General features: G+C 52.6%; 54 protein-coding genes (1 of these 54 only partly in view). 33 read left to right on the top strand and 21 right to left on the bottom strand.

The genetic code is table 11. The annotated features are described in order from the left end of the window. Nucleotides 1-795, top strand: the 3' portion of a protein-coding gene (gene trhO / locus ACTF5Z_RS00320; RefSeq protein WP_438984040.1) for an oxygen-dependent tRNA uridine(34) hydroxylase TrhO. 183 nt of this gene lie to the left of the window's left edge; only the last 795 of its 978 coding nucleotides appear in the window; its start codon lies beyond the left edge, outside the window; the stop codon is at nt 793-795. Here trhO and ACTF5Z_RS00315 read toward each other — a convergent pair. Then, complete coding sequence (locus ACTF5Z_RS00315; RefSeq protein ID WP_438984039.1) at nt 787-1,473, bottom strand: trypsin-like serine peptidase; 687 nt, start codon at nt 1,471-1,473, stop codon at nt 787-789. The two genes, trhO and ACTF5Z_RS00315, sit on opposite strands and share 9 nt — an antisense overlap. A gap of 40 nt (nt 1,474-1,513) precedes the next feature. Beyond that, nucleotides 1,514-2,908 (bottom strand): Si-specific NAD(P)(+) transhydrogenase, encoded by a 1,395-nt coding sequence (gene sthA, locus ACTF5Z_RS00310; RefSeq protein ID WP_423849813.1) that lies wholly within the window; start codon nt 2,906-2,908, stop codon nt 1,514-1,516. Between the two features lie 248 nt (nt 2,909-3,156). On the opposite strand from sthA, the gene ACTF5Z_RS00305 reads away from it, so the two are divergent. Next, complete coding sequence (locus ACTF5Z_RS00305) at nt 3,157-3,849, top strand: OmpW/AlkL family protein (protein ID WP_438984038.1); 693 nt, start codon at nt 3,157-3,159, stop codon at nt 3,847-3,849. A 56-nt stretch (nt 3,850-3,905) separates the two neighbouring features. On the opposite strand, the gene ACTF5Z_RS00300 is transcribed toward ACTF5Z_RS00305, so the two are convergent. The 14 genes from ACTF5Z_RS00300 to ygfZ all read right to left on the bottom strand — a co-directional run bounded on the left by ACTF5Z_RS00300 (nt 3,906) and on the right by ygfZ (nt 19,820). Next, a complete protein-coding gene (locus ACTF5Z_RS00300) occupies nt 3,906-4,565 on the bottom strand; it encodes a sulfite exporter TauE/SafE family protein (RefSeq protein ID WP_438984037.1) in 660 nt (219 codons plus the stop codon). Next, complete coding sequence (ccoS, locus tag ACTF5Z_RS00295) at nt 4,555-4,722, bottom strand: cbb3-type cytochrome oxidase assembly protein CcoS (RefSeq protein WP_438984036.1); 168 nt, start codon at nt 4,720-4,722, stop codon at nt 4,555-4,557. The genes ACTF5Z_RS00300 and ccoS overlap by 11 nt, the downstream gene beginning before the upstream one ends. A 10-nt stretch (nt 4,723-4,732) precedes the next feature. Then, complete coding sequence (locus tag ACTF5Z_RS00290) at nt 4,733-7,231, bottom strand: heavy metal translocating P-type ATPase (RefSeq protein ID WP_438984035.1); 2,499 nt, start codon at nt 7,229-7,231, stop codon at nt 4,733-4,735. Then, the gene (locus tag ACTF5Z_RS00285; protein ID WP_438984034.1) at nt 7,200-7,697 is read right to left on the bottom strand and encodes a FixH family protein; all 498 of its coding nucleotides are present in this window, start codon (nt 7,695-7,697) and stop codon (nt 7,200-7,202) included. Before ACTF5Z_RS00285 ends, ACTF5Z_RS00290 begins: the two co-directional genes overlap by 32 nt. Then, a complete protein-coding gene (ccoG, locus tag ACTF5Z_RS00280) occupies nt 7,694-9,103 on the bottom strand; it encodes a cytochrome c oxidase accessory protein CcoG (protein ID WP_438984033.1) in 1,410 nt (469 codons plus the stop codon). Before ccoG ends, ACTF5Z_RS00285 begins: the two co-directional genes overlap by 4 nt. A 54-nt stretch (nt 9,104-9,157) precedes the next feature. Beyond that, nucleotides 9,158-10,045, bottom strand: coding sequence for a cytochrome-c oxidase, cbb3-type subunit III (gene ccoP, locus ACTF5Z_RS00275; RefSeq protein ID WP_438984032.1), 888 nt, complete (start codon nt 10,043-10,045; stop codon nt 9,158-9,160). Next, nucleotides 10,038-10,214 (bottom strand): cbb3-type cytochrome oxidase subunit 3, encoded by a 177-nt coding sequence (locus ACTF5Z_RS00270; RefSeq protein ID WP_423854592.1) that lies wholly within the window; start codon nt 10,212-10,214, stop codon nt 10,038-10,040. The genes ccoP and ACTF5Z_RS00270 overlap by 8 nt, the downstream gene beginning before the upstream one ends. Next, nucleotides 10,214-10,822 (bottom strand): cytochrome-c oxidase, cbb3-type subunit II, encoded by a 609-nt coding sequence (gene ccoO, locus ACTF5Z_RS00265; protein WP_423854594.1) that lies wholly within the window; start codon nt 10,820-10,822, stop codon nt 10,214-10,216. Before ccoO ends, ACTF5Z_RS00270 begins: the two co-directional genes overlap by 1 nt. Before the next feature lie 10 nt (nt 10,823-10,832). Then, nucleotides 10,833-12,269, bottom strand: a complete 1,437-nt coding sequence (ccoN, locus tag ACTF5Z_RS00260; protein ID WP_438984031.1) for a cytochrome-c oxidase, cbb3-type subunit I — start codon at nt 12,267-12,269, stop codon at nt 10,833-10,835. Nucleotides 12,270-12,296: 27 nt separating this feature from the next. Further along, complete coding sequence (locus ACTF5Z_RS00255) at nt 12,297-12,908, bottom strand: Yip1 family protein (RefSeq protein WP_438984030.1); 612 nt, start codon at nt 12,906-12,908, stop codon at nt 12,297-12,299. 106 nt (nt 12,909-13,014) lie between these two features. Continuing rightward, entirely contained in the window at nt 13,015-13,779 is a 765-nt protein-coding gene (gene fnr, locus ACTF5Z_RS00250) for a fumarate/nitrate reduction transcriptional regulator Fnr (RefSeq protein WP_438984029.1), read from the bottom strand. A 97-nt stretch (nt 13,780-13,876) separates the two neighbouring features. Then, a complete protein-coding gene (hemN, locus tag ACTF5Z_RS00245) occupies nt 13,877-15,274 on the bottom strand; it encodes an oxygen-independent coproporphyrinogen III oxidase (protein WP_438984028.1) in 1,398 nt (465 codons plus the stop codon). Nucleotides 15,275-15,357: 83 nt separating this feature from the next. Beyond that, nucleotides 15,358-18,933 (bottom strand): DUF1631 family protein, encoded by a 3,576-nt coding sequence (locus tag ACTF5Z_RS00240; protein WP_438984027.1) that lies wholly within the window; start codon nt 18,931-18,933, stop codon nt 15,358-15,360. 77 nt (nt 18,934-19,010) lie between these two features. Beyond that, on the bottom strand, nt 19,011-19,820 hold the full coding sequence (gene ygfZ / locus ACTF5Z_RS00235) for a CAF17-like 4Fe-4S cluster assembly/insertion protein YgfZ (protein ID WP_438984026.1): 810 nt from the start codon (nt 19,818-19,820) through the stop codon (nt 19,011-19,013). A gap of 68 nt (nt 19,821-19,888) precedes the next feature. Between ygfZ and ACTF5Z_RS00230 the strand changes: the two genes are divergently transcribed. Further along, entirely contained in the window at nt 19,889-20,191 is a 303-nt protein-coding gene (locus ACTF5Z_RS00230) for a succinate dehydrogenase assembly factor 2 (RefSeq protein ID WP_423848908.1), read from the top strand. 151 nt (nt 20,192-20,342) lie between these two features. On the opposite strand, the gene nadB is transcribed toward ACTF5Z_RS00230, so the two are convergent. Then, on the bottom strand, nt 20,343-21,926 hold the full coding sequence (nadB, locus tag ACTF5Z_RS00225) for an L-aspartate oxidase (protein WP_438984025.1): 1,584 nt from the start codon (nt 21,924-21,926) through the stop codon (nt 20,343-20,345). Between the two features lie 190 nt (nt 21,927-22,116). On the opposite strand from nadB, the gene rpoE reads away from it, so the two are divergent. The 19 genes from rpoE (at nt 22,117) to ACTF5Z_RS00130 (ending at nt 38,319) form a co-directional block, all read left to right on the top strand. After that, nucleotides 22,117-22,728: an RNA polymerase sigma factor RpoE gene (gene rpoE, locus ACTF5Z_RS00220; RefSeq protein WP_438984024.1), complete on the top strand. Its 612-nt coding sequence runs from the start codon at nt 22,117-22,119 to the stop codon at nt 22,726-22,728. Continuing rightward, nucleotides 22,703-23,377 carry a sigma-E factor negative regulatory protein gene (locus tag ACTF5Z_RS00215; protein ID WP_438984023.1) on the top strand — a complete coding sequence of 225 codons (675 nt, stop codon included), beginning with the start codon at nt 22,703-22,705 and terminating at the stop codon, nt 23,375-23,377. The genes rpoE and ACTF5Z_RS00215 overlap by 26 nt, the downstream gene beginning before the upstream one ends. A gap of 3 nt (nt 23,378-23,380) precedes the next feature. Next, nucleotides 23,381-24,283, top strand: coding sequence for a MucB/RseB C-terminal domain-containing protein (locus ACTF5Z_RS00210; protein WP_438984022.1), 903 nt, complete (start codon nt 23,381-23,383; stop codon nt 24,281-24,283). After that, nucleotides 24,273-24,719 (top strand): SoxR reducing system RseC family protein, encoded by a 447-nt coding sequence (locus ACTF5Z_RS00205; protein ID WP_438984021.1) that lies wholly within the window; start codon nt 24,273-24,275, stop codon nt 24,717-24,719. The genes ACTF5Z_RS00210 and ACTF5Z_RS00205 overlap by 11 nt, the downstream gene beginning before the upstream one ends. 83 nt (nt 24,720-24,802) lie before the next feature. Beyond that, nucleotides 24,803-26,197 carry a DegQ family serine endoprotease gene (locus ACTF5Z_RS00200; protein WP_438984020.1) on the top strand — a complete coding sequence of 465 codons (1,395 nt, stop codon included), beginning with the start codon at nt 24,803-24,805 and terminating at the stop codon, nt 26,195-26,197. Between the two features lie 113 nt (nt 26,198-26,310). After that, complete coding sequence (gene lepA, locus ACTF5Z_RS00195; RefSeq protein WP_438984019.1) at nt 26,311-28,110, top strand: translation elongation factor 4; 1,800 nt, start codon at nt 26,311-26,313, stop codon at nt 28,108-28,110. Between the two features lie 9 nt (nt 28,111-28,119). Then, nucleotides 28,120-28,917, top strand: coding sequence for a signal peptidase I (gene lepB, locus ACTF5Z_RS00190; RefSeq protein ID WP_438984018.1), 798 nt, complete (start codon nt 28,120-28,122; stop codon nt 28,915-28,917). A gap of 11 nt (nt 28,918-28,928) precedes the next feature. After that, on the top strand, nt 28,929-29,594 hold the full coding sequence (gene rnc, locus ACTF5Z_RS00185; RefSeq protein WP_438984017.1) for a ribonuclease III: 666 nt from the start codon (nt 28,929-28,931) through the stop codon (nt 29,592-29,594). Next, nucleotides 29,591-30,493, top strand: a complete 903-nt coding sequence (gene era / locus ACTF5Z_RS00180; protein WP_423848918.1) for a GTPase Era — start codon at nt 29,591-29,593, stop codon at nt 30,491-30,493. Before rnc ends, era begins: the two co-directional genes overlap by 4 nt. 8 nt (nt 30,494-30,501) lie before the next feature. After that, nucleotides 30,502-31,209: a DNA repair protein RecO gene (gene recO, locus ACTF5Z_RS00175; protein WP_438984016.1), complete on the top strand. Its 708-nt coding sequence runs from the start codon at nt 30,502-30,504 to the stop codon at nt 31,207-31,209. Between the two features lie 15 nt (nt 31,210-31,224). Further along, entirely contained in the window at nt 31,225-31,608 is a 384-nt protein-coding gene (gene acpS, locus ACTF5Z_RS00170) for a holo-ACP synthase (protein WP_438984105.1), read from the top strand. Between the two features lie 25 nt (nt 31,609-31,633). After that, the gene (cysM, locus tag ACTF5Z_RS00165) at nt 31,634-32,527 is read left to right on the top strand and encodes a cysteine synthase CysM (protein WP_438984015.1); all 894 of its coding nucleotides are present in this window, start codon (nt 31,634-31,636) and stop codon (nt 32,525-32,527) included. A 5-nt stretch (nt 32,528-32,532) separates the two neighbouring features. Then, nucleotides 32,533-34,752, top strand: coding sequence for a RelA/SpoT family protein (locus ACTF5Z_RS00160; RefSeq protein WP_438984014.1), 2,220 nt, complete (start codon nt 32,533-32,535; stop codon nt 34,750-34,752). A gap of 1 nt (nt 34,753) precedes the next feature. Further along, nucleotides 34,754-35,587 (top strand): nucleoside triphosphate pyrophosphohydrolase, encoded by an 834-nt coding sequence (gene mazG / locus ACTF5Z_RS00155; protein WP_438984013.1) that lies wholly within the window; start codon nt 34,754-34,756, stop codon nt 35,585-35,587. A gap of 128 nt (nt 35,588-35,715) precedes the next feature. Then, nucleotides 35,716-36,363 carry an adenylate kinase gene (gene adk, locus ACTF5Z_RS00150; RefSeq protein WP_438984012.1) on the top strand — a complete coding sequence of 216 codons (648 nt, stop codon included), beginning with the start codon at nt 35,716-35,718 and terminating at the stop codon, nt 36,361-36,363. A 14-nt stretch (nt 36,364-36,377) separates the two neighbouring features. Then, nucleotides 36,378-37,112 (top strand): HesA/MoeB/ThiF family protein, encoded by a 735-nt coding sequence (locus ACTF5Z_RS00145; protein WP_438984011.1) that lies wholly within the window; start codon nt 36,378-36,380, stop codon nt 37,110-37,112. Between the two features lie 13 nt (nt 37,113-37,125). After that, complete coding sequence (gene moaC / locus ACTF5Z_RS00140; protein ID WP_423854598.1) at nt 37,126-37,587, top strand: cyclic pyranopterin monophosphate synthase MoaC; 462 nt, start codon at nt 37,126-37,128, stop codon at nt 37,585-37,587. After that, nucleotides 37,580-37,837 carry a MoaD/ThiS family protein gene (locus ACTF5Z_RS00135; RefSeq protein ID WP_423854600.1) on the top strand — a complete coding sequence of 86 codons (258 nt, stop codon included), beginning with the start codon at nt 37,580-37,582 and terminating at the stop codon, nt 37,835-37,837. Before moaC ends, ACTF5Z_RS00135 begins: the two co-directional genes overlap by 8 nt. 2 nt (nt 37,838-37,839) lie before the next feature. Then, nucleotides 37,840-38,319: a molybdenum cofactor biosynthesis protein MoaE gene (locus tag ACTF5Z_RS00130; protein WP_438984010.1), complete on the top strand. Its 480-nt coding sequence runs from the start codon at nt 37,840-37,842 to the stop codon at nt 38,317-38,319. Here ACTF5Z_RS00130 and mobA read toward each other — a convergent pair whose 3' ends face one another. Continuing rightward, nucleotides 38,320-38,937, bottom strand: a complete 618-nt coding sequence (mobA, locus tag ACTF5Z_RS00125; RefSeq protein ID WP_438984009.1) for a molybdenum cofactor guanylyltransferase — start codon at nt 38,935-38,937, stop codon at nt 38,320-38,322. A 39-nt stretch (nt 38,938-38,976) separates the two neighbouring features. Between mobA and tsaB the strand changes: the two genes are divergently transcribed. Genes tsaB through trpS form a run of 5 tightly spaced genes read left to right on the top strand, consistent with a single transcriptional unit; the run spans nt 38,977 to nt 43,682 of the window. Further along, on the top strand, nt 38,977-39,684 hold the full coding sequence (gene tsaB, locus ACTF5Z_RS00120) for a tRNA (adenosine(37)-N6)-threonylcarbamoyltransferase complex dimerization subunit type 1 TsaB (RefSeq protein ID WP_438984008.1): 708 nt from the start codon (nt 38,977-38,979) through the stop codon (nt 39,682-39,684). Beyond that, a complete protein-coding gene (locus ACTF5Z_RS00115) occupies nt 39,681-40,493 on the top strand; it encodes an undecaprenyl-diphosphate phosphatase (protein WP_423848952.1) in 813 nt (270 codons plus the stop codon). Before tsaB ends, ACTF5Z_RS00115 begins: the two co-directional genes overlap by 4 nt. Continuing rightward, a complete protein-coding gene (locus ACTF5Z_RS00110) occupies nt 40,490-41,365 on the top strand; it encodes an NAD(P)-dependent oxidoreductase (RefSeq protein WP_438984007.1) in 876 nt (291 codons plus the stop codon). The genes ACTF5Z_RS00115 and ACTF5Z_RS00110 overlap by 4 nt, the downstream gene beginning before the upstream one ends. A 9-nt stretch (nt 41,366-41,374) precedes the next feature. Then, a complete protein-coding gene (locus tag ACTF5Z_RS00105) occupies nt 41,375-42,667 on the top strand; it encodes a M18 family aminopeptidase (protein WP_438984006.1) in 1,293 nt (430 codons plus the stop codon). Nucleotides 42,668-42,671: 4 nt separating this feature from the next. Next, a complete protein-coding gene (gene trpS, locus ACTF5Z_RS00100; protein ID WP_423848933.1) occupies nt 42,672-43,682 on the top strand; it encodes a tryptophan--tRNA ligase in 1,011 nt (336 codons plus the stop codon). Nucleotides 43,683-43,724: 42 nt separating this feature from the next. Here the strand turns inward: trpS and ACTF5Z_RS00095 are convergent, their stop codons facing one another. After that, complete coding sequence (locus tag ACTF5Z_RS00095) at nt 43,725-45,770, bottom strand: TonB-dependent receptor (RefSeq protein WP_438984005.1); 2,046 nt, start codon at nt 45,768-45,770, stop codon at nt 43,725-43,727. A gap of 136 nt (nt 45,771-45,906) precedes the next feature. Between ACTF5Z_RS00095 and ACTF5Z_RS00090 the strand changes: the two genes are divergently transcribed. Genes ACTF5Z_RS00090 through ACTF5Z_RS00075 form a run of 4 tightly spaced genes read left to right on the top strand, consistent with a single transcriptional unit; the run spans nt 45,907 to nt 49,737 of the window. After that, entirely contained in the window at nt 45,907-47,013 is a 1,107-nt protein-coding gene (locus tag ACTF5Z_RS00090) for a phosphoribosylaminoimidazolesuccinocarboxamide synthase (protein WP_438984004.1), read from the top strand. An 8-nt stretch (nt 47,014-47,021) separates the two neighbouring features. Continuing rightward, nucleotides 47,022-48,356: an amidohydrolase gene (locus ACTF5Z_RS00085; protein WP_438984003.1), complete on the top strand. Its 1,335-nt coding sequence runs from the start codon at nt 47,022-47,024 to the stop codon at nt 48,354-48,356. After that, complete coding sequence (locus tag ACTF5Z_RS00080) at nt 48,349-49,068, top strand: NUDIX hydrolase (RefSeq protein ID WP_423848937.1); 720 nt, start codon at nt 48,349-48,351, stop codon at nt 49,066-49,068. The genes ACTF5Z_RS00085 and ACTF5Z_RS00080 overlap by 8 nt, the downstream gene beginning before the upstream one ends. 18 nt (nt 49,069-49,086) lie before the next feature. Next, nucleotides 49,087-49,737, top strand: coding sequence for a cytochrome b/b6 domain-containing protein (locus ACTF5Z_RS00075; protein WP_438984002.1), 651 nt, complete (start codon nt 49,087-49,089; stop codon nt 49,735-49,737). A 1-nt stretch (nt 49,738) separates the two neighbouring features. On the opposite strand, the gene ACTF5Z_RS00070 is transcribed toward ACTF5Z_RS00075, so the two are convergent. Next, nucleotides 49,739-50,188, bottom strand: coding sequence for a c-type cytochrome (locus ACTF5Z_RS00070; protein WP_438984001.1), 450 nt, complete (start codon nt 50,186-50,188; stop codon nt 49,739-49,741). A gap of 60 nt (nt 50,189-50,248) precedes the next feature. Beyond that, the gene (locus ACTF5Z_RS00065; RefSeq protein ID WP_423848940.1) at nt 50,249-51,385 is read right to left on the bottom strand and encodes an acyl-CoA dehydrogenase family protein; all 1,137 of its coding nucleotides are present in this window, start codon (nt 51,383-51,385) and stop codon (nt 50,249-50,251) included. Nucleotides 51,386-51,540: 155 nt separating this feature from the next. Here ACTF5Z_RS00065 and ACTF5Z_RS00060 point away from each other — a divergent pair, with 155 nt between their 5' ends. Both ACTF5Z_RS00060 and ACTF5Z_RS00055 read left to right on the top strand, forming a co-directional pair. Next, entirely contained in the window at nt 51,541-52,971 is a 1,431-nt protein-coding gene (locus ACTF5Z_RS00060) for an aldehyde dehydrogenase family protein (protein WP_438984000.1), read from the top strand. A gap of 22 nt (nt 52,972-52,993) precedes the next feature. After that, a complete protein-coding gene (locus tag ACTF5Z_RS00055) occupies nt 52,994-56,272 on the top strand; it encodes an amidohydrolase family protein (RefSeq protein ID WP_438983999.1) in 3,279 nt (1,092 codons plus the stop codon). The last annotated feature ends 161 nt before the right edge of the window (nt 56,273-56,433 follow it).

The raw sequence follows: 56,433 nt of genomic DNA, 5'->3' as shown, positions 1-56,433 counted from the left end.
CGAGAGAGAATGAGTCAACTGCTGAATTATTTGCGAGCATTACCCGGGCTTGAGGCGCTAGAGCACAAAGAATCTTATTACCAAGAAAAGCCTTTTTATCGAATGAAGGTGAAGCTTAAAAAAGAAATTGTAACCATGGGGGTTGAGGGTATTGATCCCAACGTTGTGGTGGGGCGCTACGTCGAGCCCAAGGATTGGAATGAGCTCATTTCTGATCCCGATGTGGTGCTGGTGGATACTCGCAACGATTACGAATTTGAAATTGGGACGTTCGAGGGGGCACTTGATCCTAAGACTACGACCTTTAGAGAATTTCCTGCGTACGTTGAAAAAAACATGGACCCCGCGAAACATAAAAAAGTCGCGATGTTTTGTACGGGTGGCATTCGATGCGAGAAAGCGACCGCCTATATGCTTGAACAGGGGTTCGACGAGGTTTACCACTTGAAGGGAGGCATTCTTAAGTATCTTGAGGAAGTGCCAGAGACCGAATCCAAATGGCAGGGTGAATGCTTCGTCTTTGACAATCGGGTTTCGGTCAACCATCGCCTCGAAAAAGGACAGTACGATCAATGTCACGGCTGTCGCCACCCGATCACTGAAGAGCAAAAGCTCGATTTTCGCTATCAGAAAGGGGTTTGTTGCCCTCGCTGTTATGATCAGTTAACCGAAGATCAAAAGCTTCGGTTTGCAGAGCGGCAGAAACAAATTGAACTGGCGGCGTTGCGTAAAGAGCAGCATATCGGTGCAGCTCCGCCGGATCGGCAGCGTCACGGCAAGGTGGTGTCAGAGTAGCTTTGCCCCGAAGGCGCCTCTCCAGCGTTGCGGTAGTCTCGCGCTAGGAAAGCTTATCGTAAAAGCTTGGCTGTCGCCCTGTGATATCACCCCGACGATACCTGCCATCGACTGATGGATTTGCACGATTGGACCACCAGAGGCGCCTTTAGAGGTGGTGCATCGTATCCATTCGTTCTCGCCATTTGCCTCACAGGAATCATCAAATGAGAGGTGCTGGCGGCCATTCGGTAAGGCGAGCGCGAACCCCGCAGCGGTTGCGGGCTGGTTTTTGTCGGTTGTCATTAAAGTGAGACCCGCCAGATGTGCTGAATTGGGAGCATCGCTGAGTTTTAGCAAAGCCCAGTCGCTGGAAATGCTGCCGCCGCTATCAACTAAGCGTGCTCTGTAGGCCTTGTGGCGTGATTGAGAGTGCGGAAAGTAAACAGTGAGGTCTCGACTCAAGTCTTGGTAATGTTCAACGCAATGCCAAGCGCTGATCATAAACCTGGACTGTGACGTTTTGGCACTTTTTAGTAAGGTGCCGCTACAGTACTCGATGTAGTGTCGCGCGCGGCCTTGCTCGTATTTGATGGCGGGCACTTCAATGTTGGCGACATTTGCCATCCATTTGGGTGCCTTCGCGTCGAAGCGCTGACGCGGGAATTCTGCCTCGCTTGCAAAACTCAGCTCCACCATTAGTAACGCGCAGAGCAGACCTTTCCAGGGGTGAAACACGCTAGTAGCCTGTGAGTCTATTCAAGCCATTTAAAGCAGCAATGCGATAAGCCTCGGCCATCGTCGGGTAATTAAATGTCGTTTCGACAAAATAGCGGATGGTGTTCGCAGTTTCAGGTTGCTTCATGATCGCTTGGCCGATATGAATAATCTCGGTCGCTTCGGCGCCAAAACAGTGAATGCCTAAAATCCTGAGCGTGCTTGGACAAAACAGTATTTTTAACATTCCTGTACCTTCGCCCGAGATTTGACCTCGGGCTGTGTCTTTGAAAAAGGCACGCCCCACCTCGAAAGGTATTCTATTGTCGGTGAGTTCTCGTTCGGTACGTCCGACCGAGCTGATCTCGGGTATTGTATAAATACCGGTTGGAACATCGTCGACGAAACGAACGTCCTTGTCATTGGAGGAGGCGGCGGCACGACCCTGGTCGTAAGCTGCGCTCGCGAGACTGGGCGAGCCTATAACATCGCCAACGGCATAAATATTCGGCACATCGGTTTGGTAGCGTTGGTTCACTTTGATCTGGCCGCGCCCATCGCTGCTTAAGCCTATGTTCTCTAGCCCCAAATTTTGTGTGTTGCCACTTCTGCCGTTACACCACAGCAGTGCATCACCGCGAATGATTTTTCCAGACTGCAAGTGCAGTGAAATGCCTTCTTGATTGGCTTCTACTCGTTCATAAACCTCGCGATGGCGGACCATAACGCCAGACTCCCGCAGGTGGTAATCGAGAGCGACTGATATTTCATCATCAAGAAACGCCAAGAGATTTTCGAAACTGTTGATAAGTTCGACCTTGATACCTAAGCCGCTGAAAATCGACGCATATTCGCACCCAATCACGCCCGCTCCGTAAATAATCAGCTTACGAGGTGTATGCTCCAGGCTTAAAATGGTGTCGCTATCGTATACTCGAGAATGTTCGAAGGGGACATCGGGCGGGTGATACGGACGGCTACCTGTCGCAATCACGAATTCTTGAGAATGTAATTCTTCGACCGAGCCATCAGCTCTGGTTACCGATAGATGTTGATCGTTGATAAACTTAGCGTGACCCTTGTATACAGCGATATTGTTACGGCCATAGAATTTGCTTCGCATATCGACCTGTTGCTCGACCACCGAAATTGCGTGTTTCAAAACGGTAGGGTAGGGAATTTGCCGACTGTGGCCTATCTCACGGAATAAGGTTCCGTTATTGAAGCGCATTAGCTGCTTCACGGTGTGCCGCAAGGCTTTCGAGGGGATAGTGCCTTTATGCGTACACGCCCCGCCGACTTGAGTATTGACTTCGATGACTGCCACTTTCTTGTGTTGTTTCGCAGCATTTAGTGCTGCCGATTCACCCGCAGGCCCGCTGCCGATCACAACCAGATCAAACCCTGTTTTTGGCATTACTTATACAACTTTGTAGTGAAAGGGTAAGTTTAAACACTCTTTCAATTGCGAACAATGCGCCAAAAGTCGAGTCTTCGTTATCTAATGTCTACCTGACCTTGATGTGCGTCAATAATCGAAACATCGGAGTCTCGTGCATCTTTAGGAGTTTGACCCTGATCAATATCCGAATTCCTCAGCACATTAAGATGATCCCATGGATGAACAAATCGTCCGATATCCGAAGACTTAGAGAAGGAGTGGTTATGAAGAAAAAAGCTTGGATTTCACCTCTGTTGGTAGCCGCCGGTGTGGCGATGGCGGCGGGCAATGTCAATGCTTATGAAGCGGGTGACTGGATTGTCCGTGCAGGTGCCGTGACTGTAGCCCCCGATGAGAAAAGTGACCCAGTGGTTCTTCCCACCGCTCCGGCTACCGTGTTTCCTGGTGTCTCGGTCGATAACGACACCCAGCTATCGCTTATGGGTATCTACATGTTGAGCGATAGTTTAGGTCTTGAGGTGCTGGCGGCCACGCCCTTTAGCCATGATATTCGGCTTAACGGAGCAAATATACCCGCTGGCGACACCAAACACTTGCCGCCAACAGTCAGTTTGCAGTGGTATCCACGTGGCAACAGTCAGGGCTGGCAACCTTATTTAGGTCTAGGTCTTAATTACACGACTTTCTTTAGTGAGGACCCTTCACAAGAATTAACCGATGCCGTTGGTGCTTTGCTGGGTGCAAATCGAGTGGGCTTGCAGCTTGAGGATTCTTTTGGGTTGGCAGCTCAAGCAGGTGTTGATATTCCCCTGAATGATAAGTGGTCCCTGAATTTCGGGATTTGGTGGGTGGATATCGATACAACGGCCAAGGTTAAGACGGATGTGGGTACGGTAAAATTTGACGTCGAATTAGACCCCATGGTCTACAACATCGGTATTGCTTACCGGTTTTAAGTCGCTACGTGGTGTCCCCAACACCACAGCTTCGCCCCGCACTAGCGGGGCTTTTTTTAATGCATGCTGTGACGCAGTAGCATGAACAGATTCAGGATGCCCCAAGCACACAGGGACGCGCCAATAGCCTGTCTTACCCAAAGCTTCTTGAAGAATCGAGAAACCCAGTTGGCCCCAAGGCTAGCCGTGAGCATGGCGGGTAGGGTCCCAAGACCAAAAAATAGCATTAACACAGCAGAATCCATGGCATTTGCGTGCGCAGATGCCCAGGCTAAAGCGCTGTATATGAGTCCGCAGGGTAGAAATCCCCATGCGGCCCCAAGTGCCAACGCCTGTGGTATTCTCTTGGCGGGTAGTAGTGGACGACTAAGGTTTTGTATTGGCCTCCAGATGACCGCGCCCAGGCGCTCGAAATGTTTCAGTCCGAACCACCAATTCGCCGTATACAGGCCCATTGCTATTAACATAAGTGCCGCTATTACACGCAGTCCCATGCGCCAAACGGGTAGATCGAGCATGCTAGCGGCTGCGCCTAAGAAGAAGCCTAGCGCCGCATAACTAGTAATTCGACCCGTTTGGTAGGCTAGGATCAAACTGCGACGATTGCGGGATCCAATGCCGATAGCACTGGCAATGCCCCCGCACATGCCAATGCAATGACCGGCGCCGGCTAGCCCCAACAGACTCGCCGCTACTAGGTTGGCTTCAGTGATCATTGGTGTCCTTGGTGTCAGTGTGGTCGTCTTCAAAAATGATGTTGGCATCACGGTCTAGGTCGTTATATTGTCCGGACTGAATGGCCCACAGCACGAGTTTGAGCGTCACCACGCAGAAGATTAGTGCGATTGGAATGAGAAAGTACAGTGTCGACATAATGACCTACCTAAGCCATAGGGTGATTTTTTAGGCGCAGTGAATTGAAGACGACAATGAGTGAACTGAGCGACATTCCTAGCGCAGCTAGCCACGGTGGGATATGACCTAGGCAAGCGAGAGGGATAGCAACAATATTGTAGCCCAGTGCCCACATCAGATTCTGTTGGATAATTTTTCGTGTTCGTAAGGCGAGACGATGAGCTAGTTTGATCGGTGTTAAATCAGAGTTGGTCACCACAATATCGGCTTTTGCACGGGCCAAGTCGGTGGCTTGAGATACTGCGATTCCCGTATTCGCTTGCGCTAGCACGGCCGCATCGTTGATACCGTCTCCTACCATCAAAACCTTTCGGCCCTGGTGCTGCAAATCATCTAGGTACGCTAATTTTTGCTCTGGACTTAATCCAAAGGCGCAGGCGTCGAAGGGTAAAGCTGTTGCCAAGCTGTGGGCATGGGCACTGGCGTCACCGGTCAACAGCAGTGTGCGAATGCCTGCGTCTCGGTAATACTCTACTAGGGCTTTGGCATCGGGTCGAAGTTTGTCCTGTAAGCCGAACAGAGCCACAATATTGCTGTCAATGCTGAGACCGATCCAATGCAGAGCTTCGGTTGGCCAGGGCGAGGGGAGTTTAGCTTGGGTTAAAAATGCCGCGTTACCTATTTCTAAGCGCTGGCCTTTATGCATGAAGCTAAGTCCTTGCGCCTCACGTTGAGGTCTGCACTCAGAGTCGGATTCTAACAGCGCGCTGATAACACTTTTGAGACTCTCATCGACGTGTTCATAGTCGACTGTGCCGGAAAAAGCGCTCGCAATGGGGTGGGCGCTGTGGGATTGCAAAGCTTGAGCTAAAACGAAGTACTCACTCGCTTTGAGCTTGCCAAAACTGAGCGCCTTGACGCACTCAAATTGGCCGTCGGTCAGTGTTCCTGTCTTGTCAAAGATCACGGTGTCAATGTGGCTGAGTTGCTCAATCGCATTGTCACCGCGGATGATGGCGCCCACTTGACGCAAACTTTGCGCCGCGGTGGTCAGTGCTGCAGGTGTCGCGAGACCGAGGGCACAGGGGCAACTCACGACCAATACCGACAATGCAATCCAAAAGGCGTTGTCGGGCTCATGCTGCCACCAATAATAGGCGGTTGCGCTAGCAATAGTAAGAACCCCGAGTATAAACACTCCAGCAATACGATCGGCTAGTTGGGCAATTTTTGGCTTTTGTGTCTCGGCGTAGCTTATCGCGTTCTCGAGGGCTTTTAGTTTGGTTGAGTCGGGATCTGAGGTGACCTCTAGGTCAATCGATTGTTTGAGATTGAGCGTTCCGGCGAAAACGTGATCGCTTGCTGTAACGGCCCTTGGCACCGATTCGCCCGTGAAGGTACTTTCGTCGATGTCGCTGTCACCGCTCACGACAATTCCGTCGAGGGGTATGGTATCACCGGTAAACACCCGTATTCGATCACCGTATTTAAGATCTCTAATTGAACAGTACTCAAGGGTATTTTCAATTAAGCGATTGGCGACGCGGGGCAGGGTGTCCTGTATTTTCTGGAGGCTAAGGCTGCTAGCGAATCTGCTCCGGTGCTCGAAATAGCGTGCGGTCAGCAGAAAAAAGACAAACATGACGACAGAGTCAAAATACACCTCTCCACTTGCTGTCACAGTGGCATAGATTGACGCCCCCAAGGCAAGGCCTAGAGCGATTGAGATGGGTAGGTCCATGACCACGGCGCCATGTTTCAGATGAGACCATGCGGATCGAAAAAAACCCCCTCCGCTGTACAGCGTAACAAACAGGGCGATAGGTAAACTGACCCAGCGCATCAGTTGTTGATATTCGATCTCCATGCCTTGTATTGCGCCCGCGTGGAGGGCGATAGCGAACATGCCGACTTGCATCATGCCAAGGCCCGCCACGGCGAGACGTTTTAGCATGAGCTTGTTTTCGAGTGCCAGGAGCTTGGTTCTTTCTGAGCTTTGGAAGGGTTGAACACGATACCCCAGTTTGCCAATACTTTGCATGAGTTCGGTTAGGGGTGTGCTCGAATCGACCTCTGCGTTAAGTGTTGATTCGCTCAAGCTTACTCGCGCCGCTTTTACACCGATGGTTCTGAGTGCTTGGCGTTCAACGAGCCAAGAACACGCTGCGCAGGTCATCCCTCCGATTAACAGCTGAACTGTTTGAGTACCTGTTATGCTCGGATCACCCGTTGATGTTCCAAGTTCGCTAAAGTCGTACGAGTCATAGTCAAGGTTCAGCAATTGTTCAGGCGGTGTTTCTGCGTAGTGTGTGCGTTGCGAGTAGAAGTGCGTCATGCCTGATTCCACGATCAGGTCGGCGACCGCTTTGCAACCCGCACAACACATGGGTCGCGCGTGTCCCTCGATAACACAGCTAAAGGTCGAGGATCCATCTACCGGCTCGCCACAGTGAAAGCAGTCGGGGGTACCTGCCTTCACACTTGGCAAGATGATTTCAGGGGGAGTCATTACTGAAAGCTTTCTCATCGATGACTCCAGACACCAGCCAGACCTCGGGCTCGGCGCCAGAAACACTCCAATGCCAAGCGTGCGAAACCTGTGTTGGTAGAGTGGCGAAGAAAACACCATCGGGTCCGGGCAACAAGGTCACGGTAAAGTCCTTGTCGGCTTCCATGGGATGCGCAAGCAAAAGCGTTAGTTCGGAACTTGGCGCGACATTCCTGGTGCTGAGAAAAACTTGTTCACCCGTCAAGCTAAGAGTGATATCGATCCCCAGTCGCTGCGCTGCCTCGCGATGCTCCAAACGTTGATTGATGGCCAGCCCAACTTTGTAGTAGTCGTCTACAACCAAATCATCAGCATGGCGAAACGCGATAGATACCGTGATCAAACTTGCGGTCACCACGCTACCTAAAAGAGCGATGATAAACCAAGGCCAGAACTCTTTATACCAAGGGTTGGCGCTCAGCGTTGACGCTATAGGTTTACTCACAGGGGCCTCATAAATCGCGACTCTATTCGAACCGAAAGGTCAGGATTATCCTCTGCGATCAAGTTAAAGTGAATAGGGCTCGATGCCATGGCCCCCGACTTGGGCGGTGCATTTAGGCGCAGTGACAACGTTAGGTCTCCACCGGCGGACACCAAAGGCTCTTGGTCACCGATAATACGAACATCATCGAGCCCCTCTACCGATAGCGAATAGCGATGTTGTTCGTCCGTCATATTCACAATGTGTAAGGTGTAAATGTTCTCGATTCGACCGTCATGAGTTTGCACGTACAAATCGCCGCGATCACGCATAACCGTGAGTTCCAGCGGTACACGGTTGACGAGGTTGTAGGCGAATACACTGACCATGATGCAGAGCATGGCGGCGTAGCCAATAATGCGAGGGCGGAACCAGTGCTTTTTGCCACCCGCCAATTCGTGCTCGCTGGTGTAGGAGATTAGGTCGCGTGGATATTGCATTTTATCCATTATGGAATTGCAGGCATCGATACACAGGGCGCAACCAATGCATTCGTATTGCAGTCCCTCGCGAATATCAATCCCGGTGGGGCAGACCTGCACACAAAGTTGGCAATCGATGCATTCCCCTAAGCCTAGCTCTTTTGGATCAGCGTCGTGTTTACGAGAGCCTCTCGGTTCCCCTCGCGCGTGATTGTAAGACACGATGAGAGTATCTTTGTCGAACATGACCGATTGGAACCGTGCATAGGGGCACATGTATTTGCAGACTTGTTCTCGCATCCAACCCGCATTGATATAGGTCGCCAGCGTGAAAAACACAGTCCAGGCGGCTTGCCAGAAGCCGGTGCTGAGGGTCGCCAACTCGGGTACCAGTTGTTTTATGGGATAGAAGTAGCCTACGAAGGTCATACCCGTCATGAAAGCGACGAACAGCCACGAGCTATGCTTCATGCCTTTGCGCCAGACTTTTTCGATACTCCAAGGCGCTTTATCAAGTTTGATGCGTTGGTTCCGGCTACCTTCAAAACGCTGCTCTAGATACATGAAAATTGCAGTCCAAACGGTTTGCGGGCAGGTGTAGCCGCACCAAACACGACCCGCGACCACTGTCACAGCGAACAGTGCGTAGGCAGCGATAATGAGCAAAAATGCAAGCAAAGAAAAATCCTGCGGCCAAAAAGTCATGCCTAAGATATGGAACTTGCGCGCCGGTAAGTCGAACAATATCGCTTGGCGTCCGCCCCATTCAAGCCAGGGCAGACCAAAATAACCGATCAACAGGGGCCAGCCCGTGTATAGACGCAAGCGTTGAAAGAAGCCTTCAATTTTGCGCGTGTAAATTTTTTCGCGTTTTTGATAGAGGTCGACTTCAGCGACCTCGGCAGGGACGGCTTCGGCTAAATCAATACGTTGATCGTCGTTCATGGTCTAACAGCTACCTCATGTTAGGTGGGAAGGGTCCAGCGACGGTAGGGGAACTCAGTTCCCCTTTGTGTTGGATTGCCCGTAGACATAGGCGGTAAGAATATGAATTTTATCCTCTGACAGTATGCTGCTTTGTGCCGGCATCATGCCATTGCGGCCAACGCGCAGGGTATGAGCAATATCAGCTTCGCTGCCCCCATAGAGCCAGATGCCGTTGGTCAGGTTGGGCGCTCCGACGAGCTGATTGCCGGTGCCATCGGCTTGGTGGCAGGCAGCACAAAACATGCCGAATTTTTGTTTGCCCGCTTCGGCGAGCGCGGGGTCCGCGGAGCGATTATTCAGCGTTACTAAGTAAGCTGTCACTTCTTTGATGCCCTGATCGCCGAGCACGGGACCCCAGGCGGGCATGGCCGCTTGTCGCCCGTAATTGAGGGTGTGCTTAATGGCTTCGGGTGAACCGCCCCAGAGCCAATCGGTATCGGTCAAATTGGGAAAGCCATAGGCACCGCGCGCGTCTGCACCGTGGCACTGAGCGCAATGGTTACCAAACAGACGTTGCCCCATTTTTTTAACGGCGGGATCAAACGCAATTTCTTCGATAGGTAAGGCGAGGTAGCGGTCGCGCATGGCCCGATACCTTTCTTCGGCTTTAGCGACTTCAGCGTCGTGTTGGCCTTGTTGTGTCCAGCCTAACAATCCTTCCCATTTACCCATGCCCGGATAGGCGACCAAGTAGCCTAAACCCCAAATAATGGTCACGGTGAACATAAAGAACCACCAGGCGGGAAGGGGGTTATCATATTCTTCGATACCGTCATAGACATGACCCGTGGTCTGGTTCTCGGCGTTGTCCTTCTTGCGGTTACCAAACAGTAGCCAAGTGATACCGACGATTGTGATGGTCGTAAGAATGATGATCCAGTTGCTCCAAAAACTAGTCATTGTTGGTCTCCTGTGACTTAGCCACGGCGGTGTGCTCGTCTGCAAACGGTAACGATGCCGCCTCATCAAATTCTTTTTTCCGAGCGCTGCTGTAAGCCCAGACGCACAACCCTAGGAATGAGCACAGCATCAGCACTGTACTTAAACCGCGCAGATCATTGATATCCATTAGCGTTTCTCCGAAAGCACAGTACCCAAGTTCTGGAGGTAAGCAACGACCGCATCGATTTCTTTCTTGCCCTCAACCGAGGCTGAAGCACCATCGATATCCGCTTGTGTGTATGGCACGCCGAGTGCCTGTAATGTTGCGATCTTCTTGGGTGTTACGCTGCTATCGATCGTGTTTTCAAACAGCCATGGGAAAGCTGGCATATTGCTTTCGGGCACGACATCACGAGGGTTCATTAAGTGGGCTCGGTGCCAATCATCGCTGTAGCGGCCGCCAACACGCGCCAGGTCGGGCCCCGTTCTTTTAGAGCCCCACAAAAATGGGCGGTCATAGACAAACTCACCGGCGACCGAGTAGTGACCGTAGCGCTCACTCTCTGCGCGCAGAGCGCGAATCATCTGAGAGTGGCAGGTATTACAGCCCTCACGGATATAGATATCGCGTCCCTCAAGCTGCAGTGCGGTCAAGGGCTTTAAACCGTCAACGGGTTCAGAGACTTGTTTCGAGAAAATCAGTGGTACCAGCTCAACTAGCGTGCCAAAACTGATGGCCACGATGGTCAAGATGATCATCAGGCTCACATTTTTTTCAATGACTTCGTGCTTCATGCTGGTCTCCTTAAGCCGCCGCTGCTTGTGTGTCAGCTACCGTGACTTCGTCATTGCGAATGGTCATGTAGACGTTGTAGGCCATGAGTAGCATGCCTGCGAAAAAGATGAATCCGCCGGCTAGTCGAACCATGTAGCCGGGGTAGCTTGCGACGAGCGACTCGACGAAGGTGTAGGTCAATGTGCCATCTTGGTTGTAGGCCCGCCACATTAAACCTTGCAGTATGCCGTTGACCCACATGGATGCGATATAAAGTACTGTCCCAATGGTGGACATCCAGAAGTGCGTGTTGATCAAATCTGTACTGTACATTTTACTTTTGCCGAAAAGCACGGGGATCAGGTGATACATCGAGCCAATCGATATCATCGCCACCCAACCAAGTGCACCAGAGTGCACGTGCCCAATGGTCCAGTCTGTGTAGTGGCTCAATGAATTTACCGTTTTGATCGACATCATTGGACCTTCAAAGGTCGACATGCCGTAAAACGATAGGCTTACGACTAAGAAGCGTAAGATGGGATCCGAGCGCAATTTATGCCAGGCGCCAGATAGGGTCATGATACCGTTGATCATGCCGCCCCAGCTCGGTGCTAGCAGAATAAGCGACATCACCATTCCTAAGCTTTGGGCCCAGTCTGGCAGTGCTGTGTAATGCAGGTGGTGAGGTCCGGCCCAAATATACACCGCGACCAAAGCCCAAAAGTGCACAATGCTTAAGCGATACGAGTAAACGGGGCGTTCGGCTTGTTTGGGCACGAAGTAGTACATCATGCCCAAGAAACCGGCGGTTAAGAAGAAGCCCACCGCATTGTGACCATACCACCACTGCACCATCGCGTCAGCGGTGCCTGCATACAGGCTGTATCCCATAAAAAAGTTCACCGGCAGCACCGCACTATTCACTATATGCAGCACGGCGACGGTAATGATAAACGCGCCGAAGAACCAGTTAGCCACGTAAATATGGCTGACTTTGCGCTTGGCGATGGTTCCAAAGAATACGATCGCATAAGCCACCCAAACGACGGTAATCAGCACATCAATGGGCCAAATGAGTTCGGCATATTCCTTAGAGGAGGTGTAGCCCAAGGGCAAGCTGATTGCCGCAAGCAAAATGACGAGTTGCCAACCCCAGAAGGTAAATGCCGCAAGTCCGTCTGAGATTAAGCGCGCTTGCGTTGTGCGTTGTACCACGTAATACGACGTGGCGAAGAGTGCCGAACCGCCAAACGCGAAGATCACAGCATTCGTGTGTAAGGGACGTAGACGTCCAAAACTAAACCACGGCTGTTCGAAGCTAAGATCGGGCCAGACGAGCTGCGCCGCAATAATGACGCCGACGAGCATGCCGACAATACCCCACACAACCGTCATGACGGCAAACTGCCGCACAACGTTATAGTTGTAGACGGGGTGCTCAAGTTGTTCGTTTAATTCACTCATGATTTTCTTCCGTAGTCTTGGGCACTGTTAAGCTGAATGATCGGTAAATTCTGGAGCAAAGCCGTACTCCCACGCGATGATGGTGACCACTAAAATTCCAACAAAAATTACCAGTGCAATCGCGATAATGGCACTAGAGAACAAAAAACCACGCTCTTCCGGTATGTTCATAACGATCGGAATGCCGAGGTACAGTAAATACGTTGACCATGACAGCGCGACCACACCGATAAGTAGGTCTAACCACAACAAAGGATGAAAACCGACTAAGCCGGTAACGAACAGTGGTGTGCAGGTGAGGCCAGCAATCACGATGCCGCGAGTGAGTGTGGAATTGGCACCATATGTCGCGGACATCCAGTGGATGAAGTAGCCGATGATAGCAACTGAGCCAACCATGACGAAGTAGAACAGAAACGCAATCTCGGTGGCGCTTGCCTCCGTTAGTCGAATGGCGTCGCCGGATGAGCCCACTGTCCAGCCCACGTGGCTAGTGCCGTAAAACCACGCGACAGCGGGTAATATCGCCATAATAACCGGGAAAAGAGCCAAGGCATTAAAACTTGACCCCTGAAGCTGGGCGACGCGGCGCCAGGCCGTGTGCGGCTGTACCAGCAGGGCTAAGCCATGTTGAATCATGTGTGTTCTCCTTTATGAGTTTGCGCCCCAACACGCAGTGGGTATTTTATAGTGTCCCCAAATCATTACTTTGACTTGAGTCAATTTGCTATTACCCGTGCCGCGATCAGGATGCTTCTTGGTGGTGAACCTTAGTGTGGGCGATTTCGGTTAATGCATCGAAGTCCAAGATGGAGACTTCTTTATTGTCGACCTGCAGTATCGACTTTTTTTGCAACCGACCGATGACTCGGCTGACGGTTTCAATGGTGAGTCCTAAGTAGTTTCCGATATCGACCCGAGACATCGGCAAGCGGAATCGATTCGCGCTGAGCTGTCGACGGGCGTTGCGTGAGGAGATGCTGAGTAGCAGTGCAGCAATACGTTCGTCGGCTGAATTTTTGCTAAGCAGGGTGATGAGCTGCTGGTCTTCAGTGATTTCGCGGCTCATTAATTGAAAGAAGTGGCGCTGCAGATTGGGAATTTTAGCGCTCAGCTCGCCAAGCGAGTCAAAGGGGATTTCACAGACGGCAGAGGTTTCCAGGGCTTTCGCTGTAGAGGCGTGGACATTGCGACTAATACCATCCATTCCCAACAGCTCACCTGGAAAATAGAACCCGGTGACCTGCTCGCGGCCATCGTCGGTCGTCGCGAAGGCTTTAATACTGCCGGAGCGGACAGCGTAAATTGAATTGAAAGCGTCGCCCTCGTGGAACAAATACGCATTTTTCTGAATAGGTTTACTGCGCTGCACGATGGCATCTAAGGCATCGATATCTTTGCCTTCCAACGCAAGAGGCAGGCAAAGCGTGTTCAGTCGGCAATTGCTACAATTTGTCTTGAAGTCGTGGTGGCAAGTCGTGTCAGTCGCCAAGTGTATTTTTGTGTCCATAAGAAACGCACCCCCCAATGGTGTCGTTTATTGTCCCTACAACAGTGTATTAGTTTAATCTAATATTAAGCCTCTAGTCTTCCCCTGTGACAATTTGTCATACCGTCTTCGAATATTTTATATCTACGGGCGTTTGCTCGAGCCAAGCGTCAAATACCATACAAATATTGCGTAAAAAATGACGGCCAAGGGTTGTCAAACGGTAGCCAGAGTTCGTTTTGTTTATTAACCCATCCGTGATGAACTCTTGCAAGTCTTCAATTTCTTTTTTCAGATAGCTTTGGGCTTGATAACCGTGCCGATGACAGATTTCCGAGAGCGAAAATTCAAGTTTACAGCAGATATCCATGATGATGTCTCGGCGCAAGAGGTCATCTTGTGTAAGCCGCAGCCCTCGGCTGATGGGCGACTCGTTAGCTTGAGTCTTACCTAGATAGTCATCGAGGTTGCGAGCGTTCTGCACGATCATATCGCCGATCTGCGAAATGGCAGAGTGGCCAATGCCCATCATATCTTCGGCACTTTTGAGCGAATAACCCTGAAAGTTACGCTGCAGACGCCCCTCGCGTTGCGCCACCGATAGCTCATCTGTCGTTTTGACGTAGTGATCCAGACCTATCAGGACATACCCTGAATCCGCCAGCGTTGTATCGATCAGTCGCTGTAGTCGCAGTCGCTGAGTGGCTGAGGGTAGTGTCAGCCGATCGATAGCACGTTGGGAGGTGAATCTATTGGGTAAGTGAGCATAGTTATAGCAAGCAATCCGATCGGGTTCGAGTTGAATGACCTGAGCGAGGGTTTTACTGAAGCTCTTTTCACTTTGATGAGGTAGCCCATAGATCAGGTCAAAAGACAATGACTTGAATCCGTGCTCGCGGATGCTATGAGTCAGATCAGCGACCATTTCGTAAGGCTGCACGCGGTTAATGGCTGTCTGGACGAGGGGGTCGAAATCTTGGATCCCCAAGCTCAAGCGATTGAATCCGAGTCCTCGCAGCAGGGCTATTGTTTGTTTGCTCACAGTCCTTGGATCAATTTCGATGGAATATTCCCGATCCGATGCGTCGGTTAGTTGGTAGTTTCGAGCGATGAGGTGCATTAATTGGGTCAGCTCGGCATCGCTTAGATAGGTTGGAGTGCCACCACCCCAGTGTAGCTGGCTTACGAGGCGCTGGTTTAAGCCCCAATCTCGATAGCGAGTAAGTTCTTTATCGAGGGCGTTCAGATACTCTTGTCCTGCGCCGGGTGTTCGTGTGACCACTTTATTGCAGGCGCAGTAGTAGCAAATAGAGCGACAAAATGGGACATGAACGTACAGCGACAAGGGTAGATCGCGCTGATCGGCTTGTGCGCAACGTGCCTCAAATTGTTTGATCGCGAATGCCTCACTCAGGTGGGGAGCGGTGGGGTAAGATGTGTAGCGCGGCCCCGGCCTCTGGTATTTCGGTGCCAGACGCTCGATGTCAGCCTGGAGATGGGTGGCATTCTGGGACATGTGAAGCCCGCTTCCGTTGCACAAAGAAGCTGGTAGCTTATCGCAGTGTCGTCTTCGGTCGCTTGACTTGGGTCAAATCGCGCTCAATGCTTCAATGTATCAAGTTCGCGAGTGATCTGACTTAGGGGTTTGATGGCGGACCGCAATGTCTCTTCTCCGCTGAGGTGTGAGAGCAAGAACTCGGGAACTGAGCTTTCGCCTTGTGGATTTAAAAATACTATTGGACGACCCAATAATCGCGCGCTATCGAGCTGCCGTAGCTGCTGCTCACTCGTGTCGCTCGCGTTGTGGTCCGTAACCTCTAGGAGATCACAGGTCGCGGAGGTTAGACATCTGGGGTCTGCATTCATTACGTTGCTGCCGATAATTCGGCAACCGATATCTGAGAGTATTTGCGTGAATTCTTGCAGTGATTCGACCGAGGCTAGGGTGTTGTTTAAGTCTACGCGAAAGTACAGTTTATTGGTGCCAACGCCATACTCCGATATATCGTCTAGTAAGGTATCGCAGAAGGTAAGCTCATTGAGGCTAGTGCTGGCGATATCGATGACGCAGTTTGGTATTTCTCGCTCCTGCTCAGCTAATGACCGAAGCCACGCAAATACTGCCTGTATGCGCCAGCGGTCTATCGCAGGGTGGAGTTCATTGCGGTAAGTGGTGTAGGGCGATTGAATTTCTTCCTCGGTTTCAAGGTCTTGCAGTCGGAACTCAATGCGCCTTTCGACGACTTCACTGTGGTAGTTGGTCCAGTGCGAGTGGAACGCAAATAAAGCGATCGCGGTATGGTCAAAATTGGCTCTCAGATGCTCATCATCCGCAGGGCTGTTGCGTCGCATGTTCGAGAGTGTGAGCGTTGACCCCGGGGGCGCCACTGCTGAGGTATTTGAGATATTGATTGCTTCATCGTTCTCTTTTAGTGCGGAGTCGACCTGGAGTGTTGCCCATTGCACTTCCAATGGCAGGACTTCGTTACCGGTCGCGATGGTGAGTTGATTCAGTTTACGACTTAAGCTATTCAGCCGTTTGCGCAGACTGACATCCGATTCTCCGAAGAAAATCACGCCAATCTTGCCGCTAGCAACGTGCCCCAATATTTGTTCGTCGGCTAGGTGGCTGGTCAGTGCATCGATCAATGTGTTGTCGTAGGCTTCTACGATCACCTTGTCATAGAGGGCGGCGACGAGATCAATGTTACTCGCCGCGAACAAAGCAAGGTGCATCGATTGACGCTGTTCCATTGCTTGCTGGCTCGACACCACAACTTGCTCTGCAAACGAGTCACTCGATAGTGCGTTGGTGGCACCGAAATACTTCGTGGACTCGAGTCTCCGTGGGGTGAATTCATGGAGTCGTTGCAGGAGTTGCCGGTCGAGTATCGGCAGTTCTTCGATGCTACGAATGGGATGTTGGCCACGATGTAGCAAGCGCGCAAACCCCAGCAAATTGGTGTCTAGGGTCTTTTGGCCTCGTTCGTTGGCAAATACAAATTGGTCTTGGTCTGGGTTGTGCCACGCTAAATAGACGCGACGTTCTTGCGCGGCATCGCTTAACCAAGTGTCCACGGGTATAGCAAGCGCCCTCCTGACGAGGCGATTCAAGCGAGGAAGGGACTGAAGTCTTTCGCGCAGATTGCTCGCGCTAAGCGCTCTAAACAGTCCTGTATCAAAGACATTCACCAGGTCGATTTCATGCTGCCCGCACACTTCGCTGCGCAATGCCGCACAGTGTCTCACGTGACTGACTCGGGTCGGTAAAGTCTCGGAAATCTCGCTCTCGATGCTGCCTAACAATTCGGTTGCCGCCGTCACCTGACTCGCTTCGATGTTCGCGTTGGTAACGCGAGCCTGCAACACCGCGACGACAAGACCAATGTTTGCCCTGAGTCGCGAGGCCTCTGACGCAGGATCTTTGCTGCGCAGTCGATTAAGGGTCATTAGCTCCAGCCAGCCGTTGGCAATTAAATTGCACAGGCTGGCGGATGTTTGGGTGCTCGGTAAAGCATCTTGCAGTTCACGCAAGGTGGCCAAGCGAGCGTCTCGGTAGCGCACTTGCCCCTGCTCAACTTGCCGCAGACGCTCAATATTGCGGTGAAATTGCCGTTCTTGTTGCTGCCGAATGGCGGCGGTTTGCTCAGCGAGTTCGGCCGCCGATTCGGAGTCTAGAGCCTGATTTTGTCCAACTTGCGCAATTAAATCGACAACACGCGCTTGCAGTTTAGGGTTGGGGTATAAATCCGCACGAGCCAGCTGCGTTAATTGATCAAACGCCAACCGCATTGGGTGTTGATTGTTGATTAAGAAGTTGGGGTCCTCGCGCGCAATTCGCTGCATCGGTGTTTGCAGGGACTCAATAGCTGCCCCCAGAGTGGGGTTGAGGGTTGCGTCGCTCTTGACTTGAGCGAACATGTCGGCGACTAATTTGTCTGAAAATTCATTGGGGTCTTCGGTATTCCCCATTAATGCCATTAAACGTTCGATGAAAGCGGCTTTATCTTTGTCGACCTGCAGCGTCACGAAATTGTTGTCAGGCAGAGTTGCTGCGACCGCGCTTAACTCTAAATCTTGTTCTTGAGCACCACTAGGCTGTCTTTCGATTTTCGGTTTAACCCGCCGCGGCCTCGATGGGTTGGGTTGCGACGGTAACAGCGGCGCCCCCGTTTCCAGACGCCTTTCGACTTCTGGTTCAAGCCCTGCTTGCTTGAGAACAAGGTTGATATTCGCGTACATCGTTTTTGCTTTGCGCAGCAGCAAATGACCGCAGAAGTCAAAGATGCGATGGTTAAGTTCGTTCGGGATTTCTCGCTGATTGAGAGCGCGTTTCAAGCTAGGTATTAATAAGTTAAGCGACAGCGGTAACAGATTGGGCCTGGGCTTGACGCCCTTTAGCGACGCGTAACGAATCATCATGAGTTCGAATACCCCGCGGTGGTGATCTTCACCCAAGCGCAATAAACGTTTGACAGCGAGGCTTTCCTCGAATTCTTTCAGATCCACCAGATCGAGCTCTTCCTGAGTAATCTGGTCTATGCGTTTTGTGTGTGTGTTCGCTTTGACCTCGGGGCTGCCGTGAAGTCGCCGCTGTAGATCGCGCATTAGGATCTCGAGCATTCTGGGCTTTACGATTGCTACCGTCCGCATTCCCTCAAACAATACCTCTTGCTGAGCCTGCAGCAGCTTTGGGTTTAATGAGGCGGTTTGAAGATCGGCAACCAACGCCAGAAATATGTCGTCGAACAATTCTTGGAGCTGAGCCAGAACATAGTGATTGGTTTTCTCAAGTAAAGCTCGTTTTTCTTCCAGCGTGAGCACGCGGGCACGGCTAGTGTTCGAATTACTGTCCGGAGCGCCACGCACACGTTCGCGTAACCTTAGCTCATCGGCCGTATTTAACTCGAGAACAACCAGGCGCACATGGTCTATCGCTGTGGTAAGGATTTCAACGTTAAGGCAAAGCGTGTCAGCAGCGCTGGGGATAAATAATTGCCCCGTCTCGCCCACTTGGGCTGGGGGAGTTGGTATGTCTCCGGGTTCAGGCAGCGCCGGAACAGACAACATTAACTCGTTGATGTTTTTACCAAATTTGAGTGCGCCGCGCTGTTGCCTCTGGTCGGACAGAATCAAGCAGGGGATTTCGAGATTGTCGGGCGCGGTGTTGCTCATGTGTTAATCAAAACCGTTGGCAGTTAACCGAGCAGGGTACCGCAAAGCACACGGGCAAAGCCAGCACCTCACAGTGCCTACGGACTAAATAATTTGAGTAAATCAGCTGGCTGGTTGCTCACGAAGTATTCGGCTGTGCTGTCTGTGGGTGGCCGAACACTGGCAAGGTAGTAACCTGATGTATTCGCACCGGCATCGACAATGGTACCCACTGAGTCTCCTGCTTGACTTGTTATTTTAGACTCGGTTGCAAGACCGGGCGAGCAGTGCAAGAGGGCGAGTTGATGCTTGGATTGCCCCTTATAGTGCAAGCGCGCGATGATTTCCTGTCCCATGTAACAGCCTTTCTTGAAGCTGACATACCCTAAACGGTCCAAACTCAGTGCTTGTGGGGTGTAAAGGCCGCTCTGCTCAGTGGTGAGTTGAACCATGCCAGAGTGGATTCGCCAATGATGGAATTCATCGATTGAGCTCGCCGTGTGCGGGTGCGTTAGCTGATCGATGTCTTGCGGGCTGATCACCCCGAGTTCATCAAACCAAAGCCCTGCTGGCGTCTCAATCGGGTCTGGCGCCATGACAAGGCTATGAGTTTCTAGGTTAAGCTCCTTTAAGCGGCTTTTGGAGAAGGCTACGTACGGCGCGAGCCGACGTTTCAATGCGTCAATATTCGCCGTGGGCACAACCAGCGTTAACTGTTCTGGTGAGTGCTTGTAGACCTTAACGTCCAACTCAACACGCCCCTTTAAATTGCACAGCAGTCCGTTAAGGCCCTTGTGGTTGCGAAGGCTTTCCACATCGTTTGTCAGCTGACCTTGCAGGGTCTTTGCGGCGTCTGGGCCAATAAGTTCGAGAGCCGAGAAATAGGTGTTGGGGGTTACCTTAAACATAAGCAGATTTCGTCAAAGCGCGTCAAAAACAAGTATGGGTGAGCGTCCCGTAAGCATTCAAAGACGCGATGCAGTATACTACGTTTTTTTACGACTGTTTGGATAAGATCATGGTTGAAGCCGGTGAAGTTAACCGAATGCGCTGGGCGGCGCGGCGCGGCATGTTAGAACTTGACTTGTTGTTGGAGCCTTTTGTCGATCAACACTACGCGAATTTGAGTGCCGAAGATCGAGAGACCTTCGAGCAGTTTATGACGTGCCAAGACCAAGATCTTTATGCCTATCTCATGCAGCGCGTTCAGCCGGATGACCCCAAGTTTGCCGCTTTGGTTGTGACGATTCGAAAACTCACTGGGGCACCGCAAGCGTAGCTCTCATGCCGATTCGGCCAGTTAAGGTCTACGCGGTCGTACCCGGTTTGCTCTGGTGTTTTGACCGCGCGGGGCGCAGCGCTTGGATATGCTCGTGGCAGCTGTCAGATGCAGAGTTCCGGTCGCTTGCTCGAGAGGCAAAAAGCGAGCCCTAGTTGGGCACGAGTACAGTATCTGTTGCCTGATCCTCAGGGACAGGGTAGTCCAAGGTAAAGTGCAACCCGCGACTCTCTTTGCGTTGCCGCGCACAGCGGATCATTAAATCCGCGACAACGCTGAGATTACGCAATTCGAGCAGGTCGTTGCTTACTCGGTAATTGGCGTAATACTCGTTGATCTCGGAGCGGAGCATGTCGCAGCGGTGCTGAGCGCGTTCCAGTCGTTTGTCGGTGCGCACAATGCCCACGTAGTCCCACATAAAGCGTCTTAGTTCATCCCAGTTGTGTGATATCACGACGTCTTCATCTGAGTCGGTAACTTGGCTTTCATCCCAGTCTGCAACTGAGACTTTCGCGCCGGAGGTCAGGGCAGTCTCTTTGATGTGGTTCGCAGCAGATTCTCCATAAACGAGACACTCGAGCAACGAGTTACTGGCCATTCGGTTAGCGCCGTGCAATCCGGTATGCGACGTTTCTCCGATGGCGTATAGGCCCACGATATCGGTACAGCCGTGTTGGTCGACGACCACTCCGCCACAGGTGTAGTGAGCCGCTGGTACGATAGGTATAGGCTCTTTGGTAATATCGATGCCGTACTCCAAACACTTCTTCGCAGTATTGGGGAAATGTGTCAAGACCTCGGCTGCCGGCTTGTGCGAGATATCGAGCAGTAGGTGGTCCGCACCTAATCGCTTCATTTCGTGATCTATAGCACGCGCCACGATGTCTCTGGGGGCAAGTTCTCCGCGCTCGTCGAATTTATGCATGAATCGCTGCCGGTCTGGCAGTAACAAATGCCCCCCTTCGCCTCGGATGGCTTCGGTGATGAGATACGATTTGGCTTTGGGGTGATACAGGCAGGTTGGGTGGAACTGATTGAATTCCATATTGGCAACTCGGCAACCTGCACGCCAAGCAATGGCGATGCCATCGCCACTGTTGCCATCGGGGTTGCTGGTGTAAAGATAGGCTTTACTCGCGCCGCCCGTAGCGAGTGCCACCACATTGGTTTGGAATGTGTCCACCGAGCCGGTTCGCGTATTCAAAGCATACAAGCCCCGACAGCGCCCATCCTGTACGATCACATCCACCGCAACACGTTCGGTGAGCACATCGATGTGGCTGGCTGCGACAACGTGTTTGCTTAGGGTTTTCGATATCGCTTTACCTGTGGCATCGGCGGCATGCAGTATGCGACGGTGACTGTGACCCCCTTCGCGAGTCAGATGAAAGCCAGTGCCTTGCTGCTCGTGTTCTTCTAAGCGATCAAAGTTCACGCCCAGCTCGACGAGCCAATCGACCACACGACTGCTACGCGACACGGTAAATTCGACGGCATCACGGTTGCAGAGTCCGGCGCCGGCGATTAACGTATCCTGTACGTGCGACTCCACAGTGTCATTCGCGTCAACAACGGCTGCCATGCCACCCTGCGCCCAATACGTGCTGCCCTGGTTGAGTGTTGATTTTGTCAGCAAAGCGATGCGAAGGTGGGTCGGCAAATGCAGCGCGAGCGCCATACCAGCGGCACCTGTACCCACAATAACAACGTCGTACTCAGAGTGTGTAGTAGCCATCTCGTTAATAACATCTCGCATAAAGTCAGTTAATATGACGGGGCCAGAAGCGGGTTTATGAGAAAAATTAACTCCGTGGCACAATACGCGGAACTTTAGCAGAAATTAGTGCTCTTAGAAGCAGTGAGACGGAAAAAGCGATTGACGCGCAATTCAGTCCAATAAGAGCGAAACGAATTGAGGAGATTGCGTGAGCGGTGGCTCAGTAACAGACGAGGAATCGGATCGATTGCTTGTTGAAAGGGCGCAGAAGGGTGATTTGCGTGCCTTCGACCTACTGGTCATCAAATATCAGCACCGAGTGCTGAGCGTGATCAGGCGGTTCGTAAAGGATAGCGACGAGGCACAAGATGTAGCGCAAGAAAGCTTTATCAAGGCGTATAAGGCTCTCGAGCAGTTTCGCGGCGACAGCGCGTTTTACACCTGGTTGTTTCGAATAGCCACCAATACTGCCAAGAATTATCTGGTGGCTCGAGCGCGACGCACGCCCCTAGTCGATATTGATATTGACGATGCGGTCTTGCAGGATGACGGAGAACAGCTGCGAGACCATGAGAGCCCCGAGGCGGCAATTGCATCGCAAGAGTTGGAGCGGGTTATCACCCAAGCGGTGGCTGACTTGCCAGATGAGCTGAGAACTGCGCTGTGCCTGCGCGAGTTTGATGGCCTAAGTTACGAGGACATAGCCGCTATTATGGAGTGTCCTATAGGAACGGTGAGGTCGCGAATTTTTCGAGGCAGAGAGACCGTGGATAGGCAAGTGGCTGCAGTAATGAATGGCGAACGACATTATGCCCAATAGAGAGGTGTCAGTGAGTATTAAGCAGGATATGAGAACTGGTGAAGACGACGAGCTGCTGTCACGGCTCATGGATGGAGACCTCGATGAGTTTTCCGCCAATCGCTTGCTGAAGCGTATAAATGAGCAGCCCAGCTTGCGCGAGACTTGGGGGCGTTATCATATCAACCGCGAAGTTTTGCTGGGTACGTCGGCTACAGTCTTGAGTCTCAGCGTCGCTGATCGCGTTCGAGACGAGTTGATGCAGTCGGGCGTGCGCCCAAAACGTCGCCAGCACTTGTTCAAGACACTACGGCCTTTTGCGGTAGCAGCCTCAGTCGCCTGTTTGGGTGTTCTGGTTGGTTTGCAGGTGCAGCAAGATACCAAGCCTCAAGCGACGACGATTGCTGCGTCTGCGGTGCCTACTGTGCGATCAATGCCCGTAATGCCGCTCGACTCGGCAGGTTTACAGGCGATTCCAGCGAGCTATGGACAGACCCAGGTCATGCGTTCGCCAGCGCCTATCCCGATTGAGGGTTTGTATCAAGAGTTGGCCCGACAGCGGCTAGAGCTGTACTCGAGCCAACACGCGACAGCGGGTGCCTTGCATACGCCGGTCACTGTCATGACAGGAACGCTGGCCCGAGCGGAAGCGCAGGCGGGTAAGCGCTAAGCTATGCGGATAGAAACTGCCTGCGCTGTTGCGGTTCTCGTCATTGCAGCGTGTCCAAGCCTTGGATGGGCTGAGACAAGTTGTAACGCCGAAGATGAAGAAGCGCTGCGAGTATTGGGTAAGACCATGCAGTCAGGACATGGCCCGAGCTTTGCTGCAAGAGCGGTTGTGCAGACTGCCGTAGGGTCGCAGCAGATTGTGATTACTCGTGGGATGCCAGATCCCGACGGCAATTATTCGGTACAAATTCCCGATCACAGCAGCGACTGCGACAACATGAGTCATCGTTTACTGCTCGAGCCCGAACACAGCTGTGGTGTCGCGCAGTGGTACAAGTTTCGAGTCGAGCGACAAATGTTGGGCGATGATACGGCCACGATCATTACCGCCTTGCCGAAAGACGTGTATCGGCACGGCTTTCAATTGGTCGTCGATGAAAAAAATGACATAGTGCTTCGCTCTACCACCTTCAGCGGCTCTAATGCGCTGGAGAATGTCGAGTTGAGAGCCTTGTCGTTGGCGAGCAAACCAGAGGTGGAAGGCGACGAGGTTCCAAGCGTGGCAGCACTACCTGATACTGCGCAACCCCAGGCGAATGAGGGCGGCTCCTCTTGGTCGCTGGGGTGGTTGCCTGCTGGCTTTGAGGAGGCATCGATGAGTCATGCTGCAGTCGTGCAGGCGCGAACGTACACGGATGGTTTGTCAACATTCAGCATTTTTGTTGAGCAGCCCAAAGGCGAGATTCGTTTGGGTGAAGGCATGGTGAATCGTGGCGCGACCTTGGCCTATACCCGCGGTTTACAAACCTCACAGGGCGCGGCTTTGGTCTCTGTGATCGGTGAAATTCCGATCAATACCGCAAGGATGTTGGTCGAAAGTCTTGAGTGGTCCGATCGTGCTGAGTGAATCCTTAGTCGTTGTTGGCGTTTCAGAAGATGGGCAGAGTGTCGATGTTTTGGGATCGAGGCAGAGCACCTGTGGCAGTTGTTCGGCGAAACTTGGATGTGGGCACGGAGCGTTCAACAATCACAGGCCTGCGCAAACGTTCACTTTGCCTCTGGGCGATTCAATGAAAGCCGTTGCGGCAGGAGATGCCATTCACTTGGTGCTCCCAGCCAACGGCCTCTTGAAGTTGGCTTTTCTCGCTTACGTGCAACCGTTGTTGTTAGCTATGGCATTGGCCACTTTGGTCGCTCTGATTTCGCCCGCGCAGGTCGGGGCACAAGTAGTGGCCCTGTTGGTCGGTTTAGGCTTTGGCGCAATGTGGTCGCTGACACGGACTTCGGTGCGGCAAGAAATAGCGGGTATGCTTGAAATATCCGAAAGCTCCCATAGAAAGTAGTGATCGAGCGCCTGCCGCTCGAAGATTTTTCAATGAGTCGCTCAAATCGAGCGGCTGTCGTTAGTCGTTAAAGGAGGAGAAGTATGGCACCACAACGGTGGCTTACCGCGTTAGTATTGGTCGTGTGGAGCGCTCTCAGTGCTGCATCAAGTTTGCCCGACTTTACGGAAATAGTTGAAGACAGCGCACCGGCCGTGGTTAAAATTCTCGTGGAGTATAAGGCGGGCCAAAATCGCGCCGAGTCGGAATCGTTTGATCACGATGCCCTGCCTGATTACTTAAAGCGATTTTTTGATCCCCGTGGAATGCCGAATTCGCCGCGCCCTCGCAGCTCGATGGGTTCGGGCTTCGTATTGACCAAAGATGGCTATATTGTGACCAACAATCATGTGGTCGAAGGCGCCGATGCGGTGGTGGTGCGCTTTTCGGATCGCCAAGAATACGATGCCGTTATTGTGGGGCTTGACGAATTGTCAGATTTGGCACTGCTGAAAATCGAGGCTCAGGATCTGCCAACTCTGCCCTTGGCTCAGCCAGACGAGCTTAAAGTCGGGGAGTGGGTGTTGGCAATCGGTTCTCCGTTTGGTCTGGACTTTTCCGTCACCGCTGGCATCGTTAGTGCCATGGGACGATCGTTGCCCACAGAGACAAACGACAACTACGTGCCGTTCATCCAAACGGATGTTGCGATTAATCCCGGCAACAGCGGTGGACCCTTGTTCAACCTGGCAGGAGAAGTGGTGGGGGTCAACTCGCAAATCTACACCCGCTCGGGTGGATCGATCGGACTCTCGTTTGCGATTCCTGTCAGTGTTGTGCGCGATGTTGTTGACCAGCTCCGCGACGGTGGTCAAGTCAAGCGCGGGTGGTTGGGTGTGAGCATCCAAAACGTAGACAAGAACCTCGCTGAGGGCTTTGGTTTGGATCGTCCAAGAGGCGCTCTCGTGGTGGATGTGGTAGACGAAAGTCCCGCTGCTGAGGCTGGTTTGCAGTCGGGTGATGTGATTATGACTTTTGACGGTGAAACGATCGAAACTTCTTCCCAGTTGCCGCACGTTGTGGGTCTGGTTAAGCCCGGTAGTAAGGTCGAGGTCAGCGTTATGCGTGACGGCACCCTGCGAACTTTGAAAGTTGAAGTGGGTGCTTTACCCGAGCGGAGTAAGCCGGTACTAGCAAGCGCCCAGTCGAGTGAAGAGAATCTCTTGGGATTGGTGGTTAAAAATGCGGACCAGCAGACCTTGGAGGCGCTGGGTCTCAGTGCGGCCGTGGTGGTTGAAAAAGTCGTGCCGGAATCGCCCGCCGCAGCGCAAGGTATCTTGCCGGGAGACGCTATTACGATGGTGGGTTCGAGTCCAATTCGCAGTGTCGCTGACTTCGATAAGGCCGTTGCACAGCTTGACCCTGGACAGTCCATACCCTTGCGTCTAAATCGAAGGGGTTCGCCCATGTTTCGTGGGTTGCGGGTCCCCAGTCCATAGTTCGTTGGGGTTTTACCACGACAGGTAGTGGGTGAGGATGGCGAGGGGGGCGTGCTTAGGCTACAATTGCCCCCGCGCATCCACTGCCTTTAATTCACCAGCGAGAACACTGCTTGAGCGATCTAACACATATCCGCAATTTTTCGATTATTGCCCACATTGACCATGGTAAATCTACGCTTGCTGATCGTTTGATTCAGATTTGCGGAGGCTTGAGCGAGCGTGAAATGGCCGAGCAGGTTCTTGATTCGATGGACATCGAGCGAGAGCGTGGCATCACGATCAAATCGCAAAGTGTCACCCTGAATTATCAGGCGCAAGATGGCAAGACCTATCAGCTGAATTTTATCGACACCCCCGGGCACGTTGACTTCAGTTACGAAGTGTCTCGCTCTCTATCGGCGTGCGAAGGCGCTTTGCTCGTGGTTGATGCCGGACAAGGTGTAGAAGCCCAGTCCGTTGCCAACTGCTACAAGGCCATCGAGCAGGGCCTAGAAGTCGTTCCGATCCTCAACAAAATGGACCTACCTCAAGCAGAGCCTGAAAAAGTCAAAGTCGAGATTGAGGAAATTATTGGCATCGACGCAACTAACGCTGTGCCCTGCAGCGCGAAGACTGGCTTTGGGATGGATCAGGTGCTGGAAGAAATTGTGCACATGATTCCGCCTCCTGAAGGCGATTACGACGCACCGTTGCAGGCGCTGATTATCGACTCTTGGTTCGACAACTATTTGGGTGTCGTGTCGCTCGTGCGTGTAGTGCAGGGCACGTTAAAGAAACGAGACAGGGTGATTACTCGCTCGAATGGTAAAACGCACCAAGTCGACAGCGTGGGTATTTTTACACCCAAGCGCACTGAGACGGCGTCTTTGCGAGCCGGCGAAGTGGGTTTCATGATTGCTGGTATTAAAGATATTCTGGGGGCCCCGGTGGGGGACACCTTAATAAGTTCTCAGCACCCAGAGACGCCCCCTCTGCCAGGGTTTCAGCGGATCAAACCTCAAGTGTATGCGGGCATATTTACGGTCTCTACCGATGACTACGAGGATTTCCGTGACGCTCTCGGTAAGCTCACCTTAAACGACGCTTCGTTGTTTTATGAGCCCGAAACGTCTGATGCGCTTGGTTTTGGCTTCCGTTGCGGTTTTCTGGGCATGCTGCACATGGAAATTATTCAAGAGCGGCTTGAACGTGAATACGATTTAGATCTCATCACCACTGCGCCAACGGTCGTTTACGAAGTCGAAAAGAAAGATGGTGAAATCATTAATGTCGATAACCCGAGTGCCCTACCGGATCCTGGGTTGATTCAGGAGATTCGCGAGCCTATTGCTCGAGCGCATATTTTGGTGCCCCAAGACTACTTAGGCAATGTCATTACCCTTTGCATAGACAAACGAGGTGTGCAGAAAGACATGCAGTTCTTGGGTTCCCAAGTGTCACTCACCTTTGACTTGCCTATGTCAGAGGTGGTCTTAGATTTCTTTGATCGCTTGAAGTCAGTCTCTCGAGGTTACGCCTCGTTAGACTACAGTTTTGAGCGCTTTGAGCCGGCAAATCTGCAGCGTTTGGACGTGCTGATCAACAGCGAACGGGTCGATGCTCTCGCTGTCATCGTGCACCGAGATCACGTGATGTCGCGTGGCAGGGCCCTAACCGAGAAAATGAAAGATCTGATTCCTCGGCAGATGTTCGATGTAGCTATTCAGGCGGCGGTGGGTGGAAAGGTCGTAGCGCGGCAAACAGTCAAGGCTTTGCGCAAAAACGTCACAGCGAAATGTTACGGTGGCGATGCGACCCGCAAGCGCAAGCTGCTTGAAAAGCAAAAGGCGGGTAAAAAGCGCATGAAACAAGTCGGTCGCGTCGAGGTGCCCCAGGCGGCGTTCTTGGCCGTATTGCAAGTAGACAATTAAGGGACCCCCATGTCATTCGATTTTCCGTTAATTTTGTTGGTGTTGGTCTCGGTCAGTGGGCTCGTTTGGCTAGCCGATGCCTTGGTTTTTGCGCCGCGGCGTCGGCAGCGGCATGAAGCGATCTCTAGCGGTGCAGCGCTGGACGTTCCACCCTTAGAAGAGCCTGTTTTGGTTGAGTATGCACGCTCGTTTTTCCCCGTTTTGTTCGTCATATTTATCTTGCGCTCTTTTATCGTCGAGCCGTTTCAAATCCCGTCATCTTCGATGGTGCCCACCTTACAAGTAGGGGATTACATCCTTGTCAATAAGTTCACTTATGGTTTGCGGTTGCCGGTGGCGCGAACGAAGGTACTGGATATTAGCGAACCGCAGCGTGGTGATGTCATGGTGTTTTTTCCGCCGCACCAAAACAAAACCTACTTCATAAAGCGGGTGATCGGTATTCCCGGTGATGTGATCGAGTATAAAAATAAGCAGCTATCGGTAAATGGTGAAAGGCTTGCGCTCGATTTCGTGGACGTAGTGATCGAACGCGGTCGGCCTTATCACTTGCTGTCTGAAACCTTGCCAAATGGCGAGACACGAGACGTACAATTTGACCCCTTGCGGCCAGTGCGAGACTTTAAAGAAGTGGTTAAGCCCGGGCATTATTTCATGATGGGCGACAATCGTGACAACTCAAGCGACAGTCGAGTGTGGGGGCAAGTCCCCGAGGAAGACATTGTGGGTAAAGCCTTTGCAATTTGGATGCATTGGGAGTCAGTACTGAGTACGCCGAGCTTTGATCGAGTCGGTGGCATCCGTTGAGGCTCACAGCTTTGCAGCTGAGTGCTTTGCAACAGGCGATCGGCTATCAGTTCAACGATCTCAGTCTCATAGAGTTGGCTTTGGCGCATCGCAGTGTCGGAGCAAAAAATAACGAGCGTTTGGAGTTTTTAGGGGATTCTCTGGTCAATCATGTTGTCGCCGAAGCTCTGTTTAAACGTTACCCCAAGGCCCCCGAAGGTGAAATGAGCCGGCGGCGTGCTTACCTTGTAAAGGGCGAGACGCTCGCGGCCATCGCTCGAGAAAAAAATCTGGGCGATTTCGTAGAGCTAGGACAGGGCGAGCGCAAAAGTGGCGGTCATCGGCGCAAGTCGATACTGGCTGACGCCCTAGAGGCCGTTGCCGCGGCGATACTGCTGGACTCCGACTTTGAAACGGCAAAGCGGGTGGTGTTTGCCTGGTTTCGCGATCGCTTAAATGACGAGACCTCGTTTGCTGCGAGTAAAGATGCGAAAACAAGCTTGCAAGAGTGGCTGCAAGGCAGGGGTTTAGCGCTGCCTGAATACCACTTGGTAGCGACGCGTGGCGAAGATCATCAGAAAGTCTTCGTTGTCGAATGTCGGGTACCGAGTAAGGGCTTACAAGAAACGGCGAGCGCCAGCAGTCGGCGTCGCGCTGAGCAGACCTCCGCGCAAAAAATATTGGATAGACTACAATGACAGAAGCGATAAAAAAATCGGCGATTGTTGCCATAGTTGGGCGCCCCAACGTCGGTAAATCGACCCTGCTTAACCACATACTGGGTCAAAAAATCAGTATCACCTCCCGCAAGCCCCAAACCACGCGACATACTTTGCTCGGTATTCACACCGAGGGAGATTTTCAACTCGTGTTTGTCGATACGCCCGGAATTCACTCGGAGCACAAAAAGGCTTTAAATGAGTACATGAACCATGCGGCAACTCAGGCGATGGCGGATACTGACATTATCTGTATGATCGTGGACCGCACCCACTGGAATGCCGATGACGAGCGAGTCTTTAAACAAGTTAAACGGCACTCGGCCAAATTAGTACTGGTGGTCAACAAAGTCGACTTGCTTAACGATAAAGGTCGTTTGCTGCCTTATTTAGAGGAGCTTTATCAAAAATCGGGGGCAGACGAAATTGTGCCGGTGTCGGCGTTTACGCCCAGTGATGTGCAGCGCTTAGTCCAGGCCTTGGTCAAGCTATCCCCAGCAGGTGAGGCGATATTCCCCGAGGATCAAGTCACGACTCGAAGCTCTCGATTTTTGGCGTCTGAGATCGTGCGCGAAAAAATCACACGACAATTGGGTGACGAGCTGCCGTATTCTGCGACGGTCGCGATTGAAAGCTTTGACGTGGGTGAGCGTTTTACCGAGATTCACGCCACGATTTACGTTGAGCGGCAAGGACAGAAGAAAATTTTGATCGGCGACGGTGGCAGTCGCTTGAAATCAATCGGGACCGAGGCGCGGTTGGATATGGAGCGCCTGTTTGATCACAAAGTCGTATTAAAGCTGTGGGTCAAGGTCAAAGCAAACTGGTCTGATGACGCCCGCGCCATGAAAAGCCTAGGCTTTGGTGACGCTGACTAGTTATGGCTATGGGCTTACAGCAGCCAGCGTTTTTGTTGCGTAAACGTCCTTTTCAAGAAAGCAGTGAGATAGTCGATTTATTTACACCGGAACGCGGAAGGGTGTCATGTGTCGTTAAGGGAGCCAAACGTAAACGCCTCGGTGGTTCTCTGTCACAACGACTTCAGCTCTTTCGCCCCCTAGTCGTGCGATTTCAGGGCCGTGGCGATCTCAAAACTCTGTTAGACGCGGAGGACCTGCAAGAGCCTTATATTCTGTTCGGCGAGTGCTTTTATGCGGCCCACTACGCGAACGAATTGTTGCTGCGTGTGCTGCAACAAGAGGAGTCTTACTCCGAGCTGTTCGCAGATTACGCCAGCCTGCTTGAAGTCTTAAAGGTAGAGTCTTCGCCCAGGGCGCCAATAAGACGTTTCGAGTGGAGTATTTTACAGACCTTAGGTGTGGAGCCGGATCTTAGCACTGATGCAAATGGCGAGCCTATCGATCCAGATAAGTGGTATCATTTCGTCGACAACGCTGGGTGGTTGGATGCGCTCGAGCACGCGGCGAGCAAACCGGCCTCAGGGCGTTGGCTGTTGGCCTTAGCGATTAACGAGCCAGAGGCATGGGCGAGCAAGTTCGCGCGTGAACTCTGTCGAACATTGTTGTTGCCTTACATTGGTGAAGCGCCGTTTAAATCGCGTCTCCTATGGCAGCAACAGACTCAGCAGCAGTAGCGGGAGTGGAGCGTGATGATATTGGGTTTAGGCTCTGACATCGTAGATGTTGAACGCATTGCAGCCGCGGTAAAGCGTCATCCCGAACGTTTCGCACGGCGCATTTTGACCGAGCACGAATGGCACGCGTATCAAGAGCGAGATTATTGCGTAAATTTTTTAGCCAAACGCTTCGCTGCTAAAGAAGCAGTGTCTAAGTGTTTTGGGACGGGGTTGCGAGGAGCGCTTAAGTGGCAAACGATACAGGTACTCAACAGCGACTTAGGTCAGCCGCATGTAGAGCTGTTGGACGACGCTCATGCTCTGCTTGCCCCCAACGCGATGATTTCGATAACCCTGAGTGACGAACGGCGGTATGCAATTGCGTTTGCTGTGTATCATCTAGGTGCGCCATGTTAAAACTGACCATAGGAGATAGCCCCAAATGGTGAATTACCCCACGATAGAGTCCTGCATAGGTGGTACCCCATTAGTGCGTTTGCAGCGCATGCCTGGCAATACGAGCAATACTGTACTTGCGAAGCTTGAGGGCAATAACCCAGCGGGTTCGGTCAAGGATCGGCCTGCACTTAACATGATCCAAGCGGCCGAGTCTCGTGGCGAAATACAACCGGGTGATACCTTGATAGAAGCGACCTCGGGCAACACGGGTATCGCGCTCGCGATGGCGGCAGCGATTAAAGGCTATAAACTCAAACTCATTATGCCGTCGCACATGAGTGAAGAACGCAAGTTGGCGATGGCTGCTTACGGTGCCCAGTTAATTGAAGTGAGCCAAGAAGAGGGTATGGAGGGAGCCAGAGATCTCGCTCTGTCGATGCAAGCTCAGGGTCTTGGACGCGTTTTGGACCAATTTGGTAATCCAGATAATCCCGCGGCGCACTTTCAGGGCACAGGCCCTGAGATTTGGGATCAGACGGCGGGTACGATCACACATTTTGTTGCGTCTATGGGTACCACGGGAACCATCATGGGATGTTCGCGATTTTTTAAATCAGTGAACCCGAAAATCCAGATTGTTGGATTGCAACCCGCGGATGGGGCGAGTATCCCCGGCATTCGTCGGTGGCCCGAAGCGTATTTGCCCAGCATTTACAAACCCGATACGGTTGATCACATATACGATATAGACCAAAACGAAGCCGAAGTAACGATGCGCAGAATGGCGAAGGAAGAAGGTATTTTCTGTGGTGTGAGCTCGGGTGGGGTGATGGCCGGTGCGTTGCGTTTGAGTCGTGAGGTAGAGAACGCCGTCATCGTGGCCATTGTTTGTGACCGCGGTGACCGTTACTTGTCGACCGGGGTGTTTGCAGGTTAAGCCTTATGGTGTGGGTACGCGAATCTCCACAGATTGATTCAGCCGAGGGTTATGACCTGGCGGCGTGGCAGTTGCGTTTAACGGACTTTTATTCAGATTCTGATGCTGAACGAGTTTCAGAGGCTTTGAGCTGTGTACAGAGCGCGTCACATCGTGTCGGCGTGGATTGTAACGACTGGGCGCAAACCTCCAACTTAGTCGTCGAGAGTTTAGATATTGCGTTAATCCTTATCGAGCTGAAGGTTGATGTTCATGCACTGTGTGCAGGCTTGTTGTATCGAGCCGTGCGCGAGCAGCGTCTGAGCGTTGAGTCTGTGCGGCGGGAATTTGGGCAATCTGTTGAGGCCTTGGTAGTCGGTGTGTTGAAAATGGCTGATGTGGCGGATGTGCAGAGCTTCACTGCGACCTCGGTGCTTGGGCAGCCGCAGTCTGCAAACGATAATCTCCGACAAATGCTAGTGGCTATGGTCGATGACGTGCGGGTCGCATTAATCAAACTTGCGGAGCGTACGTGTGCGATCAGAGTGGTGAAGAACGATGAACAACGGCGCGAGCGTTTAGCTGCCGAGGTCAGTGGGCTGTATGTCCCACTCGCTCATCGCTTAGGTATAGGGCAGCTGAAATGGGAGCTTGAGGATCTGGCGTTTAGGTACACGCAACCGTCGGTGTACAAACGCATCGCCAAGTTGCTTGACGGTAAGCGCGTTGAACGAGATCGCTACATTAGAAGGGTGTCACAGACAGTGGATGCCGCCCTTAAAGAGGCAAACGTATACAGCGAGATCAATGGCCGAGCTAAACACATTTTTAGCATCTGGAAAAAGATGCAGCGTAAAGGTATTGGTTTTTCTCAAGTTCACGATGTACGGGCTATACGCATTTTAGTCCCCTCCGTAAAAGACTGTTACACGACTTTGGGCGTGATTCATGGCCTCTGGCGCACGATTCCAAATGAATTTGACGACTACGTCGCCAACCCTAAACCCAATGGTTATCGATCGCTTCATACGGCGGTAATCGGTCCTGAGGGCAAGGTGTTAGAGGTGCAAGTCCGTACCAACGAGATGCATGACGAAGCCGAACTTGGCGTCTGTGCGCACTGGCGTTACAAACAAAGCGATCGAGCCAGCAGCGGTTCAGTTTACGAAGAAAAAATCGAGTGGCTGCGCCAAGCTCTGCGCTGGCACGACGAGGCGGGTGCCTCTGGCAGTATTGCCGAATCTTTGCAGTTTGACGCCGACTATGACCGAGTCTTCGTGTTTACCCCAAAAGGCGACATTGTGAATTTGATGCAAGGCGCCACGCCGTTGGATTTTGCCTACCACGTGCACACTCAGATAGGCCATCGCTGCAAAGGCGCCCGAGTTAATGGCAGTTTAGTGGCGCTGAATCAAGCCTTAAATACCGGTGACCGAGTGCACATTATCACGGCAGATGAACCATCACCGAAGCGCGAGTGGCTAAACCCTGAAGCGAAATGGGTAATAACATCGCGTGCAAAGGCACAGATTATCCAGTGGTTTAAAGCCCAAAAACGAGAGGACAATCTGGCTGCAGGCCGGGCTTTACTGGAAAAAGCCTTTAGACGCTTAGCCATGAATGCGCTCGATTATAAACGTATTGCTCGAAAAGTTCAGTGCTCCACTGTTGACGATATGTATGTTGCTGTGGGTTCGGGTGAGCTGGCCGCGCAGGGTGTCCTTGCGGTCGCTGAGAGTTTGATGATGCCAGACACTCAGGCGAGAAAAGATCAGACCGTAGTCAATGTGGCTCAACTCCAAAGTTGGGCCGGCACTCGAGGTCGTATTCATCGGGCGGGCTGCTGCCAACCGGAAGAGGGGGATCGAGTTGCGGGCTTTGTGACGCGCGCGCGAGGCGTCTCGGTTCACCGTTTGGATTGCAGTCGGTGGCTCAAGCTCGTCGACATGGCGCCTGATCGTGTCGTTGAGGTGCGCTGGGAGCAGGGGCAGATTACAGCGCTGGAGGTGGTCATTGAAATCCGAGCCTATGATCGCAAAGGGCTCTTGCGGGATGTGACAGAGACGCTGTCGCAAGCTGGCGCGAATATGATCTCGGTCAATACCCAGACCGATCGGCGAACTCAATTGGCCTATTTGCGCATTGAGTTAGAAGTCAGTGGGTTGGCGGTGCTTGATTCAACCCTGGCTCAATTGAATCAGTTGCCCAACGTCATTTCCGCAGAGCGGGTCAACGAGGTCTCCTGACGTGGCTGATGATCGCTATGAACTGAGGGATTTACGCTATTTGATGAAACGTTTGCGCGATCCTCACGACGGTTGTCCATGGGATCTAAAGCAGACTGCTCAGACAATAGTCCCTTACACCCTCGAAGAGGTTTGCGAACTCGTCGATGCATTAGAGCGCGGTGATGATCGTGGTGCACGAGATGAGCTCGGTGACGTACTCTTTCAGGTCGTATTCTACGCACAGCTTGCGGAGGAGCGCGAACTGTACGATTTTGACGATGTGATTCACGGTATTGTTGCAAAATTACTTCGTCGTCATCCGCACGTCTTCCCTGACGGAACACTGTCATCGCGTCGGGCAGGTGCAGAACACGCTCAAGAGCGAGATATCAAGGAGCGCTGGGAAGATATCAAACAGCAAGAGCGAAATGCCCGTCGCCAAACCCACGCGCTGGACGATGTCCCCTTGAGCCTGCCGGCGCTCAGTCGCGCTCAAAAATTGCAAAAGCGCGCCACGCGATTGGGCTTAGACTGGACGAGTGTCACGGATGTGGTAGCCGCCTTGAAAAATGAAACCCAGGAGTTTGAGGATGCCTTGAGTACCCCTGCGGTCGAGGGGGTTGCGGACGAGCTTGGTGATCTTTTGTTTACCTGCGTTAACTTGGCGAGAAAGCTTGATCTTGATGCTGAGCAACTATTGCGCCAAAGCAATCATAAGTTTGAGACCCGAGTGCGGCTTTGTACAGATTTGGCGAGCGAGCAGGGTACAGCGCTTGAGGCGATGTCAGAGCAAGAGCGCGATGCGATCTGGCGCGAGGCAAAGCGGCAGCTTGGATCGCAATCTAAGTCATGAAGTCTTTTTGCTTTGATATTAGTCTTTAGTAGGGTTGTGCTTGGATAGAGCCCTGTGTATCTTAGCTCGTTCGTTTTGGGGGGATGCTGTCAAGCAGCGGTGTTTGGCTAGTTACAACAAGGAAAGATATGAGAATCATCTTATTGGGTGCGCCGGGCGCAGGAAAAGGTACGCAGGCTCAGTTCATTGTAGAACAGTTTGGAATTGTGCAGATCTCTACAGGGGACATGCTGCGCGCTGCGGTTAAAGCGGGCACTGAATTGGGTTTGAAGGCAAAGGCGGTGATGGATTCCGGGGCTTTGGTCTCAGACGATATTATTATCGGCTTAGTTAAAGAGCGCATTCAGCAAGATGATTGTGCGAATGGCTTTTTGTTTGATGGCTTCCCAAGAACCATTCCGCAAGCCGAAGCGCTAGTCAGCGCAGGGGTTACTATCGATTACGTGCTTGAAATTGCCGTGCCAGACGACGAGATCGTGTCGCGCTTGGGCGGACGCCGCGTTCACGAAGCCTCGGGTCGGGTCTATCACGTTGAGCACAATCCACCAAAGGTAGCGGGTAAAGATGATGTTACCGGCGATGACTTGGTTCAGCGGGACGATGATCGAGAAGATACCGTTCGACGCCGTTTGGGTGTTTATCACGACCAAACTGCGCCCTTGGTTGGCTTTTACCAGGGGATGTCGGGTGATGCAGCACCTGAGTACCATCGCGTCGAGGGGGTAGGCTCTTTGGACGACATCAAGGCCCGTATTACAGCGGCTTTAGGTAACTAAGGCGCCACACTTCTATGCTCTCAGATGACCAGTTGTTGCGCTACAGTCGACAACTGGTCCTATCCGAGCTCGATTTAATCGGCCAGCGAAAATTACTCGACTCAAGGGTGCTTGTTGTGGGCGCCGGTGGGTTGGGTTGCCCACTTGTTTTGTACCTCGCAAGCTCTGGCGTGGGTCACATCACGATCGTCGATCACGATGTGGTAGAGCTTCACAACTTGCCACGCCAAGTTTTATTTGATGAACGAGATGTCGGTAACAAAAAGGCCTTGGTTATCGCCGACAAGTTGAACCAGCAATACCCCGATACCGCCGTTGATGCGGTATGTCTAAGGCTCACTGAGGTCAGTCAGTTGCCTGACGTCACATTTGATCTAATTATTGATGCCACCGATACACCCAGTGTTGGTCTGGTACTGAACGCGTATTCGATTGTCCATCGCGTCCCATTATTGTATTTGGCGGCCGTTGCGATGGAGGGGCGCTTATTTTTAGCTAGGGGATACGAGATCGACAGGCCCTGCTTGCAGTGTTATTTCGGCAGTACGGTGGACCCTGCTGGCGGCTGTCATACCTTGGGGGTATTGGCGCCAGCTGTTGGAGCTCTTGGCTTGCTGGGAGCGACGCAAGCGCTCAGGTCACTTTTGGGTGACATGCCAGAAACGCTTCTGTGCCTTGATGCGTGGCGTTTAAATGCTCTACAGTTGCAGGTGGCTAAGAGTGAGGGATGCGCCGCATGCGGCATTTAGATTGGGATAAGTCATGAGTTTTACTCACATCGATGAGCAAGGCCAAGCCATCATGGTCGATGTTTCGGGCAAACCCGAAACCAGTCGAGAAGCGCAAGCGCGAGCTAGATTGCATCTGCCCGAAGCCGTGGTGAGTGCCCTGCGTGACGAAACTATACCAAAAGGCGATGTGCTGGGCACCGCTCGAATCGCGGGTATTCAGGCAGTAAAAAAATGCAGTGAGCTTATTCCGCTATGTCACCCCTTGCCCGTTACGAAAGCCGCCGTGACCTTTGACTGGGATAGTGACGAACTTGTGATTTTTTGCTCGGTCAAAACCCGAGGTGTAACGGGCGTGGAAATGGAGGCCCTGACGGGCGCCTCGGTCGCCGCTTTAACGGTCTATGATATGTGTAAGGCAATCGATAAAGGGATTACGTTTGACGTAAGCTTAGTGTCTAAATCCGGCGGTAAATCAGGAGATTGGCATGCTTGAGGGCGATTTAGTGCTGTTTGGGTGCTTAAGCGATTTTGAAGCACAGCTCGGTGGCCGCTGGTCTGCGAGCGTATCCGAAACGACAATAGAGGCGCTTCTGTCTGACTTTGTGGCGCGTGCGCCTGAAATGTCTGACATTGTAAATTCGCCTTATTTTAAGGTGGCTATAAACAACAAAGTGCAGCCAAAAACATTCACGCTTGAACACGGCGATACGGTCGCTTTGCTGCCTCCCGTGACTGGTGGCTAGACGTGATTGAACCAAACGACCACGTCCTCGTGACCGATCAGATACTTGATGTCGCCTCGGCTTACAGCGTTGTAAAAAACTCTGTCATCAATGCAGAGGAACCTGGAGCGGTCGTCGTTTTTGTGGGTTTGGTCCGTGAGTTTGACAACCATTTAAGCTCGGGGCGCTTACAGATCTTGCGCTTGCAGCACTACCCTGAGCTGACCGAGGCATCGATCGCCGAGGTAATCGGTCAGGCTCGAGAGCGATGGGTTTTGGGGACAGTCCTGGTGCAGCACAGAGTCGGCGATTTGCGCCCTGCGGATGAGATCGTGGTGGTCGCTGTTACGTCGAAGCATCGTGCACAAGCCTTCGAGGCAGCTCGGTTTTTGATGGATAAGTTAAAGACCGAAGTGATGCTATGGAAGCGAGTGCTTAACACCGATGAAGCACAATGGGTAGCTTTTAAGGATAGCGACGCCAAGGCGTCAAGTGCTTGGTAATCAATAGGTTGCAGTCTTATTGAAAAGCAAAGCCTCAGCTTCTTTGACGTCGTCGTGTGAGTTGATATTAAATAATTCTTGACTCGCGAATAGCTCGCTACCCGCCTTATTGCTGGCGAGCCAGTCGGTCCAGCGATGTTGGCCAGTCTTAAGTAATGTTACTGCAGTTGCAAGGCATTCTCGTCGCGCGACCGCACACAAAGCGCGCTTGCCCGATGTTTTATCGGTGGCACAAACGACGTTTTGGTTGCGTCTGTGTGCACTACACAAGAGTCGGTCCACCCAGTCGTCAGGTAAAAAAATCAAGTCGCACGCCACGATCGCCACCCAGTTTGACTGAGCTACGCTGGCGAATGTTGCCAAGCCTGCTAGCGGTCCGGCAAATCCGCCGATTGCGTCGGGTAAGACCTCGGTGGCGTATTTTTGATAAGTGCTCTGAGAGCGATTGGCCGCAACGCTGAGTCTAGCGGTTTGCGGCCCAAGTACGCGAGCGACATGCTCCACAAGCGGCTGTCCGTTGAGTTCAAGCAAGCCTTTGTCGACCCCGTCCAAGCGGCGGCTTTGCCCTCCTGCGAGGATAAGGCCTTGGATAGTATTTTTGCCGGGAATCGTGTTCAAATCGTCGTTTACACGCAATGAGTATGCGATAATTCTAGCATGACGCAGATACTACTGTTAGACACCGCGACGCGGAGCGCGACACTCGCCCTAGGCAACTCGGGCGAGTCCCGTACCGTGCGCAGTGACCCGAGCGAACGCAACAGTCGTGACCTCATGGCCCTGGTCCGGACCTTGTTCGAGAATTCAGGTGGATTAGCGAGTACAGATCTAGACGCAGTGGGTTTTAACCGGGGACCTGGTTCGTACACAGGGTCGCGCTTGGCGGCAAGCGTTGTACAGGGTATCGCCTATGTAAAACAGTGCCCGGTAATTGAGTTAAACACGCTGGAGCTTCTCTATTTCAGTGGCTTACAGTCCCTGGTTCAGTCATCGCAATCGCCGATATCCGGAACCGAGATCTTAGTCGCGGTTGAGTCTAAAGTGGGTGAGTATTTTTGGACTGGCTTTATCGTCGGTGAGAGCACACATGCGCCGCAGATTACCGTCGGTGATGCCGATGCGCTGTCAGGCTCAATTCAGGGGGCTAATTCTGTCGTGATTATGAATGCGAGTATGCAAAGCCATCCGAGCCTGACGGGTATCGCTGACGTAATTTGGGCCGAACCGAGGGTAGAATTAGCGTTTGACATTGCGGCCCAACGCTTGAATCAGGGTGCTGTGGTTGATGCTCTAAGCGCCGAGCCACTTTACGGGCAGGACAATATTGGTTGGCGAACTTTGGCACAACAGCGGGCGCAGAGATGAACGAATGGCAGTGGTTTATTTTGGCCTTGGTGCAGGGCTTAACCGAGTTTCTACCGATTTCATCATCGGCGCACCTAGTACTGCCGTCGCAGGTGTTGGGCTGGTCTGATCAGGGGCTTGCCTTTGATGTTGCGGTTCATGTGGGCACTCTTGCAGCAGTAGTGCTTTACTACCGACTTCGTTTGCGACAGCTGGCCGAAGGAGCGTGGCAGGGGCTGGCAAGAGGAGGGGATACCTCAGCCTTACGGGATGTTTTCTTTTTAGCGTTTGCGACTCTACCTGCCATATTTGTCGGAGTGTTCGCTGATCACTGGATTGAGGCGCACCTTCGGTCAGTTCTCGTCATTGCCGCCACCACGATTGTGTTTGGAGTGTTGCTGGGTCTTGCCGATAAACGAGTGTCTGCGGCCGATGAGTGGCGAGTCCCTTTCTGGACCATGGCCTTGCTTATCGGTATCGCACAAGCCATGGCCTTGGTGCCAGGTGTTTCTCGCTCGGGAGTCACGATTACCGCGGGTATTTTCTTAGGTATGAGCTATCAGCGGGCGGCGGATACGTCCTTCTTGATGTCGATACCCGTTATCGCTGGCGCAGGGCTGTTAAAGACTCTGGAACTTGCCGGGCAGAGTGCCCCCGTCGATTGGTTCATGCTAGGTGCTGCTGCGGGCGTCGCTGCACTGGCCGCTTACAGCTGTATTACCCTGTTTTTGCAGTTGCTCGGCAAAATTGGTTTGATGCCGTTTGTTTGGTACCGCTTAGGTTTGGGTGCAATTTTACTGTGGCTTGTCTTGGAGGGAGGTGTCAGTTGAAGATCAGTTTTATTGGCTTGGGTGTGATGGGGTACCCCATGGCAGCGCATTTGCAGCAAAGTGGGTATGAAGTCACCGTATTTAACCGTACACCGGAGCGTGCCGCGCACTGGGCTCAACAGTACAATGGCCGCAGTGCGTCTACGCCGGGCCTCGCAGCACGCGATGCGGACATTGTCTTTGTTTGCGTTGGTAACGACGACGACGTGCGGTCTGTTGTGTTAGGTAAGGACGGTGCGCTTGCCGGGATGTCGCGCGGGAGCACACTGGTGGATCACACGACCGCAAGCGCTGATTTGGCTCTGGAACTTCATGCGCTTTGTCAAAGCGTTGGGGTGGGTTTTATTGATGCGCCTGTATCGGGCGGCCAAGCCGGAGCGGAAAAGGGTGTGCTCACCGTGATGTGCGGTGGTACTCACGACGACTTTGCCAAAGTCGAGAGTGTGTTGGCATCCTACGCGCGCTGTGTACGCTTGCTCGGCGCTGCCGGCAGCGGGCAGTTGGCTAAGATGGTGAATCAGATTTGTATCGCTGGCATTGTCCAGGGTCTCGCAGAGGCGATGACATTCTCTGAGCGAGCGGGCCTTGATACCGCCGCCGTGATCGAGGTCATCCGTCAGGGTGCCGCTCAGTCATGGCAAATGGAAAACCGTTATCAAACGATGCTGCAAGACCAATACAATCACGGGTTTGCGGTTGACTGGATGCGAAAAGATTTGGGTTTGGTGCAGGATCGAGCTAAGCGGTTGGGTCTGAGCCTGCCGGTGACGGAGCTTGTCGATAGCTATTATGCCGAAGTACAAGCGATGGGTGGTGGTCGCTGGGATACGTCGAGCTTGTTCAAACGCATGCAAACAAACATTGGCGAATAAGTGGTGAGTATGAGTAACACAAAGAATTCAGTCACGGGACTTAAAGCGTTTTTAGCCGAAGCGGTCACGCCATTTCACGCCGTAAAAGCGATACAACATCGTCTAGACGCGGCTGGATTTAGGGTGCTCGACACAGACACGGTACCTGAGGTGGGCGGTCGATACTACCGAATCGCCAATGGCAGTTCGATTGTCGCGTTGCGCGTCGGGTCTAACGATCTGGCGAATTCGGGCATCGCTCTGGCTGGCGCACACACAGACAGCCCAACGTTGATGGTGAAGCCTAAGCCCGAGAAAACACGTCAGGGTTACGTTCAACTCGGTGTTGAGGTATACGGCGGCGTTCTACTCAATCCTTGGTTTGATAGAGACTTGTCTCTTGCGGGGCGGGTCAGCTACCGAGCGGAGGGTGTGGTCAAGTCGACCCTGGTGAATTTTGAGCAGCCCGTAGCGATTATTCCGAGCTTGGCTATACATTTGGATCGTGAAGTTAATCAGAAGCGTAGCATTAATCCACAAACCGATATATTGCCGATCCTTGGGCAGAATATCGACGACTGGTCGATTAGGGCACAGCTCAAGACACGTATCGAAGCCGAGTGTGGCGTAGTGGATGAGGTGCTGGATTACGAATTATGCTTTTACGATGTTCAGCAGGCCTCGGTTATCGGGCTGGATCGGTCTTTATTTGCCGCGGCACGCCTCGATAATTTGTTGAGTTGTTATGTGGGTATCGAGGCCTTACTGGCGGCGGATGGCGAGACTACGGCGCTTATGGTGTGCAACGATCACGAAGAGGTTGGCAGCCTCTCGGCCGTTGGCGCCAATGGCCCGCTCTTGACGCGAGTGTTGGAGCAGCTTGAACCTGATCCCGCTCGTTATCGGGCCATGATTGAGGCTTCTTTTATGATCTCATGCGATAACGCCCACGGTATTCATCCGAATTTTTCGGACCGCCACGACGACAACCATGGACCTCTTTTGAACGCAGGTCCTGTGATCAAGATTAATTCGAATCAACGTTATGCGACGAACAGTCTGACGGCCGGCTACTTCAGGACGCTGGCGCAGCGTTGTAGTGTGCCTGTGCAATCTTTCGTGGTCCGTACTGATATGGGATGTGGCTCAACTATTGGCCCCATCACGGCGGGGGAGACAGGCATCAAGACACTCGACGTTGGCGTACCAACGTTCGCAATGCATTCTATTCGTGAGCTAGCAGGCTGCGCTGACGTCGACTATTTGCAGACTGTATTAACGCATTATTTTAGCCGCTACCAGGCGAGCGATGTACAAGGATAACATTATGACTTCTGTTAAGCGTGTGCTTACCGGTATCACTACGACCGGCACGCCTCACCTCGGCAATTACGTCGGTGCCATCGCCCCGTGTATAGAGGCTTCAACCCAAGCGGATACTGAATCGTTCCTGTTTTTAGCAGATTACCACGCCCTGATTAAGTGCCAAGACCCCGCCATGGTTAAGCAGTCTTCCCGAGAGATCGCTGCGACCTGGCTTGCATTGGGGCTAGATACCGATAACTCAGTGTTTTATCGTCAGTCCGATGTGCCCGAAATTCCAGAGCTTTGTTGGATCTTGTCATGCTCTGCAGCGAAGGGGTTAATGAATCGGGCGCACGCCTACAAGGCTGCGGTTGCCGATAACGAGGCGCGCGAGGCAGACCCTGATCTCGGCGTCACAATGGGTCTCTTTAATTACCCGGTGTTAATGGCTGCCGATATATTGATGTTCAAGGCCACTCATGTGCCGGTGGGCAAAGACCAGATTCAGCACATTGAAATGGCCCGTGATATTGCCAGTCGTTTCAATCATCATTATGGTGAGCTTTTAGTGCTTCCCGAGGCCGTGGTCGATCAAGAAACCGATGTTTTACTTGGGTTGGACGGTCGCAAAATGAGCAAGAGTTACGGCAATACGATCCCTTTGTTTGATGCCGAGAAAAAGCTGAAAAAGTCGATCAATAAGATAAAAACGAACTTGCTTGAGCCCGGAGAAGCTAAAGATCCAGACACATCAACGGTTTTCCAGATCTGGAGCGCCTTCGCAACCCCTTCAGAGCGGTCATCTATGCGTCGAGAATTTGAACAAGGTATCGCTTGGGGTGAAGCGAAAAAGCGCCTGTACGAGCTTATTAATGATCACTTGAGCGAGGCGCGCGGTCGCTACGACGTGCTAATGAACAATCCCGAAGAAATTGAGCGGGTGCTGCAAAAAGGCGCGATAAAAGCGCGTGAGCACTCGGCGCCGCTCATGAAGCAAATTCGTGAGGCCGTGGGTATCGCGTCAATGGCGTAGACGTCGAGTTGTGCCCGCAACTTGGCGGGCGCTCAACTGATTCTAAGGTTGGTACGTCAAAGTGACGAATAGGCTGCGAGGCTCACCCACAAAGAAGCGTTCGTTACCAAAACCGAAGTCGGCCCGCTCGGCGTAGTCGATATTGGCCACGTTCATTACTCTTAGGCTAGTGCTCCAATTCGAGCTCCATTGACGGTTAACCCGCAGGTTCAGGAGCGTATGACCTTCATACCAATTACTGTTGGTCGGTTCGGTAGCGTAGCGGTCAAGGTAGATCGCTTCGAGCTCCGCCTGCCACGCTTCTTGGGTGTAGCGAATTCTCGCGCTGGCCATCCATTCTGGAGCCGTGTCTATCGCATTACCGACGATCGGCTGGTTAAGGCCTAAATAGCCCGGATCATTGCTGTATTCATGTGACCCGAAGCTGGCGGCTAAATCGGCATTCCACGGGCCTGTTAACGTTGAGCGCAGCTTGAGCTCGAACCCTTGATGACGTGTTTTCGCCCCTGTGACGTAGTAGCGATTGGCGTCTTGAAAAATCACATCGCTCTTGTTCATGCGGTAAATGCTGGCGTCCAGGTCAAGATGTTCAAAACTTGCGCGCCAGCCGAGTTCGATACTGTGAGCACTTTCTGAATCAAGTTGTGCCGCGGTCTGTCCGTTTTGCAGGCGATACAGCTCGCTCGTTTCTGGCGGGCGGTAGCCACTCGCTAGGCGCACTCTGATGGCATGATCATCATTGACTTGCCACAACAAACCGCTATGCCCGCTCCAATCGCTAAAGCGATCGTTGCTGTCTTGGGTGCGATAAAAGCGGCAGGCGCTGGCAGTGGGGGCACAGACGCTACCGTCACTTAAGTGGTTGTTGTAGTCATACGTAGTAGACTCGAAGCGTATGCCGCTGCTCCAACTCAGTCCGGCGTTCAAGTCTCTGGTATACAGTCCGTAAAGCGCAAAAGTATTCGCATCGATTTCGTAATCGTAATGCGCCCCTTGTGGTTGATTTGGGCTGAAGGGCTTAGGTTGAATTTCTTTCAGGTAGCCTTGAGTCAGTTGCGAATCCAAGCCCAGCTGTAATTTGCCGCCCAGCCATCCAGTTTGCCATGAACTTTGAAGTCCGACGCTTGTGTGCCCTGTTTCCTCGACAGCCTGCCAGGGGAGGTAGTGCTGTAAAAAACGCATATCGTTGTGGCGGGCAAAAATAGTCACTGACCATGGGTTAATCGATTCAGCGTCACCATCGATGCGGTGAATTGCGTTAACGGCGTAGGCATCGCGGAAAGCTTCGGGGTTGGGGTTGTCGCGCTTCGCGCTGGAATCTTTGTACGCATCGTCCCCCGGAATGTAGCCCGCCGTCTCTTGATTAAGGTTGGTGACCGATAGCAGGGAGGTGTGCTTCACGGTGTTGTTTTGGCGAGTATGCAGAACACTGAACTTTTGTTGATCGTAGCCGGCATCTCTCTTATAGCCGCCGTCAGAGATACCGGTAAAGCCAACAAGCCATGGCGTGGCGGTAGCGCCCAGCTGCTGCGTAATGTTAACGCGGTTGTAGTTGTAGCCACCAAGCTCCAGCGCTATCGACTCAGGTGCCTCGCTGGGGTCGGCAGGCGCTAATAAGTTGATCATGCCATGGAGCCCATTGGCGCCATAGGTTGCAGGGGTGGGACCATTGATGGTCTCGATAGCGCCCGCAAACTCTAGGTGGGCGTCGAACAGTTGATTCACGTTACAAAAACCCGGCGCGCGCAAAGGCACGTTATTTTGCGCCATTAGAATAGAGCCACAGCCACCGCTGCCTGTTAACACAGGCGAGCGGACACTGACCAAGCTCTCTTGGCCGTTGCCCCGACTCACCCACACGGCAGGCAGGCGCGTCGCGACCTCGTTCAAGTGAGTAGCTGCTGCCAGTGTCAGTTGATCCGCGCTAAGCCGATAGGCGCTTATGTTGAGTGATTGCATTGGCGTTGCGCTACGCGTCGCACTGACAAACACTTCCTCTAACTGTGCAGCTAAGGCCAATTGTGGTGCCGCAATAGCAAGCGAAACAATGAAGGGAACGAGGCGCAATGGTTTTGATGGGTTTGTCATGTGATCTCTAGAACAATGTATCGGCCTGCGATTATAGCAGGCACGATGTTCGGTTACGATTAAGACGGCTCATGAGACTAGCGGCCGAAGGTAAGTGTGGTTATAGTTTCGGTTTAATTCACGAATAGGAGTTATTATGGCGTCTACACCACAGGTGTTGGCGGTGGCGGATACGCTGCCGATTAAAACTGAGCAAGCGGTTCACAGTGGCAAGGTGCGCTCGGTTTACTGGTTAACCCAGGCTGACAGCGAACGCTTGATTAAAACCCAAGGCTACGATGTCGCCCCCGATGCGCCTCTTGCCATTATGGTGATAAGCGATCGCATTTCAGCCTTTGAGTGCTTGTGGAAGGGCCAGGGTGGAATGGCCGGTGTTCCGGGTAAAGGCGCGGCTCTAAACGCCATATCGCAACATTGGTTCGAGCAGTTTAAACAGGCGGGTCTTGCCGATAGCCACATCGTCGATGTGCCTCACCCCTTAGTTTGGATCGTGCAAAAGGCCCAGCCTGTAATGGTTGAAGCGATCGCTCGTCAGTACATTACGGGGTCGATGTGGCGCGCTTACAGCAAGGGCGAGCGTGTGTTTTGTGGTATCGAGCTACCCGAAGGGCTGCAACGGGATCAGCGTCTCCCCGAGTTGCTGATTACACCCTCCACCAAGGGAATTATGCGCGGTATTCCTGGTGTGCCAGAGGCCGACGATGTCAATGTGACGCGACAGCAGCTTATCGATAATTGGCAGGCCTTTAAGTTTCAATCCGTTGCAGACGTGGATCGCTACGAAACGCTGTTGAGAGAAGGTTTCGCACTTATCGACCAGCGATTGCAGGGGCTTGATCAAATTTTTGTGGATACGAAATTTGAGTTCGGTTACGTGAAGGGTGCTGATGGCAATCAACGCTTGATCTACATGGACGAAGTGGGAACGCCCGATTCCTCTCGTATTTGGGAGGGTGATGCCTATCGGCAGGGGCAGGTCGTGGAACGTTCGAAGGAAGAGTTTCGGCAGTTGCTCCTGAATACGGTCCCCGATCCCGATGTGCTCCTCGATAAATCACGCATGGACGAGCGCTTCGCGTTAGCGGCCGAGCTCGAGTTGCCGACTGAGGTCCTGTTGCAGGTGAGTGCGACCTATACCGGTGTGGCAGAGCGGATTACGGGCAGGGCGATTGAACTGTCTGAAGATCCTCGATCTGAAATTATTGAAATTCTAGCCTCACGCTACGATCTTATAAAATCATAAGGATAACTATGAAACCATCTTTTTTTTCAGCATGTAGTTTAGTCGTGGCGCTCGGTGCGAGCTGTACCAGTAGCTCGGCACTTGGCTCCGAGTCGATAAATACCGCGGTACAGGCCGATTACGACCATCATTTAGGTGAGCTGTTTGTACATTTTCATCGCAATCCAGAGCTTTCCATGATGGAGTTCAAAACGGCCGAGCGTTTGGCCCAAGAGTTGAGATCGGCGGGTTTTGACGTCGCGACGGGTATTGGTGGCACCGGAGTTATCGCTTTGATGGAGAATGGGGCAGGGCCTACGATTATGGTGCGGGCTGACATGGATGCTCTACCCGTACTCGAGAAAAGTGGACTCTCCTATGCGTCGACAGCAACCCAAACCGATTGGGCGGGCCGCGAAGTACCGGTTATGCACGCCTGTGGTCACGACATGCATATGACGAGTCTGGTGGGCACGGCGCGTTACATGGCGGCTAACAAAGACGCTTGGAGCGGCACTCTAATGCTGATCGGGCAGCCCGCAGAAGAGCGTATTGGGGGCGCTAAAGTGATGATGGAAGATGGGCTGTGGGGCCCTTATCCGAAACCAGATTATGCCTTGGCGCTGCATGTCTTGGCCGATGCGCCGGCCGGCAAGCTGGTGGCGCCCACTGCCGCCATGGCCTCTGGTGCGGACACTGTTGATATCGCCATTACGGGTGTGGCGGCGCATGGCGCCAGCCCGCATTCAGGGATTGATCCCGTGGTACTTGGCTCGCAAATTGTGTTGGCGCTCCAGACACTGGTTAGCCGAGAATTACCACCTCGTGAGCCGGGTGTGGTGACGGTGGGGTCGTTTCACGCGGGGACTAAGCACAATATTATTTCTGACGCAGCACACTTAGAGCTGACGGTTCGCAGCGAGGATCCGAAAAGTCGCCAACTTTTGCTCGATGGTATTGTCCGGATTGCCGAGAATATGGGGCGCGTAGCGGGTCTGCCCGACGATAAGCTGCCAAAAGTGACCATTAGCGATGAAAGCGTTCCACCGACGGTCAATGACAAAGTGCTCACCGAGCGTCTGCGCTCTGTGTGGCAAGCCAAGCTAGGTGAGGATATTTTTGAAGAGGGCAAGCGCTTGGGTATGGGGGCCGAGGATTTTGGATTCTTTACCGTTGATCCTTATATCCCGAGCACGTACTTCGCTGTAGGTGGCACGCCCGCGAAGGTTATCGAAGACGCTAAGAATGGCGGCGCGCCTGTGCCTTCTCACCACTCGGGACTGTTTAAAATTGAACCCGAGGCCTCCATAACTCTGGGCGTAGAGGCGACTGTGATCGCTCTGCTGGAGCTATTTGATGAGTGACGCAAAAAATCTCGCAATTAAGCCTGCTGGCACCGTTGCTCTGATCCGTCAGGGTGACTCGGGAATAGAGGCGTTGATGTTGCGCCGGAATAGAGCTCTCGCTTTCGCCGCCGGCGCGTGGGTGTTTCCGGGAGGCTCGGTTGATGCTGAGGATATTGCGGGTTGTCAAAATGATCTTACTGAGGCGGCAAAAGTAGCGGCCTGTCGGGAGGCTATGGAGGAGTGTGGTTTAGCTGTCGACCCAAGTCATCTGTTCCAAATCAGCCATTGGACAACGCCGGAGGGCGAATCGCGGCGTTTTTCGACGTGGCTTTTCGTTGCGGCTCTGCGCGATCATTCCGAGGTCCAGATCGATCATGGAGAAATCCACGATGCGTGTTGGCTGTCGATCTCAGATGTCTTTTTGCGTCATCAGGCTGGTGAATTGCCGATGCTGCCGCCAACCTATATGACTCTGAAAGCGATCAGCGAGTTCGACTCTGTTGACGGCGTGGTCGCCGCACTCAAAGCGAGCACGCCCATCGTTGTTGAGCCTCACGGCGTTCCAATTGAAGGCGGCTTTGCTGCTATGTACCCTGGTGATGCGGGTTATGATTCGTTGAACCCAGACGCCGTGGGTGCTCGGCATCGCACCGAGATTGTTGGTGGAATTATCAATACGGTTGTCGACGGGTTGTCAGACCGTGAGCCGCGTCTAGATAAAATTAGGTAAGTGGAGACCAGAAAAGCGATGTATCCAACATGGGATCTACTGCAACGTCTTGTCCATTGGTGCTTTCCTGTTTTGATCGTGTTTGCTTGGTGGAGTGCTGAAAACGGCCAGATGCAGTGGCATGCCTACGCCGGCTATGCCTTGCTAGTACTCGTCCTCTGGCGCATTGTGTGGGGTTTCGTAGGCTCTGATCACGCTAAGTTCAAGCAGTTTGTTGTTGGCGTGCCGTCAATCCTCTCGTATTTGAAGGATGCTCGCACTGAGCGCCCTGGTCACAACCCTTTGGGTGGCTGGTCGGTCGTGACAATGCTGGGTTTGCTATTGGTGCAAACAGTGTCGGGGCTGTTCAATACTGATGAACTCTTGTTACAAGGCCCTCTAACGGTGTTTGCGAGTGACGGACTGATCGAGATTGCCAGTGAAGTGCATGAAACATCGTGGCTTGGGATACAGGCCTTGGTGTTGCTGCATATTGTGGTGGTGTGCTACCACCAATGGGTTAAGAAAGACGGGTTGATCACTCAGATGGGGTTTGGGTCTCGGCTCACTCGCGTTTCCTCTCGGCGTCCAAGATTATGGCTGGGTATGCTAGTTTTGGCGCTCGTCGCCGCGACGGTGGTAGCGATCGGACTCGTGTTGCCAGAGCCCGAACCGCTGTGGAGTTTTTAGCTCAGTACAGGTAATCCTTGGCTTTGTAATCGTCGTGGCAGGCTTTACAGGATTGTCCTAAGCCACCCAGGTTGTCGATACCTTTATCGTCGGCAGACAGCGCGTTAATCGCATCTTGCATTGCCCCAAACTTACTTTTGAAATCATCTGTGTTCGACCAGATCTCAGGCTTTGCGCGCGTTGTCCCCTTGTCACTGCCTGCGGGGAAGGCGCTCGTAACATCAATACTCGAAAGTGCTTTCAAATTGCTGATGTGCGTTGAGGCCTGGGTGGCGTCGTAGTCGATCTTGCCTTGTGCCATCCCAAAGAGTGGTCCCGCGTTAGCACCGATTAGTGCAAAGTAAGATTGACGATAACTTTGATTGGGCTCTTCTTTGACTTGGTGCGCGAGAGTGGTGGCACTCAGGCTTGCTGTTAATGCAGCGAGTGTTGCAGTTCGTAGAAAACGCATAATGACTCCTTAAGTTAACGGGCGTACTTTTAATACGCCCAGAGTAGCAAAGAACTTTACCTATCGTCCAAGAATACTGCGCGCTATAAGTTCGCGCATAATCTCGGCCGAGCCGCCGTAAATACGTTGTATGCGAGCGTCGACGTAAAACCGTGAAATTGGATACTCGGTCGTATAGCCATAACCACCAAACAGTTGTAAGCAATCGTCTACTACTCGACACTGCATGTCGCACGATGCCAGTTTCAACATCGCGGCGTCGTCAGTACTTAGCTCGCCTCGTGCATACTGCGCGGCACAGCTCTCGTACAGCGCTTTGTTCAGGGCGATTTCCGTTTTGACATCAGCCAACTTGAAGCGCGTATTCTGAAATTTTGCGATCGATTGTCCAAAGGCTTGCCGCTCTTGCACGTATTGAACCGTCAGGTCCAGCGCCCCTTGGGCCTGATATACGGCCTGCGCGGCGATACCTAGTCGCTCGCGAGGGAGTTCTTGCATCATAATGACGAACCCTTTGTTTTCTTCACCTAAAAGGGCGTCTGCTGGAAGTCTCATATCCTGGAAAAACAGCAGTGCCGTATCGGAGGCGTGCTGACCGATCTTGTCGAGCTTTTTGCCGCGCTCGAACCCCGGCAAAGACGTGTCGACCAAGAATAGCGAGGTGCCCTTTGCACCTTTACCGGGGTCGGTAATGGCCGCCACGATCACAAGATCAGCGTGCATGCCGTTGGTGATAAAAATCTTCGAGCCATTCAAAATCCACCCGTCACCATCACGCACCGCGTTGGTTTTTATGCCTTGCACGTCGCTGCCTGCGCCAGGTTCGGTCATGCCTAAGGCGCCAACGACCTCGCCGGAGACCATTTTTGGGAGCCATCGTTCTTTTTGGGCATCGGTGCCATGGTGAATTAGGTACGGAGCAACAATATTCGAATGAATGCCGTAGCCTGACGCTAAGCCGCCGAAGCCCATGTAAGACATTTCCTCAATCATCGCTAAAGTCACTTCTGGTCCCGTGCCGGCGCCGCCGTATTCCTCGCTGACGTCAGGGCACAATAAACCCGCTTCACCTAACGTGTTCCAAAGTGACCTAGGGACCCATTTGTCTTCTTCCCATTGATCGTAGTAGGGCTGTATTTCTGCTTCAAAGGCGCGGCGTGCCATGTCCTTAAATAGCGTGAGTTCTTCCGATTGCATACTTAATCTCCTGTTATTGATTCTGCATGGTAGCGGGAGCAAGTCGGCCTTTGCAATGTCTGTGACGAATGATGCGGTTTTGTCCCAAAAAGGCCTAGGCAAATGCTCGAGTATTGATACACTCTAGAGCGTCAAAAATAATACGGAGAAGTCGAATGCGTGAGTACACACAGTTTTATATCAATGGTGCTTGGGTGGATCCATATCAGGCGCAAGTCTGTGATGTGATAAACCCAGCGAATGAGCAGGTGGCCGGTCGTATAAGCTTGGGCAGTGATGCCGATGTCGATCGGGCTGTCGCCGCCGCCAAGCACGCGTTCGAGTCTTACTCTGAGTGGTCTGTTGAGCAGCGAATGGCTTTGTTAGGGCGTATTGTGGAAGTGTATCAGGCGCGCTACGGGGACGTGGCAGAGGCAATTCGCCTCGAAATGGGGGCGCCAGCGACCCTTGCGGTCGAGGCCCAAGCCGGTGCGGGCCTCGCCCATATCGCGGAGGCTCTGAATGTCTTGCAAACCTATGCATTCGAGGAAGACCATGGAGAACACAAGGTGGTTAAAGAACCGATCGGGGTCTGCGCGCTGATCACTCCATGGAACTGGCCGGTCAACCAAATTGCTTGTAAGGTGGCGCCCGCTCTGGCGACTGGCTGCACGATGGTTCTGAAACCTAGCGAAGTCGCTCCCTTGTCCGCTGTCATTTTTGCGGAAATTTTGCACGAAGCGGGTGTTCCCGCCGGAGTATTTAACTTAGTGAATGGCGATGGGGCTGGTGTCGGCACTGCCTTATCGAAGCACCCCGATGTTGATTTGGTCTCGTTTACTGGGTCGACGCGTGCAGGGACCTTAATCGCTCAGAATGCGGCACCTACGGTAAAACGTGTAACACAAGAGTTGGGGGGGAAATCGCCTAACATTATCCTGCCGGACGCCAACATTCAGGAAGCGGTGATCCGCGGCGCCATGCATATGTTCCACAACACGGGACAAAGCTGTAATGCGCCGTCTCGCATGTTAGTTCACCGTGATCAAGTGGCCGAGGCCGAGGCCGCTGCGGTAATGGCAGCAGGGATGGTGGTGGTGGGTGATCCTGCTGACGAAGCGACTAGCATGGGACCGCTCGTCAGTCAGGTACAGTTTGATCGTGTACAGGGCTTGATCGCTAAAGGCATTGAAGAGGGCGCGAAGCTGGTCTGCGGTGGCTTGGGTCGACCTGAGGGCTTAACTTCGGGGTATTTTGTGAAGCCAACCGTATTTTCGGATGTAGCGAACGAGATGACCGTCGCACGCGAAGAAATTTTTGGTCCCGTATTGGTGATCATCCCCTATGATACCGAAGACGACGCGATTCGCATTGCGAACGACACGAATTACGGTTTGGCAGGTTATGTACAGAGCGGTGACCTTGATCGGGCGCGACTGGTGGCACGTAAGATACGGGCAGGCAACGTGAAGATCAACGGCGCATCCGGTGGCCCCAATATCCCATTCGGCGGCTATAAACAGTCAGGAAACGGACGCGAATGGGGCGCTCATGGCTTCACAGATTATCTTGAAATCAAAGCCATTGAAGGTTTCGCGACGACTTGAAAAATTAGAGGATACGACGAGCATGAAATTCAGAAGGACCTTTGATGTTAGGTGGGCGGCGATACTGGCCGCTCTGATGACGCCACCCGTTATTTTTGCAGCACCTGGGGTGGCAACTGATTCCGATGCGGAAGGAGCCGACAGCCAATTGCATCAGATGATCTGGCAAGGTCCGACCGAGAAAGTCGAATTCACGACTGACGAGGGAACATGGCTTAATTTGGATGTCAGTCCCGACGGCACCCGAATCGTCTTTGATATGCTTGGGGACCTCTACCTTGTGCCAATCGAAGGCGGTGAGGCACAGCGTCTCACGACGACTCTAGCGCAAGAAGTTCAGCCTCGGTTTAGCCCCGACGGAAATTCACTTGCCTACATTAGCGACGCCAATGGCGGTAACAATATCTTCGTTATGGATCTTGCCTCCAAAGAGGAGCGACCCATTACAACGGAGAAATTCCGCTCGCTCACAAACCCTCGCTGGCATCCCAATGGCTCTGGCATTGTCGCGCGTAAGCATTTCACCGGGTCGCGCTCCCTGGGCTCGGGAGAGATGTGGTTTTATCATCTTGATGGAGGAAGCGGGGTACAGCTCACCACTAAACGTAATGAACAGCAAGACGAGAACGACCCCGTGTATTCGCCCGACGGTCGTTACCTGTTCTACACGCAAGATGCGACTCCGGGCCCATATTTCCAGTACAACAAAAATCCTCATGAGGGTATTTATGTTACTCGGCGTTTGGATCTAGACACGGGTGAGAATATCGCTTTACTGGGCGGCCCCGGTGGTGCCGTTCGCCCGGAGCCATCGCCGGATGGGCGCTACCTTGCTTACGTTAAGCGCATCCAAACAGACTCTGCGCTGATGCTGTACGATCGTCGCACGGGTCAAAACCAAGTCCTTTACCGAGAACTCGATCATGACCAACAGGAGGTATGGGCACTGTTTGGCCTATACCCCAATTTTGCTTGGACACCAGACAGTGAATCGATCGTGTTTTGGGCGGCGGGTAAGTTGCACCGCATAAACGTCGAATCGAAGGCAGTCGTGGGAATTCCCTTTACTGCGTCAGTTTCTCAAGTGTTGGCGAAGACCACTAAAGCAACGCCCAAGGTAGGTGTCGATGAGGTAACATCGATGATGCTGCGCGATTTTGCCACATCACCGGATGGTCGCTATGTCGTGTTTCACTCCTTGGGGCATCTGTATTACGCCGACGTAAAAGATCCTCAGCCAAAACGTCTGACAAAACTCGATGGCTTTGAGTACGCCCCTCAGTTCAGCGCGGACGGTAAATACTTGGTCTTTGCGCACTGGCAAGACGAGTCCTATGGCTCGATCTATCGCGGCAGCTGGCGTGGCGCAAAAGGTGTTTCTGGACTGGCAAAAATTACGAGTGAGCCGGGTCATTACCAACATCCCGACGTCAATAATCAGGGCGTGGTTGTCTATCAAAAGCAGACGGGCAATTCGTTCAGAGGCCTACTCTACGGGCTAGAGCCTGGCATTTACGTCAGCGGCAACAACGGCAAGGCTCGGAGAATATTGCGTGAGGGCCGGAAACCGATTTTCCTGAATGACGACTTGATTGCCTATGAGCATGGTGGCGGCGACAAGCGGTTTATCAGTACGGTACAACAAGATGGTACACAGCAGCGCACGCGCTATAGCTTAGGTTCAATCAGCGAGTGGGCGATCGACCCTGCTGGCGAACACATAGCGTATCGAAAAGATTTTAAAGTCTTTGTTGCTCCCATTGTGTTATCGGCTAAAGAACAGCTTCTCGGTGGTGCTGAACTTTCTTCAATCCAAGCCTCAAGTGGCGCCGGACGCTATCTGCATTGGTCGTCTCAGGCCTTGCACTGGAGCTTGGGTTCAACCTACAGCAGTGTGGCTATGACCTCTTCTGAAGCGAAGCCAACTGAGCAGACGCTTGAACTTACCTTCCCTGTGTCGCGTTCAGACAAGCTTATTGCCTACCAGAATGCCAGGATTATTCCAGTCGTCGGAGTACCCATCGAGCTCGGTACTTTGCTGGTGCAAGGCAACAAAATTGTTGCGGTAGGCGATTCTGATTCGGTTGAGGTTCCTGTCGATGCGATGGTCATTGATGTCTCCGGCAAAACCATTGTGCCTGGTTTTATCGATACCCATGCTCATCACAGTGGGCACTTTTACTCGTCGCCGTTGCCCGAGACCAACGCGAGCTACCTCGCGAACTTGGCATTCGGCGTTACCACGACGCACGACCCCTCTAGTAACACCGAGACGGTGTTTTCCTTGGCTGAATTGCAGCGCGCTGGCACGCTAATAGGTCCAAGGATTTTTTCTACTGGGTCGGTGCTCTACGGGGCTAAGTCAAACTCTTATGTCGACATACAATCGCTGGACGATGCCCGTATGCATCTCAAACGTTTGCAGGCCCAGGGTGCGTTCTCGGTGAAAAGCTACAATCAGCCGCGGCGCGAACAAAGGCAGTGGATTATGCAGGCCGCAGCAGAGCTTGGAATGTCCGTATACCCTGAGGGTGGGGCGACGTTCTACAATCAGCTGACCCACATCCTTGATGGCTCGACGGGTCTGGAGCACAATTTACCCGTAGCACCCTTGTATGAGGATGTCTTGCGATTGTGGCAGGGCGCGCCGCACGTTGGCTATACCCAGACCTTGGTGGTCAATTACGCAGGGCTCAACAGCGAGTACTATTGGTATCAAGATTCCAATGTTTGGGAGCATGAACTGCTCGGGCGCTATACACCCCTCGCCGAGTTGACCGCGCGTTCTCGTCGGGTGGCACAAGCAGCTGAGGACGATTATTTTTTCAAAACAGTGGCAGCGAGCGGTAAAGCCCTTCAAGATCGCGGGGTGCTCGTAACGGTTGGAGCACACGGTCAGTTACAAGGTCTTGGCTATCACTGGGAAATGTGGTCGTTAGCTGAAGGGGGAATGACGCCGGAAAAAGTGCTGCAAGCTGCTACCATTGATGGCGCGCGCTATTTGAACATGGACCGAGAAATAGGCAGTTTGGAAGTCGGCAAACTCGCGGACTTTGTTGTTTTAAACAAAAACCCCCTGGACGATATACGCAACACAGACAGTGTGGCGATGGTCAGTATTGATGGACGCTTATACGACAGTTCGAGTATGAATCAAGTCGCACCCCAAGCAAAAGAGCGAGGTGCACTTTGGTTTGAGCGCGAAGGAGCCAATGCGCTTTGGAACGCTGAGAACTGGGGTATGACGCGCCCAGAGGAAGACTTCCCGATCTGCCCAGCGCACGCGCCAACGCATTGGTAGTCCTTGCAAGGTCCTGGTAATACAGGGCCTTTAGATACAATCTGGCTTTCGCGGAAACCGTCGCGGCAGTCTTAATTCCGTGTTTTTTTAAGGTTCATCATGGCAATACAGTATTTTGCAGGATCCGCTCCAACAACAATTTGTTTTGCGCATGCAAATGG

Origin of the sequence: Aequoribacter sp. (assembly GCF_965659035.1) — a bacterium.
In the GTDB taxonomy this organism is placed as follows: Bacteria; Pseudomonadota; Gammaproteobacteria; order Pseudomonadales; family Halieaceae; genus Aequoribacter.
Note: the sequence above shows the minus strand (reverse complement) of the source record. Positions and strands in the feature narration are given on the sequence as shown.

What these genes read in the sequence shown, in the direction of transcription:
- ACTF5Z_RS00315 (WP_438984039.1), bottom strand. Translation starts at nt 1,473, where the DNA reads ATGGTGGAGCTGAGTTTTGCAAGCGAGGCAGAATTCCCGCGTCAGCGC.
- sthA (WP_423849813.1), bottom strand. Translation starts at nt 2,908, where the DNA reads ATGCCAAAAACAGGGTTTGATCTGGTTGTGATCGGCAGCGGGCCTGCG.
- ACTF5Z_RS00305 (WP_438984038.1), top strand. Translation starts at nt 3,157, where the DNA reads ATGAAGAAAAAAGCTTGGATTTCACCTCTGTTGGTAGCCGCCGGTGTG.
- ACTF5Z_RS00300 (WP_438984037.1), bottom strand. Translation starts at nt 4,565, where the DNA reads ATGATCACTGAAGCCAACCTAGTAGCGGCGAGTCTGTTGGGGCTAGCC.
- ccoS (WP_438984036.1), bottom strand. Translation starts at nt 4,722, where the DNA reads ATGTCGACACTGTACTTTCTCATTCCAATCGCACTAATCTTCTGCGTG.
- ACTF5Z_RS00290 (WP_438984035.1), bottom strand. Translation starts at nt 7,231, where the DNA reads ATGAGAAAGCTTTCAGTAATGACTCCCCCTGAAATCATCTTGCCAAGT.
- ccoG (WP_438984033.1), bottom strand. Translation starts at nt 9,103, where the DNA reads ATGAACGACGATCAACGTATTGATTTAGCCGAAGCCGTCCCTGCCGAG.
- ccoP (WP_438984032.1), bottom strand. Translation starts at nt 10,045, where the DNA reads ATGACTAGTTTTTGGAGCAACTGGATCATCATTCTTACGACCATCACA.
- ACTF5Z_RS00270 (WP_423854592.1), bottom strand. Translation starts at nt 10,214, where the DNA reads ATGGATATCAATGATCTGCGCGGTTTAAGTACAGTGCTGATGCTGTGC.
- ccoO (WP_423854594.1), bottom strand. Translation starts at nt 10,822, where the DNA reads ATGAAGCACGAAGTCATTGAAAAAAATGTGAGCCTGATGATCATCTTG.
- ccoN (WP_438984031.1), bottom strand. Translation starts at nt 12,269, where the DNA reads ATGAGTGAATTAAACGAACAACTTGAGCACCCCGTCTACAACTATAAC.
- ACTF5Z_RS00255 (WP_438984030.1), bottom strand. Translation starts at nt 12,908, where the DNA reads ATGATTCAACATGGCTTAGCCCTGCTGGTACAGCCGCACACGGCCTGG.
- fnr (WP_438984029.1), bottom strand. Translation starts at nt 13,779, where the DNA reads ATGGACACAAAAATACACTTGGCGACTGACACGACTTGCCACCACGAC.
- hemN (WP_438984028.1), bottom strand. Translation starts at nt 15,274, where the DNA reads ATGTCCCAGAATGCCACCCATCTCCAGGCTGACATCGAGCGTCTGGCA.
- ACTF5Z_RS00240 (WP_438984027.1), bottom strand. Translation starts at nt 18,933, where the DNA reads ATGAGCAACACCGCGCCCGACAATCTCGAAATCCCCTGCTTGATTCTG.
- ygfZ (WP_438984026.1), bottom strand. Translation starts at nt 19,820, where the DNA reads ATGTTTAAGGTAACCCCCAACACCTATTTCTCGGCTCTCGAACTTATT.
- ACTF5Z_RS00230 (WP_423848908.1), top strand. Translation starts at nt 19,889, where the DNA reads ATGCAGTATACTACGTTTTTTTACGACTGTTTGGATAAGATCATGGTT.
- nadB (WP_438984025.1), bottom strand. Translation starts at nt 21,926, where the DNA reads ATGGCTACTACACACTCTGAGTACGACGTTGTTATTGTGGGTACAGGT.
- ACTF5Z_RS00215 (WP_438984023.1), top strand. Translation starts at nt 22,703, where the DNA reads ATGGCGAACGACATTATGCCCAATAGAGAGGTGTCAGTGAGTATTAAG.
- ACTF5Z_RS00210 (WP_438984022.1), top strand. Translation starts at nt 23,381, where the DNA reads ATGCGGATAGAAACTGCCTGCGCTGTTGCGGTTCTCGTCATTGCAGCG.
- ACTF5Z_RS00200 (WP_438984020.1), top strand. Translation starts at nt 24,803, where the DNA reads ATGGCACCACAACGGTGGCTTACCGCGTTAGTATTGGTCGTGTGGAGC.
- lepB (WP_438984018.1), top strand. Translation starts at nt 28,120, where the DNA reads ATGTCATTCGATTTTCCGTTAATTTTGTTGGTGTTGGTCTCGGTCAGT.
- era (WP_423848918.1), top strand. Translation starts at nt 29,591, where the DNA reads ATGACAGAAGCGATAAAAAAATCGGCGATTGTTGCCATAGTTGGGCGC.
- recO (WP_438984016.1), top strand. Translation starts at nt 30,502, where the DNA reads ATGGGCTTACAGCAGCCAGCGTTTTTGTTGCGTAAACGTCCTTTTCAA.
- acpS (WP_438984105.1), top strand. Translation starts at nt 31,225, where the DNA reads ATGATATTGGGTTTAGGCTCTGACATCGTAGATGTTGAACGCATTGCA.
- cysM (WP_438984015.1), top strand. Translation starts at nt 31,634, where the DNA reads ATGGTGAATTACCCCACGATAGAGTCCTGCATAGGTGGTACCCCATTA.
- ACTF5Z_RS00160 (WP_438984014.1), top strand. Translation starts at nt 32,533, where the DNA reads ATGGTGTGGGTACGCGAATCTCCACAGATTGATTCAGCCGAGGGTTAT.
- adk (WP_438984012.1), top strand. Translation starts at nt 35,716, where the DNA reads ATGAGAATCATCTTATTGGGTGCGCCGGGCGCAGGAAAAGGTACGCAG.
- ACTF5Z_RS00145 (WP_438984011.1), top strand. Translation starts at nt 36,378, where the DNA reads ATGCTCTCAGATGACCAGTTGTTGCGCTACAGTCGACAACTGGTCCTA.
- moaC (WP_423854598.1), top strand. Translation starts at nt 37,126, where the DNA reads ATGAGTTTTACTCACATCGATGAGCAAGGCCAAGCCATCATGGTCGAT.
- ACTF5Z_RS00135 (WP_423854600.1), top strand. Translation starts at nt 37,580, where the DNA reads ATGCTTGAGGGCGATTTAGTGCTGTTTGGGTGCTTAAGCGATTTTGAA.
- tsaB (WP_438984008.1), top strand. Translation starts at nt 38,977, where the DNA reads ATGACGCAGATACTACTGTTAGACACCGCGACGCGGAGCGCGACACTC.
- ACTF5Z_RS00115 (WP_423848952.1), top strand. Translation starts at nt 39,681, where the DNA reads ATGAACGAATGGCAGTGGTTTATTTTGGCCTTGGTGCAGGGCTTAACC.
- ACTF5Z_RS00105 (WP_438984006.1), top strand. Translation starts at nt 41,375, where the DNA reads ATGAGTAACACAAAGAATTCAGTCACGGGACTTAAAGCGTTTTTAGCC.
- trpS (WP_423848933.1), top strand. Translation starts at nt 42,672, where the DNA reads ATGACTTCTGTTAAGCGTGTGCTTACCGGTATCACTACGACCGGCACG.
- ACTF5Z_RS00095 (WP_438984005.1), bottom strand. Translation starts at nt 45,770, where the DNA reads ATGACAAACCCATCAAAACCATTGCGCCTCGTTCCCTTCATTGTTTCG.
- ACTF5Z_RS00090 (WP_438984004.1), top strand. Translation starts at nt 45,907, where the DNA reads ATGGCGTCTACACCACAGGTGTTGGCGGTGGCGGATACGCTGCCGATT.
- ACTF5Z_RS00085 (WP_438984003.1), top strand. Translation starts at nt 47,022, where the DNA reads ATGAAACCATCTTTTTTTTCAGCATGTAGTTTAGTCGTGGCGCTCGGT.
- ACTF5Z_RS00080 (WP_423848937.1), top strand. Translation starts at nt 48,349, where the DNA reads ATGAGTGACGCAAAAAATCTCGCAATTAAGCCTGCTGGCACCGTTGCT.
- ACTF5Z_RS00075 (WP_438984002.1), top strand. Translation starts at nt 49,087, where the DNA reads ATGTATCCAACATGGGATCTACTGCAACGTCTTGTCCATTGGTGCTTT.
- ACTF5Z_RS00070 (WP_438984001.1), bottom strand. Translation starts at nt 50,188, where the DNA reads ATGCGTTTTCTACGAACTGCAACACTCGCTGCATTAACAGCAAGCCTG.
- ACTF5Z_RS00065 (WP_423848940.1), bottom strand. Translation starts at nt 51,385, where the DNA reads ATGCAATCGGAAGAACTCACGCTATTTAAGGACATGGCACGCCGCGCC.
- ACTF5Z_RS00060 (WP_438984000.1), top strand. Translation starts at nt 51,541, where the DNA reads ATGCGTGAGTACACACAGTTTTATATCAATGGTGCTTGGGTGGATCCA.
- ACTF5Z_RS00055 (WP_438983999.1), top strand. Translation starts at nt 52,994, where the DNA reads ATGAAATTCAGAAGGACCTTTGATGTTAGGTGGGCGGCGATACTGGCC.